Raw genomic sequence first — 55,053 nt, 5'->3', positions numbered from 1 at the left:
GGCCACCAGGCAGGAGGTAAAGGCCCCCACCGGGGTCAGGTCGCCGGTGATCCAGCTCAGTACCATGGGCACCACCAGGTAGAACCAGGAGATGACCAGCAGCAGCGGTATCGAACGGAAGTAATTGACGTACCACTTGGCCAGCCGCGACAGCAGCAGGTTGTCCGATAGTCGCGCCAGCGCCAGCAGGGTGCCCAGTACCACGCCGCCGCCCACTGCCATCACCAGCAGTTTGAGCGTCAGCACCATGCCATCGGCCAGGCCGGGCAGGGCGGGGATGATCTGACTGAAATCAAGGGCCATTATTTGCTACCTCCCATCATGCCGGGAATGCGCACCCGCTTTTCCACCCAGGCCATGAAGCCCATCAGGCTCATGTTGAGGACAAAGTAGATCAGCGTTGCCAGGGTGAAGGCTTCGAAAATATTGGCGGAAAACTCGGCGGTTTGCTTGGTTTGCGCCAACAGCTCCATCAGGCCAATCAGCGAGGCCACCGAGGAGTTCTTGAAAATGTTCAGAAACTCGCTGGTCAGCGGCGGAATGATGATGCGGAAAGCCTGCGGCAGCAGCACGAAACGGTAGGCCTGCGCCGTGGAAAAGCCCATGGCCAGCGCCGCATTGTTCTGACCGCGCGGCAGCGCCTGAATACCGGTACGTACCTGCTCGCAAACGCGGGCGGCAGTAAACAGGCCCAGGCACACCACCACCGACAGATAGGCGGATGCCGCCGGGCTGATGCCCTGCTTGAACCACATTTCCAGCGGCGTGGGCAGCAGGTCCGGTACCAGGAAGTACCAGATGAACAACTGCACCAACAGCGGCACGTTACGGAACAACTCGACATAGGTGGTGGCGATGGTGGGCAGCAGCTTGCCCGGCAGGGTGCGCATGACACCCAGTACCGAGCCCAGCAGCAGGGCAATCGCCCAGCCAGCCAGCGCCACGGCAATAGTCCAGCCCAGACCGGAAACAAACCAGTTCAGGTAGATTTCACTGCCGACACCGGTGGACTTGAAAAAAATACCCCAGTCCCAGTGGTAGTTCATGTTTTTCTCCTGATGCAAGCAGACGCAAGCGTCTGCTGCCGACAGCCGCATGCCTCCCGGTAGCGGGAAACCATGGGAGTCGGATGAAGTCCCTGCCTGCTCTTGGGCAGACAGCAAAGGCAGATGCGCCACCGCCCCGTGCTGCCGTTATAGCCGGTAGCACGGAGGGAAAACAGGCAGGCAGCAATTGAGCCGGCATCTGCCGGCTCATCATCTGCACTACAGCAAGGGATCGCTTATTCGGCGGCCTTGTCGGTCGGCTTGGCGATCAGTTCCTTCACCACTTCGGACATCGGGAAGCTCAGGTTCAGGCCCTTGGGCGGAACCGGGCTGGTGAACCACTTGGCGTAGATCTTGTTCACTTCGCCGGACTTGTAAGTGGCCTTGATGGCGTCGTCCACTACCTTCTTGAAGGCAGCGTCGTCCTTGCGCAGCATGCAGCCATAGATTTCAAACGACTGCGGCTTGCCGGTGACCACCCAGTTGGCCGGGCTCTTGGCCTTGGCCATTTCGCCGTACAAGAGGGCATCGTCCATCATGAAAGCCACGGCACGGCCGGATTCCAGCATCAGGAAGGATTCGCCATGATCCTTGGCAGAGATGATGCTCATGCCCAGTTGCTTGTCGGCATTCATGGCCTTGAGCAGACGCTCGGAAGTGGTACCGGCGGTGGTGACGACGTTCTTGCCTTTCAGGTCGGCAAAGTCTTTCACACCGGAGGTCTTGGCGGTCAGCAGGCGGGTGCCGATTTCGAAGATGCCCACCGAGAAGGCCACTTGCTTCTGGCGCTCGACGTTATTGGTGGTGGAGCCACATTCCAGATCGACCGTACCGTTCTGTACCAGCGGGATACGGGTCTGCGAGGTCACCAGATTGTACTTGACCTGCAGGTTCGGCATTTTCAGCTCTTTCTTCACTTCTTCGACAACCTTGTTGGCCAGATCGACCGAGTAGCCAATGGGCTTCTGGTTATTGTCGTAGTAGGAGAAAGGAATGGAGGCATCGCGGTTGCCCAGTACGATGACACCGGACTCCTTGATTTTCTTCAGGGTGCCGGTCAATTCGGCGGCAAATGCCGGGGTGCTGGCCAGAGCGGCCAGGGTTGCTGCAGAGATAAGACGGGTGCAAAGCTTCATATAAGTTTCTCCTGGGGTCCTTGATCGATCACTGCCCTTAGCCCGAAGACCGCGGACACTGCTGTTATAGGCTGGATTATCCAGCAGCAGGTAACAGGCACAGCCAGGCTGGTACGACCGGTAAACCCCCGTTTACCTGCCAGCCGGACGCTGCCGGATGTCCTGCTTACAGTCACCGCCTCTTTATGCGGGCGGCTCTCCCTGTATTACTGCACACCCCGACCAGGCCGGGGTGAAAGGTTTGCGATTCTGCGGCCAGTGGCGACAGTATGCAAGCGGCACTGCAACAAGTGCCGCCAGCGGGGCAGCACTTGTCAATTTGTTGCGACAGTTCAGGCGGACAGGTGGTTCGCCATGCGGACAAAATCCTCCACGGCCAGGTTTTCCGGCCGCAGGCCCGGGTCTATGCCCAGCGCTTCGAAATCGGCCAGTTCCAGCACACCCTTCAGGTTGTTGCGCAGGGTCTTGCGGCGCTGCGAGAAGGCCTTGGTCACCAGTTCTTCCAATGCTTTTTCATCACGGGCCACACCGCAGCGTCCCGGGGCCGGAATCATGCGCACCACGGCCGAATCCACTTTCGGTGGCGGCCAGAAGGCATCCGGCGGCACGTTCAGCACCAGCTCCATTTCAAAGCGGTACTGCAGCATCACCGTCAGGCGGCCGAAATCGGTGGTGGAAGGCTCCGCCAGCATGCGGTCCACCACTTCTTTTTGCAGCATGAAGTGCATGTCGGTCACACGCTGGCCAAAGCTGGCCAGGTGGAACAGCAGCGGGGTGGAGATGTTGTAGGGCAGGTTGCCGACAATCTTGAACGCGCCATCGCTAATGGAGCCAAAGTCGAACTTGAGCGCATCGCCTTCATGGATGGTCAGGCGTTCCGGCGGGAATTCCTTTTTCAGGCGGGCGATGATGTCGCGGTCGATTTCCGCCACATGCAGATGCGGCAGGCGATCCAGCAGCGGCTTGGTAATGGCGCCCAGACCGGGACCGATTTCGATGACCACATCGGCAGGCTGCGGATTGACCGCGTGCACGATGTTTTCAATCACGCTGGCATCTTGCAGAAAATTCTGGCCAAAGCGTTTGCGGGGAATATGTTGGCTCATGGAAGCTCGAGATAAGAATTGCCTGAATTGTAAACCCTCAGCGCCAGCACATGCCAACCCGCTTGCGCATGATCAGGCATGCAGCGCCGCCAGCACGCCCCAGGCCAGTACCAGATAGCGCACTGCCTTGCCCACGGTCAGCCACAACAGGCTGGGCAACCAGGGCAGGCGCAGCCAGCCGGCGGCCAGCGGTAGGGCATCGCCGATCAGCGGCACCCAGCTGAGCAACAGTACCGCCGGGCCATAGCGCTCAAACCAGCGGCGGATGCGCGGTGACACTTCCTTTTTGGGAGCCACCCGCCCCAGCCACAGGCTGGTGGCACTGCCGGCACTATTGGCCACGGTGGCCAGCAGCAGGGCCGGCCACAGCCAGTCCGGCCATTTGTAAAGAAAGGCTGCCAGCACCACTTCGGAGTTGCCCGGCAGGATGGTGGATGAGGTAAAGGCCGAGACCACCAGCCCGCCCAGCGCCAGCCACACAGCCTGCATCAGATATCCAGCTCCAGCCCCGGCTCGCCACAAGCCTGGGCGATGGCTGTTTTCAGCGTGCTGAAGAACTCGGCACCGTCACGTGCCGCCAGCCACTGGCCATCCTTGAAGGCAAAGTGGTAGCCGCCGCTCTTGGCTGCGATCCATAGTTCCTGATTGGCGGCATGGCGGTTGACCACGATCTTGCCGCCGTCGTCGAATTCGATTTCCAGCACATTGCCATTGCTGACAAAGTCGGCATCCACGCCGGCATCGTCGATGGCATCTTCGATCCGGCTGAAAATGCGGTCGGTCACATCCAGAAATTCGCTCTCGTTCATGTCGTCTCTTCCTTGAATCGCGTGTGCTAGACTCGGGATTTTGCCACACCGGACTGCTTTTTATGCTGCGAACCATGCTGACCTGCCTTGCCCTGAGCCTTGTCGTGACTGCCTGTGGCTATAAAGGCAACCTGTATCTTCCCAAGCCGGACCCAACCCGCAGCCATGCCTCGGCACCGGCGGCAGAGGCCAGACCAGCCCCTTGAGCGGCCCCCTTTACCGGTTTTTACCCCTGGCACAGCAGCGCCGGCCCACGCCAGCGCTACACTGCCGTGCCGCCGGTCTTGGCTGCCTTATCCTGCGGGATGCTATCGTTAGCTGATCTGCTGATTTGTCGCCGCCCCGTCGCCATCTAGAATGTTCTGCTGCAAGGACGAAAGCCGCCATGACCCGTTTTGCCCGCCATCTCGAACACCACACCATCGTCAATCCCTTTCCCGGCATCGTGAAGCTGGAAACGGCGCTGGGGCACCGCATCAAGACCCGCATCGGCTCCAACGAGAGCCTGCCGGATCCGGTATCGCCACTGGCCGGCGAACTGGGCAAGGCGCTGGCGGAAATGGCCAGGCTGTATCCCGACCCCTATGCCCATGCCTTGCGTGAGCGGGCAGCAAAACTCAATGGCGTAAGTGCGGCTGAAGTGCTGTTCGATACTGGCGCCGACAGCCTGATCCTGCTGGCACTGCGCCTCACCTGTAACCCGGGTGAGGCCGTGGTCACCACCGCGGGTACCTATCCTAGCTTCCGCTACTTTGCCGAAGGCGTAGGTGCGCGCGTGCTGGAAGTGCCCTATTGCCAGCGTGGCCAGCACATGCGGCCGGATCTGGCGCGGCTGGCCGAAGTGGCCCGTGCCGAGCATGCCTCGGTGCTGTATCTGGCCAATCCGGACAATCCCACCGGCCATTACTGGCAGGCCGAAGACATCCGCACCCTGCGCGCCGCGCTGCCGCCGCATACCCTGCTGCTGCTGGACGAGGCCTATGTCGATTTCTGCACCGATGCCGCCGATGCCCCGCCCACGGGCATCCTGCCGCACACCTTGCGCCTGCGCACCCTGTCCAAGGCCTATGCACTGGCCGGGCTGCGCGTGGGCTATGCCATCGCCAGTGCCGACATCATCGCCAAGGCCGACCAGATCCGTCCGCAATATGCGCTGTCCAGCATTGCCCAGGCCGCGGCGCAAATCGTGCTGGATGACCCGGACTACTCGCGCAAGCTGGTGGCGCAAACCATCACCCTGCGTCATCACCTGAGCCATGCCTTGTACGATCAGGGCCTGACGCCGCTGCCCTCGCACACCAATTTCGTCTGTGTGGCCTACCCGGATGCGCTGCAGGCCGAGGCCATCCAGCGCCATCTCCTGCAATGCGGCATTGCCATCCACCGTCCGCAACACCCGGCCGTGCGCCACATGCTGCGCATCACCGCCCACCCGCAGGCCACCAGCGCCCGCGTACTGGCCGCCCTGGCCGGCCAGCTGGACTAGGCACGGCTAACAAAAACCCTGTTGCAGCTCCTTGCCCTGGGGACGCTACGCTTTTGTTAGCCGCTCCAAGCAGCGGATCAGACAGGCTCCGGGCAGCACCACCGACCACCGCGTTTGCCGACCGGTGGTTTTTTTGCATCCACAGCCCACCATGCCACCAGCTACTGACAATATGCTGTCAGCAGGGGGCGCGCATGCTGTGAACACGGCAACCCCGCCGTAGCCCTTTTCGGAGCCATCCATGTCGCTGATTCACTGGTTTGAAATCCCCGCCGCCAACTTTGACCGCGCCGTTGCCTTTTATCAGCAGGTATTGCAGCTGCAACTGAAGCAGGAAGACTGCATGACTGATCACATCGCGGTGTTTCCCGACAGCTCCGGCTGCATCATGGCCAGCCCGCGCCTGCCGGCCGGTGGTCAGGGTTGTCAAATCTACTTGGATGGCGGGCCGGATCTGGCTGCCACGCTGCAGCGGGTAAAAACCGCTGGCGGCAAGGTGCTGCTGCCCATCTCCACGCTGGAAGACGGCAATGGCGATATCGCACTGATAGAAGATAGCGAAGGCAATAGCATCGGCCTGCATGTGGAACCCTGAGGCAGGCCAGTCCGCTAGCGGATATCATGCTCATTCCAGCTTGGCTGGCAGTCGCCACACGCCACTTGCCGGCCAGCACAACCGGAGCCGCTCCATGCCGTTTTCCGCACAGGAACGCCAGCAAATGCTGGCACTCAAAGGGGTTGGCCCCACGGTGATCACCCGGCTGGAACAGCTAGGCTTTAGCAGTCTGAGCCAGCTGGCTGGCCAGGAAGCCGCCGACATCACCTGGCAAGTGGCGCAAGCCCTTGGCTCCAGCTGCTGGCATAACAGCCCGCAGGCACGGCAGGCCATCGCCAACGTCATCGCACTGGCGCAGGAGCAGCAGCCCCGCGCCACAGCAGGAAAGGAAGCAGGATGAAATTTGCCTACACCATTGTTTATGTGGCCGATGTCGCCAGCTCGCTGGCCTTTTTTGAAGAGGCATTCGGCTTTTCCCGGCGCTTTCTCACGCCGGAAGGCGACTATGGCGAGCTGGACACCGGCGACACCACCCTGTCCTTTGCCAGCAAGTCACTGGCCCTGAGCAATCATCCCGAGGGCTTTCGCTTTGCCGATGCTGGCGCGCTGCCGCTTGGTGTGGAAATTGCCCTGGCTACCGATGATGTGACAGCGGCGCATCAGGCGGCACTGGCTGCCGGTGCCAGCGAGCTGGCTGCGCCGCAGGTCAAACCCTGGGGCCAGACCGTGTCTTTCCTGCGCTGCCCGGACGGCATGCTGCTGGAGTTGTGCAGCCCGCTGCCGCACTAAAGCAGGACCCGCACCATGCGCCGTGCCGACCGTCTACTGCAAATCCTCCACCTGCTGCGCGGCCGCCGCCGCACCACGGCAGCCCAACTGGCCGCCTGGCTGGAAGTGTCGGTACGCACGGTCTACCGCGACATGGCCGACTTGCTCGGCAGTGGTGCGCCAGTCAATGGCGAGCCGGGGGAGGGCTACTGGCTGGAACAGGGCTTTAGCCCGCCGCCATTGAGCTTTTCTGCTGCGGAACTGGCGGCACTGGAAGTGGGTGCGCGCATGCTGGCCGGCTGGACCGACCCCGCCACCGCCAGCGCAGCAGCCGGCGCACTGGCCAAGATTCACGCGGTGCTGGGCTCGGCCGGGCTGACGCCGGCACCACTGTTTGTGCCGCAGCATCACGACTATCCCTGCGAGCGGCTGGCACCATTGCGCGAGGCGATACTGTCCGGCCAGGCGCTGGCCATCGACTATCAGGATGAACTAGGCCACGCCAGCCAGCGTTGCGTATTGCCACTGGGCCTGTTTTTCTGGGGCAATCGCTGGACGCTGGCGGCCTGGTGTCTGCTGCGCCAGGACTATCGTCATTTCCGCATCGACCGTCTGCAACAATGGCAGCCGGTCACGGCCGCCTGGCCGCCACACATTTCCCTGGATGGCTTTTTGCAGGCCGCGCAGGCCGGCGAGGCCAATCGCCGGCAGCTGGCCCAGACCACCCATCAGTCCTGGCACCGCAGCTAGGGCCTGTTAACGCTATTTTTTTCACGGCGGCGGATGTTGAGGGGATGCAATGCACGAAAAACCGCGCGCCGCAGGGCATTCCCTGCCAGCGCGGTTTGACAAGGCAGTGCGCCGCTCAACATCCGCCCCGCAGGGCAGGCCCGACCAGCTTGCCACTGCCGCGTTGTCGGATTTGCGCTTGGGGCCACCAAGCGCGGCACCCTCCGCCTTGCATTGACAACCTTTCAGGGCCTGCGCCGCAGAAAACATAGTGTTAACAGGCCCTGGTGGCTTGCCGCATGACAATTCCCATCACGCCAGCAGTGGCTGGCTATAGTAAGAACTCGGGAGAAGTGTCGTCGGGGAAATAGGCATGAATCTAGAAGATGCCCTGCTGCTGCATTTCGAATTGAAGCTGGAACTACGCACGGCCATGCTGGAGGGCAGGCAGCTGGATGCCGCGCAGATTGGCGACTGTTGTGGCTGCGAGCTGGGCCGCTGGCTAGATGGCGAGGGCCGGGTCAATTGCGGCCACACCAGCGTGTTTGTACAGCTGGTGGAAAACCACCGCCAATTCCATCTGGAAGCCGCGCGCGTGGCCGAACTGATCAACCAGGGCCAGTTCGATGCCGCGCGCGAGGCCTTGGCGGTGGGGCCATCCCGCTACAGCCAGCTGTCCTCTGCCGTGGGCAGCGGCATTGCCGAACTGCGCAAGCGGCTGTTACAGCAGTTCAGCCACTAAGGCAGTAGGGCAGGCTCAGAAGCGGCGCGCTTGCGGGCCAGGCAGCTCGATGATTTTCCAGCCTTCATTGCGTTCATCGAAAAAGTGGATGATGGAATCCACCGAAACCGTCTGGATGCGGTCGTTATAACGCAATTCGTTAGGATGATCGTCAAATGCCACATTGGCCTTGAACATGCGGCCACCCAGTCGGGTCATCGGGCCGATATTCATTTCGCTTGGCTGATATCCGTTCAGCTTCAGCCACATCTGCGCCTGCTCACGGCTGTTGATGCGTGTTTCGGTCGTGGAAGCAGCGGCCAGCGTTTCCAGTACCCAGGTATTGGAATTTTCGTAGCGAGTGGAGAAGGGATAGGCCACCATGTTGTAGCGCGTCGTGTGCAGGGTGCGCAAAGGACGGCCGGCCCGCAAGTTTGGCAACAGGCGCTCAACGACTGCGGGCGGCGGAACCAGCAGCACCGCATCGAAGCGGAACATATCGTCGAGGAAGAAATTGCCCAGGCCCTCGTACCACAAGTCGGAACGATCCGTGCCGCACTCGTTCAGCAAGTGTGCCACCCGCCAGCGCCCACCGGTTTCCGGGCGGAACATGATGCCAAAATGTGTATAGCGCAGGCCGTATTTGGACAGGTCCTGCCCCATGCGCCCCACCACCACCACATTGCTGTCCACCTCATTGAGCTTGGTCTGCAACTGTTCGGCAGTCTGCATGGCCAGCCGGAAGGTTTCCGGCGTCAGCGGTTTTTCTTCACATGCCTGGCCGGCATGGGCCAGCAAAGGCAGGCAGCACGCCGCTACCAGCAGCCATTTCAAGCAAGTTTCACGACGGGACACGGCTATGCTCCAGCAGGGCTTCGCCCAGCTTGTTGGGGATAAAGGCCAGCACCTTGCCAGACACCACCAGCAGGGTACCGCTGGCCGTGGCGGTGACCTGTACCGCACTGCCGATGGCCGCGCCGGAAGCCTTGACCGTGCTGCGCGACAATTCCACCAATAATTTGGCCCCGCCCTGCACCGACTCCAGCGTCAGCTTGATGACATCGCCCGAGCCTTCAACCAGGCCAACAATCACATAGCCACTGCCGGTCACCGCCAGCACCGGCCCCAAGACCGATTCGCCACGTCCGGTGGCACTGCCGGCGATGCTGACCACCGGCGCGGCCACCACCGACACGGCACCTACCGAAATTTTCTCGGACGCGGTATTGGTCAGCGAATCGGCCAAGGCCGATCCGGCCAGCGCCGCCAATACGCTGGCAAACAATAATCTACTCAACATTTTATTATTCCAAATAGATACGAATTTGGATATTCACATAGGATGTTGAGCAAAACAAGCGTCAGTAGTCCTGCAACAAGGCCAGCAAAGCCTCGCCATCCAGCTGGGCCGCCATGTCGCCGCCTTCCAGCAGGCTGTCGGCCAGCGCACGTTTTTCCGCATGCAGGGCGACGATTTTTTCCTCGATGGTGTTTTCCGCCACCAGCCGGTACACGGTAACCGGCCGCTGCTGGCCCATGCGGTAGGCGCGGTCGCTGGCCTGGTCTTCCACCGCAGGATTCCACCACGGGTCCAGGTGGATCACATAGTCGGCCGCCGTCAGGTTGAGGCCGGTGCCACCGGCTTTCAGGCTGATCAGGAAGACATCACCCTCGCCAGCCTGAAAGGCATCCATGCGCGCCTTGCGCTGCTTGCCCGGCGTGGCGCCATCCAGATACTGGTAGGCAATGCCCTGCGCATCCAGCCATTGCCGCGCCAGTGCCAGATGATCGACAAACTGGCTGAACACCAGCGCCTTGTGGCCGTTGTCCAGCAGCTCGCCCAGCAGTTGGCAGAACACGGCAAACTTGCTGGCGGGCAGGGCGGTGTCCGGCTGCAGCAGGGCGGGGTGGCAGCAGAAGCGGCGCAAGCGGGTCAGCTCGGCCAGCACCTGCATGGTCTTCTTGTCCTGGCTGTCGACCTCGGCCAGTTTTTGCAGCGCCTGCTGGCGCATGGCCTCGTACACGTGCAGCTCCTGCTCGGACAGGGGAATGCGGCGGGTGATGTCGGTGCGCGGCGGCAGCTCGGTCAGCACCTGCGCCTTGGTACGGCGCAAGAGATAGGGCTGGATCATGGCCTTGAGCGTGGCGCGGGCCTCTTCATCCCCCTCGGTAATCGGCTGGACAAAGCGCTGCTGGAAGCGCTCCTCATTACCCAGCAGGCCGGGAGTGACGAAGCGGAACAGGCTCCACAGCTCGCCCAGATGGTTTTCCACCGGCGTGCCACTGGCGGCCAGGCGGAAATCCGCCCGCAGGCTTTGCGCGGCCTGGGCGCGCTTGGTGCTGGCATTCTTGATGGCCTGCGCCTCGTCCAGCACCACGCTGGCCCAGTGCACGGCGGCAAACTGTTCGCCCTGCAATTGCAGCAGGCCGTAGCTGGCAATCACCAGATCCTGCGGCCCGACTGTGGATAAGTCGCGTTGCTGTTGATAAGGGCGCAAGCGCAGGCTGGGAGCGAAGCGGGCGGCCTCGGCCAGCCAGTTGAGCGCCACCGAGGTGGGGGCCACCACCAGTTGCGGCCCGAGATGGGCGCGGTCCAGCAGCAGCGCCAGCGTCTGCACCGTCTTGCCCAGCCCCATGTCGTCGGCCAGACAGGCCCCGGCCCCGATATGCGCCAGCCGCGCCAGCCAGGCAAAGCCTTGCAACTGATAGGGCCGCAAGTTGGCCTGCAAGCTGGCCGGCACTTGCGGGGCATAGTCGCGCAGGCTGTCCCAAGCCGCCAGCCGCTGCTGCCAGTCGGCATCGCCGGCAAAGCTGCCGATCTGCTCACCCAACGCAGCCAGCGCAGGCGCACTGAGCAGACTCAGCCGCAGGCCGCCGGGCACGGCGTGGTCGGCCAGCAGCGCCAGCTGTTGCAGCCGGGCAGCCAGGCTGTCGGACAAGGCCAGCCAGTCCTGCTCGGACAGGCGCAGATACTGGCCGGGCTGATTGGCCAGCGCCTCCAGCAGCTGGCGCAGCTGCAGCACACGGTCTTCGTCCACCTGTACTTCGCCGGTCACTTCCAGCCAGCCATGCTTGCGCTGCACCTTCAGCCGCAGCTGGGGCAGGCCGGCCTTGCTCTGGATGCGCAGGCGCTGGCCTTGCGGCCAGACGCACTCCAGCCGCAGCGGGGCGATGGCTTGCAGCTGTTCGACAATGCCCAGCGCCTGGCCATGATCGGCCAGCAGCCATTCCAGCACCCCGTCGGGGTCGGACCGGGCCGCCGCCAGCGCCGGGCAATCTGCCAGTAAGGCTGCCAGCGCCTGTTTTTCCTGCTGCAACTGGCGTTGAAACTGAATGGGCTGGCCCTGTTCCAGCGCCACCTGCTGCCATGGTCCGCGCCCCGGCGGATACCAGGCGGCATGCTCGGCCACCCGGCAGCGCAGTTGCAGGCGCAGGCCTTCCGGCAGCGGCACCAGCACGGCAAACAGCCGGCTATCGGCCGGGCAGGTGGGCAGGTCATCGCCATAGTCGGCATCCACCAGCTCGATCGGCAGCCACGGCACCATGTCGCCAATGGCCTCCAGCAGTTTTTTGCGCGCCGCCAGTGGCACGGTCAGGCTGTGACCAAGCAAGGCTGCCAGCTGGCGAATCTCCGGCCCCGGCCAGTACACCAGCAGGCTATTGGCGCCACTGTGCTGCCACAAACAGTGCTGACAGGCGGCGATACCCGGCGGACTTAACTGCAACAGCAATTGCTGCTGCTGGCGCTGCATCAGCAGGCTGACCTGCCCGGCTTCCAGCGTGAGGGGCTGATCTGGCGCGTCTTCCCGGAACAAGGCGGGATGGCCCAGCAGCAGGGGCAGGGCTGCTTCTCCCTCCAGCTCGGCCAGACTGCTGCCATCCGCCAGTTGATGGGTGCGCTCAAGCTGGCTGATCACCAGCCTGTCCTGTGCGCTCAGCCAGTCCCACTGGTCGGCCTGATCCAGCAAGCGCCCCAGCGGCAGCACCCGGCCCCGGCTCCAGCCGGACTCGCTCTGCTGCTGCAGGCAGGGGGTAAGGCGGATGCCGGCTTCATTGGCCAGAATGCGCCAGGCCAGGCGCTGGGAGGGGATGGGATTCATGGGGTGATAACAAGATGGCACAGCCCGCTATTGTGCCTCAGCTGTCGGCAGGCAGCAGTGGTGATGGCGGTATCAGACCACGGGTGAAGCATGGGGCCATGTGGCCGGGAAATGAAAACAGCCGCCCACAGGCGGCTGTCCAGGCTGCTGACAAAGTTATTTGGTGCGATTGCACTGGACCCGGCAAAGCCGGGCCTTCCAACTAACTGCTTGATTCCGCAGCCTTCCCATCTATTCCCTATCCCCCCGCCCTTGCCCTAACTATTGAAGAAGGGGGCCTCGCTTTCTTTTCAGAAAGCGAGAGAGGGTTTGTCAATAACCTGAACAGCCGCTCAGATGCGGGCCAGGGCGCGGCGGGCGGCGGCGATGGTCTGCTCGATGATTTCGTCGGTATGGGCAATGGAGACAAAACCGGCCTCGTAGGCCGACGGGGCCAGGTACACGCCTTCTTCCAGCATGGCGTGGAAGAAGCGGTTGAAGCGGGCGCGGTCGGAAGCGGTCACCTCGGCATAGCTGCTAGGCACGGCATCGCAAAAATAGATGCCGAACATGCCGCCCACGCTGTCGGTGGCCATCGGCACACCGGCTTCTTTGGCCGCTTCGGCCAGGCCTTGGGCCAAGCGGGCGGTGCGGCGGCTGAGGGTGGCGTGGAAGCCCGGTTCCTGAATCAGCTTGAGCGTGGTCAGGCCGGCAGCCACGGCCACCGGGTTGCCGGACAGGGTGCCGGCCTGGTAGACATTACCCAGCGGCGAGATGCAGCCCATGATGTCGGCGCGGCCACCAAAGGCCGCCAGCGGCATGCCGCCGCCAATCACCTTGCCCAGTGTGGTGAGGTCGGGCTTGATGCCGTGCAGCGCCTGGGCGCAGCCCAGATCAACACGGAAGCCGGTCATCACTTCGTCGTAGATCAGCACCGTGCCGTGTTTTTCGGTGAGGGCGCGCAGGGTTTGCACGAATTCGGCCGAGGGCTTGATCAGGTTCATATTGCCGGCAATCGGCTCCAGGATGACGCAGGCGATCTGGTCGCCGATTTCCTGGAAGGTGCGTTCCAGCTGCTCGACGTTGTTGTACTCCAGCACCAGGGTGTGCTTGGTGAAGTCGGCCGGCACGCCACCGGAAGAGGGGTTGCCAAAGGTCAGCAGGCCGGAACCGGCCTTGACCAGCAGGCTGTCGGAGTGGCCGTGGTAGCAGCCTTCGAACTTGACGATGGCGTCACGGCCGGTAAAGCCACGGGCCAGACGGATGGCGCTCATGGTGGCTTCGGTGCCGGACGATACCAGGCGCACTTGCTCGACCGAGGGCAGCAGCTTGCAGATTTCTTCGGCGATATCCAGTTCGGCTTCGGTAGGCGCGCCAAAGGACAGGCCGTCCACGGCGGCATCCTGTACCGCCTTGATCACGGTGGGGTGGGCATGGCCGACGATGGCCGGGCCCCAGGAGCCGATGTAGTCGATGTACTGTTTGTCGTCGGCATCCCAGAAGTGTGCGCCCAGGGCCTTTTTGACGAAACGCGGCGTGCCGCCTACCGAGCCGAAGGCGCGTACCGGCGAATTGACGCCGCCGGGGATGGTTTTCTTGCCACGTTCAAACAGTTCGAGATTGCGGGACATGCTGTTTCCTTATGACGGGTAGGGCGCAAACCGTGTGGTTTGCTGCCTGAATCGGGTTTGCCGGCGCGGCAGGTTATGGACCGCAGTTAATCCATGCAGGCAAAAGCGTTATTTTTCCACAGCCGGGCCGGCCGGTGTTGGCATTTCACTGCTGCGCCCAGCTGGTGTAAGGGTTCTTGGACAGATAGGCATTGGTATAGCGGCCGTCCTGTGTCACTTCCGCACCGACCCAGTGCGGTTTTTCAAACGGCGTGTCTTCGGCGGGCAGTTCGATTTCGGCCAACACCAGCCCGGCATTCTCGCCGAAAAACTCGTCGACTTCCCAGACATAGCCGCCAAACTCGATGCGGTGGCGCAGCTTGTCCACCACCATCGGGCACATGGCGTCCATGATAGTTTGGGCATCGGCCAGCGGGATGGCGTATTCGAATTCATGGCGGCTGATGTCGCTGATATTGCCCTTGAGAGTGAGCCAGGCCTGATCGCCGACAATGCGCACGCGCACGGTGCGTTCCTTTTCCACCGACAGATAACCCTGGCGGTATTGCACGCCCTCGGCCAAACCGCGCCAGTCATTGTTGGTAATGACAAAGCGGCGTTCGATTTCCAGTCCCATGCTGTTGTTTCCCGTTCAGGGCGGTTTGCCCTGCATTCATTCATAAGCTCAGTGCAGCGCCACGCGCCGCGCCAACATCAAAACGGCTTCACCACCACCAGAATCACCACCGCGCACAAGGCCAGCACTGGGATTTCATTGAAATAGCGATACCAGACATGGCTGTGGCGATTGGCCGCAGCGACAAAGTCGCGGTACAGCTTGCCGCAGTACAGGTGGTAGGCAATCAGCAGCGCCACCAGGGTGAGCTTGGCATGCAGCCAGCCGCCGCCAATGCCAAAGCCCTGCCACAGCCACATGCCCAGCACCAGGGCCAGCACCGCCAGCGGCGTCATGAAGCGGTAGAGCTTGCGTGCCATCAGCAGCAGGCGGTCGTATTCTGCCCCCGGCGCAGCCATGGCCAGGTTGACGAAGATGCGCGGCAGGTAAAACAAGCCGGCAAACCACGAGGTGACAAAGATGATGTGGAAGGCCTTGAGATAGAGATACGCCATTCAGACTCCGTTCAGACTTCGTTGCATGCAGGCTGTTTCACGTGAAACGGCATCAGCCACGCTTGGCCTGCTGATAAAGCGGCATGACTTGCGGGATATGTGCCTGCAAATCGCTGATGCGCGTGGGCCCGGACGGGTGGGTGGAGAGGAACTCCGGCCCGCTGCCACCGCCAGCGCTCATCATTTTTTTCCACACATTCACCGCGGCATTGGGGTTGTAGCCGGCACGCGCCATCAGCTCCAGACCGATGATGTCGGCTTCCGATTCCATGGTGCGGCTGTGCGGCTTGCTCAGGGCAACATCCGCCGCCATGCCGGCCAGATTGAGCTGGCTCTGGTTCAGCCCGGCCACCGCGCCCACCACCGACAGGCCCATCTGCTGGGCATAGGCCTGGCTCATGGTTTCCCGGCTGTGTTCGCGCAGCGCATGGGCAATTTCATGGCCGATGACTGCCGACATTTCGTCATCCGTCAGCTGCAAGCGCGTCACCAGGCCGGAATACACCATGATCTTGCCCCCCGCCATGGCATAGGCATTCAGCTCCTGCGTCTGCGCCACATTGACCTCCCACTTCCAGCGGGCGGCATCCGGGCGGAACACCGGGGTCTGGGCGATCAGCCGTTGCGCCACGCGCCGGACCCTTGCCGTGAGCGCCTTGTCGGTATTGAGCTTGCCGGCCCCACGTGCCTGGCTGAGCTGCCCGGCATAGGATTTGGCCGAGGACTGCTCCACCTCCTGCGCGCTCAGCCACATGTTCTGGCTGCGATTAATGCCCACCGCGCCACTATTGGTGGTGTTGACCTGGGCACAGCCGGCCAGCGCCAGCAATAGCACCGTATGGGAAAAGACTTTTCTGCAAACTTGTTTCATGCCACATTCCTTGCCACGGCCTGCAAGCCATGATGATGATGCACTGCTGCCGGCCAGGTTAGATTTCCACCATTTCGAAATCGTCCTTGCGGGCATCACAATCGGGACAGGTCCAGTTGGGCGGAACATCTTCCCACGGCGTTCCCGGCGCGATGCCGTCTTCCGGTCGCCCGGCTTCTTCGTCGTAGATGAAACCGCAGATCAGACACATCCATGTGCGCATACGTTTATCCCAAGCTCGGTTAAAATAGTCATTCTAATTGCTGCTGCACGATCTGACCAAAGAGGTTACCGCCTTGTCCACATTGCCCCCCCGCCCGCCGTACTGACCCTGGCCGGCTCCGATCCCTCCGGCGGTGCCGGCATCCAGGCCGACATCCTCACCCTGGCCAGCCTGGGCTGCCATCCCTTGTCGGTCATTACCGCCATCACCGTACAGGATACCGTGGGCGTGGATGACTTCATGGTGCTGGATTCCGACCTGGTCAACGACCAGGCGCGCTTCCTGCTGGAAGACATTCCGGTGCTGGTGTTCAAGATCGGCATGCTGGGCAGCGTGGAAAACGTCGCCGTGGTGGCGCAGCTGATTGCCGACTATCCGGATGTGCCCGTGGTGCTGGACCCGGTGCTGCGCAGCGGCGGCGGCCACGAACTGGCCGACGACGACCTGATTGCCGCCATGCGCGACCTGTTGATTCCGCAGGTGTCCATCATCACTCCCAACAGCATGGAAGCCCGCCGGCTGGCGATGAACGACCCGGACGAAGACGAAGAACTGAGCCTGGACGAATGCGCCAAGCGTCTGCTGGCGCTGGGCTGCCCGCATGTGCTGATTACCGGCACGCATGAAAATACCAAAGAAGTCATAAACAGTCTGTACAGTCCCAACGGCATCGTACGCGCCGACCGCTGGGAGCGGCTGCCCGCCAGCTACCACGGCTCCGGTTGCACCCTGGCATCGGCCATTGCCGGCATGCTGGCCACCGGGCTGATGCTGCCCGAGGCGGTACGCGAAGCACAGGAATATACCTATCAAAGCCTGGTGGCGGGTTTCCGCCCAGGCATGGGCCAATACATCCCGGACCGGATGTTCTGGGCCCGCGAAGACGAAGGAGCAGAGGGTGACAGTGATTAAGGGCTTGTATGCGGTATCGCCGGAGGCGGATGACAGCGAGCAACTGCTGGCCAAGGTCAGCCGCGTGCTGGACAACGGCGTGGCCATCCTGCAATACCGCAACAAGAGCGACAACACCGTGCGCCGCCTGCGCCAGGCCAGCTTGCTGGCCAGCCTGTGCAAGAGCCGCCAGGTGCTGTTCCTGATCAACGACGATGTCACCCTGGCCCGTGCGGTGGAAGCCGATGGCGTGCATCTGGGCAAGACTGATGGCTCGGTGGCCGATGCCCGCGCCGTATTGGGAAAAAACGCCATCATCGGTGTGTCCTGCTACAACGACATCGCCCTGGCCGAACAAGCCGCCCGCGACGGTGCCAGCTATATCGCCTTTGGTGCCGTCTACCCCTCGCGCACCAAGCCCCATGCCGTGGCCGCGCCGCTATCGCTGTTTGCCGAGGCGAAAAAGCTGGGCCTGCCCAGCGTGGCCATTGGTGGCATCACCCCGGACAACGCTGCCGAGGTGGTGGCAGCAGGTGCCAGCGCCATCGCCGTGATCGGTGGCCTGTTCGATGCTGCCGACCCCGCCGCCGCTGCGCGCCAGATGGCGGCGCTGTTCGACTAAGCGCAGCAGACCAGGAACAGGTTCTAACAAGCACCCCCGCATTCCCCCAACCTTGCAGACTACGCCGGCACGTCCGGCAGCCAGGAGTGAGCATGACAGCCTTTCACTTTGCGCCGGCCTGTGCCGCTGATTTTGACGAATTGCTGGCGCTGCGCCTGCGCGCCTTGCGGGTCAGTCTGGAGGCATTGGGCCGCTACGACCCGGTGCGGGCACGCCAGCGCTTTACCGAACAGTTCCAGCCGGCATACTGTCGCCACATCGTGGTGGAGGGACGCCGCGTGGGCTGTGTCTCGCTCAAACCGGCCGAGGATGGCCTGCTGATCGACCAGTTCTACCTGCAACCGGCCTGGCATGGCCGTGGCCTGGGCAGCCAGGTATTGCAGGCCTTGCTGGCCGAGGCCGACGAGCTGGGCCTGCCGGTACAGGTGGAGGTGCTCAAGGGCAGCCGGGCCAATGCCTTTTACCAGCGCCAGAACTTTGTGCTGCAGGCCGACGGCCCTTACGACAATTACTACCGCCGTGCCGCCTGTGTAGCCGCCTGATCGACTTGCCTTGCTGGTGTGGCTGCCTGGCCGCACCAGCCTTCTCCCGGTACTAAGAACCTGTTCATAGTCTGCTGGATTTAGTCGAAATGGGGTGATACCGCGTTAAAAACACCTGCAGAATGCTCATTTACTTTATGTAAACTCCGCTTCCCCACTTCATTTCCAGTCGTTTTCGCCTTGTCTCACTCTAGCTCGCGAGACTTTGAACAGGCTCTAAGAGCAGCTAACAAAATAGCGTAGCGTCCCTGGGGCAAGGCGCGCCGACGCCGACAGTACATAGGGTACGGCGGGTTTTTGTTAGCGGCGCTACGCCGGCAAATTCATTTCACGTCCCCGCCCAAGGCCTTGAACAAGGCCACCAGATTTTCCGCCTGCGCCTGCTGCGATGCCAGCCATTGCTCCCTGACCAGCGCCAGTTGCTGGCTTTGCCCCAGCACTTCAGTCTGGGCCGCTTCCCCCACCTGCAAGCGCTGCCGCGCGATGTCCAGCTGGCGGCCGGCCAGTTGCAGGCTGCTGTGCAAGGCTTGCTGACGCTGCCCCTCCTGCTGGTAACGCAATAGCGCGGTTTCGGTATCGGCCAGTGCGCCCAGCACTCGCTGGCGATAAGCCGCCACGGCGGCATCGCGGGCTGCTTCACGGCTACTGACCTGGTTTTTCAGCCGGCCACCATTCAACAGGGGCAGGCTCAGTTGCGGGCCGACATTCCAGAAGCGGCTGGCGGCGGCAGTCAGCTTGCCCTCGTGGATGGAATCCCAGCCACCGCTGCCCACCAGCACCAGCCTGGGATATTGCTCGGCCACCGCCACACCGATGTCCGCCGTGGCCGCCGCCAGTTCGCGCTCGGCCTGGCGAATGTCGGGCCGGCGGCGCAGCAAGTCTCCCGGCAAGCCGATAGGTGGCTGCGCCAGCACGGCGGGTATCGGCAGCTCGCCGGCCAGTCGGGCTTCCACCGTGGCCAGTGGCTGATCCAGCAACACGCTCAAGGCGCTCAGCGCCACACCCTGCGCCGTCTGCAAGGGCGGCAGCGTGGCTTGCAGGCTGGCCACGCTGGCAGCGGCCTGGTTCAGTTCGCTGTCGGACACCTCGCCGCTGTGCCGCAACAAGCGGGTCAGACGCAAGGTGTCCTGTGCAGCCGCCAGCTGGGTCTGGGCATTGCGCTGGCGTGCCGACCAACCGCGATAGTCGATCACATTGCGCGCCACCTCGGCCGCCACCCGCAGGGCGATATCCGCTTGCTGTTGCTGCAGGCTGTCCAGCCGGGCGCTGGCGGCTTCGCGACTGCGCGCAGTGTGGCCGAACAGGTCGATTTCCCAGCTGGCATCCAGCCCCAGGCGATAGTCGTTGAAACCGGTTTTGGGATTGGCCAACGGGATATTGGCAAAGTTTTCACTGTTGCGGCTGAACTGGTCACGGCCGCTGCGCGCGCCGGCACTCAGTTGCGGCCACAGCGCGCTCTCCACCTGACCCAGGCTGGCGCGGGCCTGGCGCACCCTTGCCTCGGCCTGGGCCAGATCCAGATTGGCCTGCAGCGCCTGCTCCACCAGCTGGCTGAGGGCGGCATCGTCAAACACCGTCCACCACTGCTGCTGCACCGGTTGGCTGGCCGCAGCGGCCGGCTGGAAATGAAACTGCGCAGGCAGGCTGCTGGCCGGTGGCTGGTAATCCGGCCCCACCGCGCAGGCGCTCAGCGCCGCGCTGGCCAAGAAAAGAAAAATCCGCTGGCGAGATGACATCAGTGACTCCTGCGCAAGAACATCAGATAGGCCAGTGCCAGCGTGCTGGCGGCAATCGCCAGTAGTGGCCACAGCTGCGGCCAGGCTTCGGCAAAGCCATAGCCTTTCAGGAATATCCCCTTGACGATGATGATGAAGTGGCTGAGCGGGTCCACCGCGCTGACCAGCCGCAGCGGCAAGGGCATGTTTTCCACCGGGGCCATGTAGCCGGACAGGATGACGGCGGGCGACATGAAGGCAAACGAACCCATGAAGGCCTGCTGCTGATTATTGCTGACCGCAGAAATCAGCAGGCCGAAGCCCACCAGCGACAGGCCGTAGCACAGCATGGACAGCATCAGCAGCCACACCGTACCGGCAAACGGAACCTGGTAAACCCACACCGCAGCGGCCGCGATGATGCAGCCTTGCACCAGCGCCACCAGCATGCCGGGCAGGGCCTTGCCGGCCATGATGTAGCCCGCTGTCAGCGGCGACACCAGCAATTGTTCGAAAGTGCCTTCCTCGCGTTCGCGCGCCAGCGACAGCGCCGTCACCATCAGGCAGCCGATGGTGGTGATGATGGCCACCAGGCTGGGCAGCACAAACCAGCGGTATTCCAGATTGGGGTTGTACAGGTTCTGCACCACCAGCCTGGCCGCCGGAGCCTGATGGCGGCGCTCGGCGGCAAACTGCTGGATCACCTGCAGCGCATAGCCATAGGCGATTTGCGCGCTATTGCTGCGCCGGCCGTCGATGATGGCCTGGGCAGCCACGCTCTGGCCGGCCGCCAGCTTGCGCGACAGATCCTGCGGCAGGCTGATGGCCAGCAAGGCCTGCTGGCGGTCTATCACCTGCTGCATTTCTTGCTGGCTGTGCAGCATCAGCACTTGTGGAAAGGCCTGGGTGGCCGCCAGCCGCTGTACCAGCTCGATGGAAGCGGCACCGCCATCCTGGTTGAACACCGCCAGCGTGCTGTTTTTCACTTCCAGCGTGGCGGCAAAGGGAAACAGCAGCAGCTGCAGCAATACCGGCGCAATCAGCAGGCGGCGGCTTTGCGGAGTGCGCAGCAGCGCCTGCATTTCCTTGCGGATCAGGGTGAACAGCCGTTGCCACATCATCAGTTGCCATCCAGTCGGCGCGGCGTCCGCCAGGCGGTCAGCCCCAGCCAGAAGGCGGCGGACAGCAGCAGAAACAGCAGGTTGATCAGCAAGACCGGCCAGATTTCACCAGCCTGGAATAGTGTCTGCAAGGCGCTGACGAAATAGCGCGCCGGAATCAGATAAGTCACCGCCTGCACCGCCAGCGGCATGCTGCGGATTTCAAACACGAAACCGGACAGCATGATGGCCGGCAGAAAGGCCGCCGTCAGCGCAAACTGCGCGGCAATGAACTGATTGCGCGTGGTGGTGGACAACAGCAGGCCCAGCCCCAGCGCACTGCCCAGAAACAGGCTGGTGACCACAAACAACACCCACAGCGAACCGCGCAGCGGCACGCCCATCACCAGCGTGGCCACCAGCACGCACATGCTCATCGCCGCCATGCCCAGCAGGTAGTAGGGAATGATCTTGGACAGCAGCAGCTCGCTGCGAGTGACCGGGGTGGACAGCAGCGCTTCCATGGTGCCGCGCTCCCATTCGCGCGCCACCACCAGCGAGGTGAGCAGGGCACCGATGATGGTCATGATCACCGAAATCGAGCCGGGCACCAGATAGTTGCGGCTGACCGTGGTGGGGTTGAACCAGTAGCGTGCCTGCAGCGTCAGCCCGGCAGGGGCAGCCTGGCCTGGCTGGCGCTGGGCCTGCCACAGCTGCCACACGCCCTGCACATAGCTGGCGACAAAATTGGCGGTATTGGGCTCGGCCCCGTCGGTCAAGAGCTGGATGGCAGCCGCCCCCTGACCTTGCCTGACCTTGGCGGAAAAATCGCTGCGCAGGATCACCACCCCGCGCACGCTGCCCAGCTGCAGCTGCTGGCGCATGGCTGCTTCGGAAGCCGACAGGCTGGCGGCTATATAGGGCGAGGCTTGTAGCGTCTGGACAAAACGGCTGGCTTCCACGCCGCCATCCTGCTGCACGATGCCGAGGCGCACCCGGTTGGCATCCAGATTGATGCCATAGCCGTAGATGAACAGCAGCAACACCGGCAGCACAAAGGCAATCAGGATGCTGCTGGGGTCGCGCACGATCTGGTAGCTTTCCTTGCGGCACAGCGCGGCAAGCCGGCGCAGGCTGAGGCTCATGGGGCCTCCCGCTGCCGGTCGTCGCGCTCCACCAGCGCAATGAAGGCGTCTTCCATGCTGGGGTCGGGCAGTTCAGCACTGGCCACCATGGCCTTGAGGGCGTCCGGCGTGCCAGCAGCGATCATCCGCCCACGGTATACCAGGCCAATGCGATCACAGTATTCGGCTTCGTCCATGAAATGGGTGGTCACCATCACCGTTACCCCCTTGTCGACCAGGCCGTTGATATGGCTCCAGAATTCGCGCCGGCTGACCGGGTCCACCCCGGAAGTGGGTTCATCCAGAAACAACAGTGGCGGCTGGTGCATCAGCGCGCAGGACAGCGCCAGCCGCTGCTTGAAACCCAGCGGCAATTCGCCGGCATTCATGGCAAGAAAAGGCTGCAGGCCGAACACCCGCACCATATCGGCCACCGCCGCGCGCTGACGCGCACCGGACAGGCCATAGATGCCGGCAAAAAACGCCAGGTTCTGTGCCACGCTCAGATTGCCGTACAGGGCGAATTTCTGCGCCATATAGCCGATTTGCTGCCGCGCCTGGCTGGCGGATTTTTTCAGGTCCAGCCCCATCACCCGCGCCTCGCCGCTGCTGACCGGCAACAGGCCGCACATCATCTTGAAGGTGGTGGATTTACCCGCGCCATTGGGGCCGAGCAGGCCGAATATTTCGCCACGGCGGATGCGGAAATCCACATGATCGGTGGCGACAAAATCACCAAAGCGGCGGGTGAGCTGCTGGGCCACGATGACGGCTTCGGCATCCACACCAGCCGGCAATCGCGCGGGCGGCATGTGCTCGGTCAGCGGTGAATCACCGCCCGGCCCGCCGCCCAGCAGGTCGATGAAGGCATCTTCCAGCCGCGGTTTGACCGCTTGCAGGCAGGCTTGCAGCCCGGCGTCCAGATGGGTGAGATCCGGCAGCTTGCCGGCCTCGCGTAATACCAGCCGCACCGCATGGCCTTGCAATGCGCCGTCGATTACCGCAGGGCTGCGCAGCGCACGCTGCAGCACCTGCCGCCGATTGCCGACAATGTTCTGCAACAGCATGCTGCGCCCCTGCATGCTGTCCATCAGGCTTTGCGGGCTGCCGCTGTATTGCAGCCGGCCTTCATGCATCAGCAATACCTGGTCGCACAGCTCGGCCTCGTCCAGATAGGAGGTGCTCCACAGCACCGCCATGCCGCCATCGGCCAGACTGCTGACCATGCGCCACAGCTCGCGCCGCGAAATGGGATCGACGCCCACGCAAGGTTCGTCCAGCAGCAAAATGCGCGGCGAGCCCAGTAGGGTGCAGGCCAGGCCCAGCTTCTGTTTCATGCCGCCGGACAGCTTGCCGGCCAGCCGGTCGGTAAAGCGGGCCAGATCGGTAAAGGCCAGCAGGCGCTGAAAACTTTCCTCCCGCACGGCGCCGATCACCCCGCGCAGATCGGCATACAGCGTGAGGTTTTCCAGTACGGTAAGGTCTTCGTACAAGCCGAATTTCTGCGGCATATAGCCCAGTTGCAGGCGCAAGGCATCGCCGGCGCTGACCGGGTCCAGCCCTTCTACCCGGATGCTGCCGGCGCTGGACTTGAGCAGGCCGGCCATCAGCCGCAGCAGGGTGGTTTTGCCGGCACCATCCGGCCCGACCAGCCCGGTAATCACGCCACGGCGGATGTCCGCACTCAGCTCGCACAGCGCCGGGCGGCCGGCAAAGGCATGGCTGACTGCCTGCAGACGGATGGCAATGGTGTCCTCGGTGGCAATCATGGCCGGATTCATGGCCGGGCCAGCTTGACCGTCACCGGCATGCCCTGACGCAGTGCGGCGTCCGGCTGGCTGACAATCAGCCGCAGCCGGTAGACCTGGGCCGTGCGCAGGTCGGCGGTTTCCACATTCTTGGGGGTGAATTCCGCCGTGGGTGAGACAAAGCCCACCACTGCGGCATAAGGCTGGCTGCGCCCATCGCGGTAAATCCATACCTTGCGTCCCGGCTGGGCCTGGCCAAGTTGTGGCTCGGCCACATAGGCACGCACCCATACCGGTTTGCTTAAGGACAAGGTCAGCACGCTGCTGCCGGCAGCCAGCATGCTGCCCGGCTCCACCGCACGGGTGAGGATGATGCCGTCAGCCGGGGCTGCGAGTACGGTATCGGCCAGTTGCAGGCGGGCAACCGCCAGCTGCGCCTGGGCGCGTTGGACATTGGCGTCCACCTCGGCCACTTCCTGCGGCCGGTAGCCCTTGCTCAGTGCCTGATACTGCTGCTGCGCCGCCTGGTATTGCGCCTGCGCCTGATCATGGGCAGAACGGGCAGCATCCAGTGCCTTGACCGCAGCGGCGCCACTGCCGGCCAGTTCCTGCTGGCGCTGCCAGGCGGCACGGGCGTCGGTCAGCACCGCCTGGCGGGCATCCAGCGCGGCGCGCGCCTGTGCCACGTCCTCGCTGCGGTAGCCCTGATGCATCAGCGATTGTCTGGCCTGGAGTGCGGCCAGTGCCGCTGCGGCATCGGCCACGGCATTGCGCTGCGGCGCATCATCCAGCCGGCCCAGCACTTGTCCGGCCTTGATCTGCGCGCCTTCGTCCACCTGCAATTGCTGCAGCCGGCCACCCACGCGGAAAGACAGGTTTACCTCGCGGATATCCACATTGCCGGACAACACCAACTCATCAGCCGCCTGCTGATGCTGCCACCACACATAGCCACCACCGGCCAGCAGCAAGACGGCAATGCCAAACAATAGGCGCTTGTTCATGTGGATCACTCCTGACAACTGAGGCCCTTGAGCGCCCAGTTCAATCGCTGTTGCAGATGAGCCGGTTCCAGCGCATAGCTGGCCAGCGCTTGTTGCAGCATGTCCGGCAACATGGCTTTGCCATTGCCCAGTTGCTGCAGCAATACCGGAAAACCCAGTGCCGACATCAAGAACATCAGCTGATGCAAGGGCGGGGCCACGCCTAGCTGGCCGGCCTGTTGTGCTTCGCTCAGACATTGCAGCAGCAGCTGCGGATGACGTGGTGCCAGATTACGGATGAATGCCAGCACGGCGGCTTCGCCGGAGCCGGCATCCAGCAGCAACTGGCTGATGAGGCCGCGCTGTTCGCGCAGGAAATCCATCAGTTGCAACAGCATGGCAGACAAGCGGCTGAGCGCTGCGCCTTCTTGCTGCTGCACTGCCTGCAATTGCTGGTAGAGCGGCCCATACCAGTGCTCGAGCAATTCGGCGGCAAATTGCTGGCGGCTGCCAAAGTGATAGACAAAGCTGCCGGTATTGACCCCGGCCTGCTGGCACAAACCGCGCACGGTCAGCTGACGCAGGCCGTGTTCGCGCATCAGTTGCAAGCCGTGTTGCAGCAGCAGGGAGCGGGTGGGATGCAGGGCGGATTCGCTGTTCATGCCATCAATTTATACATATGTATAAAAATGGCAAAGCACTATTCGCGGAATTGGTCGAATCTTGATGCAAAACAGGAAAAACATTGCATCACGTGGCGGGATGACAACAGCACAGCAGCTTGATGTCAGCGGCGTCAAGACGGCTGCAGATGGCGCTGCAACAAGGCCAGGATGCGCTGGCTAGCCCCACGGTGGGCGGCGGTAAAGGCCTGCGCCGCCATGCTCATCAGCTGACGACGCGCACCATCCTGCAACAGGCTGAGGGCCTGTGCCACCAGCTGTCCGGCATCGGCCACTTGCAAGGCAGCGCCTGCCTCCAGGGCCAATTCACTGGCCTCGGCAAAATTGAACATGGACGGGCCAAACAATACCGGCAGGCCCAGGCTGGCCGGCTCGATCAGGTTCTGCCCACCCAGCGGCAGCAGGCTGCCGCCGACAAAAGCCACTTCGGCACAGCCATAGTAGGCAAACAGCTCGCCCATGCTGTCGCCCAGCCACACGCTGGTGTCGGCAGCAATCGCCGCGTTGTCGCTGCGCCGCTGCACGGCAAAGCCCATATTCTCTGCCTGCATGGCCACGGCGGCGAAGCGCTCGGGGTGGCGCGGCACCAGCAGCAGCAGGGTATTGCTGACATTCGCCTGTTGCCAGGCCTGCAGGATCAGCGTTTCTTCACCGTCGCGGGTACTGGCGCAAATGAACACCGGGCGCTGGCCGATGCGCTGCCGAAACTGCGCTGCCAGTTCGGCCATGGCGGCTGGCGGGGTGAAATCGTATTTGGTATTGCCACAGACTTGCGGGTCAACTGCACCCAACTGCTGCAAACGTTCGGCATCTTGCGGACTTTGTGCGGCAATGGCAGTCAAACTGCGCAGGGCCGGCACAATCAAGCCCTGAATGCGCTGATAGCCGCGCAGCGATTTTTCCGACAACCGGGCATTGGCCAGAAACAGCGGCACCCCTTGCCGCTGTGCCGCATGCAGCAGATTCGGCCAGATTTCGGTTTCCATCAGTACGCCAAAGCGCGGCTGCCAGCAGGCCAGAAAATCGCGCACCGCACCGGGGTAGTCGTAAGGCAGATAACGTACTTCGGCATCCGGGTAGAGCTGGCGCGCGGTATCGCGGCCGGTAGGTGTCATCTGCGTCAGCAGCAGCGGTGCATCCGGCCATTGCTGGCGCAGTGCCTGAATCAAGGGCAGGGCGGCGCGGGTTTCACCAACAGAAACGGCATGAATCCAGATGGCACCGGTGGCTCGTGGCGTGCGGGCAGCACCAAAACGCTCGTCCCAGTGCTGCAGATAGGCAGGCGCCTTGCGCGCCCGTTTTTTAAGATAGCGGCGGATCAGCGGCGTGGCCGCCCACCACAACAGCGAGTACAGCCCGCGCCGCCAATTCATGCCATGTCCTTGCGCGCCAGCAGGGCCTGCATCACCTCATCCACCGTCGGGCATTGGCCGATGCCGCCCAGATTGGTGGCCCAGGGGGTTTCCACCACGCCGGTCTTGCTCGGGTCGGTATCGGTATAAATGGCCACCAGCGGCACATTCAGCGCATTGGCCAGATGGCACAGCCCGGTATCCACGCCGATGACAGCACGGGCATGGCCCAGCACGCCACAGGCTTCCACCAGATTCATGCGCGGTGCCACCACCGCTTGCGGCATGGCAGCCGCCAGCCGTTCTGCCCGCTGCTGTTCTGCGGCATTGCCCCAGGGAATGATCAGCTGCAGGCCGTGCTGGGACACCAGCTGCTTACCCAGCGCAATCCAGTCTGGCTCCGGCCATTCCTTGGAAGCGCGGCTGGTGGCATGCAGCAGCACGGCGTATTGACCTGCCGGCAGCCAGTCCGGCCGCAGCGCCGCTGGAACGCCAAATTGCGGGCTGCCTTGCGTCTGGTAGCCAAATACCTTGGACAACAGCAAGCGACAGCGCTCGACCGCTGACAGCGACCAGTCGACACGATGGGCCTTGTCATACAGCAGGCAGGCCAGCGGTTCGCGAATGCTCTGGCGGTCGTAACCGGTCAGCGGGGCGCAGCTTAGCTTGGCCGGCAGCGCACTTTTCAGCAGTCCCTGGCAATCCACCACCAGCTCCCAGCGGGTGGCACGCAGCTTGCCCCGCATGGCCTTGATTTCTGCCCAGGTGGCCGCGGACAGCAGGTTTTTGCGCCAGCGCCGCCAGGCCAGGGTAATGACTTCATCCACCGCCGGGTGCAAACGGGCGATGTCAGCGAAGTTTTCCTCGGCCAGCCAGCTGATACGAAGGTTGGGGTAGTGCGTTTTCAGCTCGGTAATGGCAGGCCAGGTGTGGATAAGGTCGCCCATCGACGAGGTACGCACGATCAGTACGTTCATCATGGCGCGCATTGTAACCGAGCGTCGCTGTGGTTAACCACGTAAAATCCACAGGCAGCATTTGTGGATAAGCAGCTGTGAATAATTTCGGCCATATTTATCCACAATCTGCCAGCCCTCCCACCACCCGATTAATCCCAGTGCCATCAACAGGGCAAGCTACTGAACAGATAACGGTTTTTCAGGGTTATCAACAGAAAAGCGCTGCTCTCATTAGTCTCTTCATAATAAAATTGGGCTTAAGATAACTAATCAGGACACGACAGAAATGCGTATTCACAGACCGGCTTGGTCAAGTCACTGACAGCATGTGGATAAACCCGGTCTGCAGCACACTGCCAAAGTTATCCACAAAGGATCATGTCTTCAGTCATGCGCTGACCAACAACTTTCAATCTGCAATAAATCATTGAATAAACTGGTAAATAAGGACTTATCCACAACAAGTGGGCCTCTTCTACTAGTTTCTTCCATATACATATGGGAATAACAAGAAAAGATGCGAGAACCGCTCAGCGTTGTGCTCATCACCAAAAATGCCGCTCTGCAGCTGGAAAAAACACTGGCGAGCATTCAGTGGGCTGATGAAATCGTGGTGGTGGATTCGGGAAGTACGGATGAAACCGTGGCGATAGCTTCTGCCTATAAGGCAAAAGTTATCCACCAGGACTGGCTGGGATTCGGTCCGCAGAAGCAATTTGCTGTCGCTGCCGCCAGTCATGACTGGGTGTTGTGTCTGGATGCAGACGAATGGCCATCGCCAGAATTGGTATTGCAAATCAAACAGATACTGAACAATCCACAGGCAGCTGCTTACCGTTTTGCCCGCAGCAACCGTTTCATGGGTCGTTTTCTCAAGCATGGCGAAGGCTATCCGGACTGGAGCCTGCGCTTGTTTGATCGGCGCCAGGCACGCTGGTCGGACGACCTGGTACACGAGTACGTGCAGACCGACAGCCCTGTGGAAAAACTCTCCGGCGACCTGATGCACGAGTCGGGTGAGGACATTGCGCTGTATCTGAGCAAGCAGAACCGCTACACCAGCCTGCAAGCCGAATTGCTGTATAAACGCGGGAAAAAGGCGGGATGGGCCAAGCTGGTGTTCAGTCCGCTGCTGCGCTTTGCCAAGTTTTACCTGGTGCGACGTGGTTTTCAGGACGGTTTGCCCGGTCTTGTCCACATCAGCATTGGCTGCTTCAACAGCTATATCAAATACGCCAAGCTCAACGAGCTGTATCGTTTGGGAAGGCAGGGAAACAGGAAATGAAGATTCTGCTGACCGGTGTGGCCGGTTTCATTGGAAGAGCCGTGGCCGAACGCCTGTTGCAACAAGCGGGAATCGAGGTCGTGGGGGTGGATAATCTGAATGATTACTACCCGGTGAGCCTGAAACAGGCCCGCCTTGCCACGCTGGAGGGCCGTGACGGCTTTCGCTTCGTGCAACTGGACCTGGCTGACTGGACGGCGCTGAACGCGCTGTGTGTGGCGGAAAGCTTCGATTACGTGATTCATCTGGCAGCGCAGGCCGGCGTGCGCTATTCCATCGACAATCCGCATGTCTACGCCCAGAGCAATCTCTTGGGCATGACCAATGTGCTGGAAGCCTGCCGTCGTCACGCGGTGAAGCACCTGGTGTATGCCAGCTCCAGCAGCGTGTACGGCCAGAATGCCAAGGTGCCGTTTGCCGAGGACGACCGGGTGGATGCGCCGGTGAGCTTTTATGCCGCCACCAAGAAAGCCAACGAGGTGATGGCGCACAGCTATGCCCACCTGTATGACCTGCCTTGTACCGGCCTGCGCTTTTTCACCGTGTATGGCCCGTGGGGCCGACCGGACATGGCTCCGTGGCTGTTTACCGAGGCCATCTTGCAAGGCCGGCCGATCAAGGTGTTCAACCACGGCCAGATGCAACGCGATTTCACCTACATCGACGATATTGTCGAAGGCGTGGTGCGGGTGATGCAGCATGTGCCAAGGGCAGGCAAGGGCCAGCCGCCCTATGCCCTGTTCAATATCGGCAATCACAATCCGGTGGCGCTTATGGATTTCATCCACAGCATCGAAGCTGCCTGCGGTCGTGAAGCGGTGAAGGAGTACTACCCGATGCAGGATGGCGATGTGCCGGTGACCTATGCCGATACCAGCCGGCTGCGCGCTGCCGTGGGCTTTTCCCCGGACACACCATTGCAGACCGGCATGCAGGCCTTTGTTGACTGGTATCGCGGCTATCACCAGTGCTAAAGGCCATGATCTGGCCACTTGCTGCCGCATAGAGGCGGCGTGGCGCGCTGCTGGCGCGTTTTTGCCATACCGGTTGGTCAGGATGGCTGGCGCAGCGTGGCGGGCGGTTTACGGGCCTGTTCTGGCCAGCTCGGTTTTTTCAATCGCGGATGACAGGTACTGATATGCAGATACGCCCGGCACTTGGCGCGGATGTGGCCGCGCTCCAGCAACTGATACTGAACGACGGGCCGAATGACTGGAATTATTTGCCGGCTGATGGCGTGGCTGCGACGCTGCAGCAATTGGCGGCAGGCCATGTGCAGGGCTTGCTGGCAGAACAGCAGGGCAAGCTGGTGGGTGCCATGCTGTTTGTCTGCGACGACCCTTATCCGCAGTACCGCCCGGCCGATATCGCGCCAGCGCAGGCGGCTTTTTTGATCGAGGCGGTGATCAGCCGCGACTGTGCCGGGCAGGGCCTGGGCAGCCGGCTATTGCTGGCGGTGTGTGCGGCCTTGCGTGAACAGGGCTGTGGCTGGCTGTGTGCCGACCGCCATCAGGAAAATGCCGGCTCGGCCGGGATGATGCGCAAGGCGGGTTTGGCCGAGCTGGGCAGTTATCCGGATAGCGAACGGCGCTGGAGTGGTTCGCGCCGTACTAGCGTGTGCGGCCGGCGTCTGTAGTGGCCGAGGGCTCTCAGTACAGTTTGGCATTGAGACTGAACACCGCCTGCCAGCCGGCCGTGTGCTGGGATTGCTGATCGGCCATCCAGCGTGAACCAGCACCGACATCCACTGACCAGCGCGGGTTGAAGGGGTGGTTGAGCATCAGCAGCAGATTGCTTTGCTCAAGATGCCGTCCGCTGTCATTGGCCTGATGTCCCAGACTGCTGGCGCGCTGTTTATCGGCCAGGCTGCCCCAGCCCAGCAGGCTGATGCGCTGGTTCTGCCAATGGCCCAGGGTGATGTCCAGATTGAGCAGCAACAGGCTGCCGGGGCTGGCATGGCCCAGCCGGTCGGCATAGCCGATGGAGAGTGAACCATCCTGCGGCAGATCCAGCCCGTAGCGCGCCACACCCATCCAGTGGCTGGAATTGGCCCCCAGTTCCCACTGGCTTTCATTGGCGGCCGCCAGCGATACCCAGCCACCCGGAGCCGGCAGGCCGACACCGGCCTCGCCCTGCTGCAAGAACAGGCTGCCATAGGGCGTATCGTGGCGCAGATCGATATTCGGCTGCAGGCGGGACCCGCTGCCGGCGCTGGTCTGGTAGACCGTGCCAGCCAGGCTGAGTGTCATGCTGCGCACCGCTTCCTCGGCCAGACAGGGCTGAGCGAGCAGCAGGATGGGCAACAGGGAAAAAGCACGGGCCATGGCGACTCCAGGGGCAGGGTGATGAGGCTTGATTCCGGCTGCATGGAAACCATTTTCCGCGGGCAGCTGCCGCTGTCGGCAGAGAATACGCCGTGCTTGCGCTCCTGCAAACCGCGTAGCCATACATTCCGCAGGCAGTGCCGTGCGCATGCCATTCAGCATGAGCTGCGGTCATGTTGCTTGGCATATTTTTTTGCAGCCTGCCGCGCCTGGTGCAGTGGATTGCCCGCCGTTGTGTTCAAGCTGATGAATTCATGTCTGAATTTGCGGTGGCAGGCTTGCCGGCAGCTGTGCATTTTTATGCATTATTAATTATTTGTGTTTTTTAATGAAAAACTCAATATTAAGCGGAACTACATCGACTTTTTTACTATCAGTCATTGCATCAAGACTTTGCCGGAGGGCTGCGCCATGCTTCATCATTCGCCCCTGATTGCCACCATTGTCGGCAGTCTGGTGTTTGCTTTCATCCTGGGAACGCTGGCTTTTCGCCTGCGCCTGCCGCCGCTGATCGGCTATCTGTGTGCCGGCATCGTGGCCGGTCCGTTTACGCCCGGTTTTACCGCCGACGGCCAGATTGCACCGCAACTGGCGGAGATGGGTGTCATCCTGCTGATGTTCGGCGTTGGCCTGCATTTTTCGGTACGCGATTTGCTGTCGGTCAAGGCCATTGCCTTGCCGGGGGCCATCGGCCAGATTCTGCTGGCCACGGTGCTGGGGATGGGCATGTCGCAGCTCTTGGGCTGGCCGCTGGGCGAGGGCGTGGTGTTCGGGCTGGCCTTGTCCACCGCCAGTACCGTGGTCTTGCTCAAGGCCTTGCAGGAAAAGAATCTGGAACAGACTGATGATGGCAAGATCGCCATCGGCTGGCTGGTGGTGGAAGACCTGGTGATGGTGCTGACCCTGGTGTTGCTGCCCATCTTTGCCGGGGTGCTGGGTGGCAAGGGCGCAGCCACCGCCATCAGCGGTAGCGCGGTGCTATGGACCATCGTGCTGACGCTGGGCAAGGTGGCGGCTTTTGTGGCGCTGATGCTGGTGTTTGGCCGCAGGTTCATTCCGTGGATGCTGGAGCGCATCGTGTATACCGGCAGCCGCGAGCTGTTCCGGCTGGCGGTGCTGTCCACGGCGCTGGGGGTGGCTTACGGGGCGTCCTTGCTGTTTGATGTGTCGTTTGCGCTGGGGGCCTTCTTTGCCGGCATGGTGCTGGCCGAGTCACCGCTCAGCCACCGCGCGGCGGAAGAATCGCTGCCGCTGCGTGATGCCTTTTCCGTGCTGTTTTTCGTGTCGGTCGGCATGCTGCTCAATCCCTCGGTCTTGTTGCATAACTTCTGGGAAGTGCTGGGCACGTTGTTGATCATCGTGGTGGGCAAGTCGCTGGGGGCTTATGGCATTGTGCGCCTGTTTGGCCGCAGCCCGGCCACTGCGCTGACCATTGCCGCCAGTTTGGCGCAGATCGGCGAATTTTCCTTCATTCTGGCCGGCTTGGGCATTACCTTGGGCCTGATGGGCGAGCACAGCCATTCGCTGATTCTGGCCGGTGCCATTCTGTCCATCCTGATCAATCCGCTGCTGTTTGTCTGGACCGAACGCTATCGCCAGCGCCAGCAGCAGGCGCTGGACAGCTGACGCAAGGGCTGGCTTAGCGCGGCTAAAACATTGCGTAAGGTACCTGGGGCAAGGTGCGCTGCCGCAGACAGTACAAGGGTAGGGCCAGGAGGCGGTTAACCGCTCTTAGTTGTCGTTATGCTCGAGCCGGCTGGAGGGCAGCCGGCACAGCATGATCTTGTCCACCCGGGTCTTGTCCATGTCCACCACTTCGAAGCTGAAGCCCTGCCAGTCGAAACGGTCGGTTACCGCCGGTACCCGGCCCAGCTGATACATCATCACGCCGCCCAGGGTGTGGATATTGCCGGTGTCTTCACCCGGCAATGCGGAATCGACATCGAAATACTGGCGGAAGGCATCCAGCGTCACCATGCCATCCAGCAGATAGCTGCCATCCTCGCGCCGTACGATGTCGTCTTCTTCACCGATGGCGTGAGTGGACGGCAGGTCGCCCACCACGGTTTCCAGCACGTCGTTCATGGTCACCAGGCCTTCCAGTTCTCCATACTCGTCCACCACCAGCGCCAGATGGGTGCGCGCCAGCTTGAACTGTTCCATCAGCTGCATCAGGCTGACCGTGGCCGGGATGTATAGCGGGATCTCCAGGTCGGCGATGAAATCCACGCTCTGGCCGGCCAGCACCCGGTCCAGCATGCGCTTGGTGTCCAGAATGCCCAGCACATGCTCCATGCCACCCTTGCACACCGGAAAACGGCTGTAGCCGTGCGAGATCAGCAACTGCCGGTTGTCGTGCTGCTGGTCTTCGATATCAATCGAAATGATGTCCTTGCGCGGGGTCATCACTGCCGCCACCTTGCGGTCATCCAGCCGGAAAATGTTTTCCACCAGTTCCTGTTCGGCACGGTCGAACACGCCTTCATCCGCACCCTGTTCCATCAGCACGCGGATTTCTTCTTCGGTAATCGATGGCTCGCTGCTCTTGCGCGCACCAATCAGCCGCAACAGGGTATCGGTCAGGCGCGACAGCATGCGTACCAGCGGTGCCGCAGCACGTGACAGCAGCAACATGGGCGGTGCCAGGGTACTGGCGATGCCTTCCGGATTGAGCATGGCCAGCCGTTTGGGCACCAGTTCGCCGAAGATCAGCGACAACATGGTGATGGCTGCCACCATCAGCGCAACGGACAAGGGTTTGTTATAGGCATGCAGTTGCGGCAGGTTCAGCTCCAGCCAGTCGCGCAGATGATCGGACAAGGCGGCTTCGCCATACACCCCGGAAAAAATGCTGATGCTGGTGATGCCGATCTGTACGGTGGACAGGAAGCGGGTGGGTTCTTCCGCCAGCCGCAGGGCAGAGCGTGCGCCACGACGGCCTTCTTCAGCCCATTGTTGCAGCCGTATCTTGCGTGAAGACACGATGGCAATTTCCGACATGGCAAAGACGCCATTCAGAATAATTAGAACTAGCAGAAAGAAAATATCCACGATGCGGGAGAGGCGGGAAGATAACCCCTGTTAGCTTAGGGCAATGCGGCTGTGCTGAAAAGCAGGGTTTTGCCGGCCGGGGCTGCCGCAGCAACCCCGGTTTTGCTACAGCTCAGAACAGGCTGTTCTGGCTGGCGGCCGGCATCCAGTGGATGGTGCCGCGGCCATGTGCGGCCAACCAGGCATTCACCTGGGAAAAATGGCGGCAGCCGTGAAAGCCGCGGCTGGCTGACAGGGGGGAGGGATGGGCGGCAGTCAGCACCAGGTGACGGCTGGTGTCGATGCGCTCGGCCTTGGTCTGTGCCCAGTTGCCCCACAGCAGGAAGACGCAGCCGGGATTTTTCTGGTTGACGGCATCAATCAGCGCGTCGCTGACCTGTTGCCAGCCCAGCTTGCCATGACTGCCGGCCTTGTCCATTTCCACCGTCAGCACGCTGTTCAGCAGCAGCACGCCCTGTTCGGCCCAGTGCGAAAGATCGCCGCTGGCTGGCATGCCACCGCCCAGGTCAGCTACCAGTTCCTTGTAGATATTGCGCAGGCTGGGCGGGATACGCACGCCCGGAGGTACAGAGAAAGACAAGCCCATGGCTTCGCCCTGACCGTGATACGGGTCCTGGCCCAGGATCACCACCTTGATGTCGGCGGGTGCCATGGTGCGCAGGGCACTGAAGATGTCGGCGCGTGGCGGAAACAGGGTTTTGCCTTGGGCGGCTTGCTGGCCCAGCTGCTGATCGATCTGTACCAGACGGGCAAAGACGGCAGGTAATTTCAGTACATCCTCCCAGGCCGGATGCACCGGGGCCAGGGCAGGAGCAAGGTATTGGAGTTGACTAAGGCTCAAGACAGATACCGTATCGGGTTGGTTTTGCTGCATTTTTGGACGAAAGCAGCAGGGACAAGTTGCAAAACAAAAGCCATTCCGCGAGGGAATGGCCTTGTCAGGGTACGGCTTGGCGGCAGGGAGGGGCTGCTGATCTCAATAATGGGCCATGGCCGGATCTACATCACAGGCCCAGGCTTCCACACCACCACGCAGGCTCAGCACCTGTTCGAAACCGGCATTGGCCAGGTACAGGCCAACCTGATAGCTGCGTACACCATGATGGCAGACGGTGACGATGGTCCGGTCATCCGGCAGCTCGCTCATGCGCAGCGGAATCAGGTTCATCGGAATGTGCAGCGAACCGGCAATGCTGGCCAGCTGAACTTCCCAATCTTCCCTTACGTCCAGCAGCAGCGGCTGTTCCTTGCCGGTATCGGCCAGCCATGCCGCCAGATCGCTGGCAGTGATTTCCCTGAGCATCAGAAAACGAAGCGTTCCGGCTCGATGGCTTCTGCCTTGGCCAGACGGGAAATACAGGTTTCAAACAGATTGGTTTCGCTGAAGGATGATTCGCCCACGCGCTTGATCAGCTTGCAGCTCATCACCGGCAGGTCACCCACCACCACGATCATGCGGCCACCTACGGCCAGCTGGGATTTCAGGCTTTCCGGCACCACCGGCAGCGAACCACCCACCACGATGACATCGAACGGAGCTTGCTGCTGCAGGCCGTCCAGACCATTGCCTTCCACCAGGGTGACATTGCCGATACCGGCTTTTTTCAGGTTGGCAGCTGCGGTTTCGCGCGTGGCGGCATTAATCTCAACGCTATATACATGGCGGCCCAGCTTGGCCAGCAAGGCGGTCAGATAGCCAGCACCAGTACCGATTTCCAGTACCTTGTCTTGTGCCTCGACAGCGACGTCCTGCGCCAGACGGGCTTCCAGCTTGGGCTGCAGCATCTTGCCACCGTGCGGCAGCGGCAGTTCGGTGTCGACAAAGGCCAGCTGGCGCTTGTCGTCAGCAACGAAGTCTTCGCGTTTCACGTGAAACAGCAGGTCCAGAATTTTCGGGTCAAGTACGTCCCACGGACGAATCTGCTGCTCGACCATGTTGAAACGGGCATTTTCAAAATCCATCAGCTTACTCCGAAGGCTGGCTGCCAAAGCGGGTGTGCCGCATTGCGGAAAACCTGACTTCAATAGGCAGCGTGTCATGACGATAACTTGCGATTATCCCACATTTACCTTACCTTCACAGCATCGCTAGGGGTCCTGTGCGGCAAGCTGTGGTGTCCTTATCCAGACTGGATGGGGATGTTATCCGCTTCATGTTGCACGGGTGAGAAATACCCTTGGAACCTGACCCGGTTAATCCCGGCGTAGGGAAGCGCAATCTGCATGGTCCCACCCCCTTCCCTTGCAGCCCGGTTCGCCGGAATTCCGCTCCTTGCGCCGTTTCATCGCATGGAGGAAACCCGATGAACGCGCCCGCAAAACTGAATGAACAGATGGTGGTCGATACTGCCGCCATCCAGCCCCTGCCCAATTCCCGCAAGATCTATGTTGAAGGCAGCCGCCCGGATATTCGCGTGCCGATGCGTGAAATCAGCCAGAGCGCGACCCCCACCCAGTTTGGTGGTGAAGCCAACCCGCCCATCTATGTTTACGACACCAGCGGCATCTATTCCGACCCGGCAGCCAGCATCGATATCCAGAGCGGCCTGCCGGCTTTGCGCGCTGCCTGGATTGCCGAACGTGGCGATACCGAACAGCTTGCCGGCCTGTCCAGCGAATACGGCCGCGCCCGTGAAGCGGACAGCAAACTGGACGAGCTGCGTTTCAACCTGAAGCGCAAACCGCGCCGTGCGCGGCCGGGCCAGAATGTCAGCCAGATGCACTATGCGCGCCAGGGCATCATCACGCCGGAAATGGAATATGTCGCCATCCGCGAAAGCCTGAACCGCAAGGCCTATATCGGGAGCCTGCAGGCTGCCGGTGGCAAGAACACCAAGCTGCTGGAGCTGATGACCCGCCAGCATGCCGGTCACAGTTATGGTGCGGCGCTGCCGGAGGAAATCACCCCGGAATTCGTGCGCCAGGAAGTGGCCTGCGGCCGCGCCATCATTCCCAACAACATCAACCATCCGGAATCCGAGCCGATGATCATCGGCCGCAACTTCCTGGTGAAGATCAACGGCAATATCGGCAATAGTGCGGTAACGTCGTCGATTTCCGAAGAAGTGGACAAGATGACCTGGGGCATCCGCTGGGGTGCCGACACCATCATGGACCTGTCCACCGGCAAGAACATCCATGAAACCCGCGAGTGGATTTTGCGCAATTCGCCGGTACCCATCGGCACCGTGCCCATCTATCAGGCGCTGGAAAAGGTCAACGGCAAGGCCGAAGACCTGAGCTGGGAAATCTTCAAGGACACGCTGATCGAGCAGGCCGAGCAGGGCGTGGACTACTTCACCATCCACGCTGGTGTGCTGCTGCGCTATGTGCCGCTGACCGCCAACCGCATGACCGGCATCGTGTCGCGTGGTGGTTCCATCATGGCCAAGTGGTGTCTGGCCCACCATCAGGAAAACTTCCTCTACACCCATTTCGAGGACATCTGCGAAATCATGAAGGCTTACGACGTGGCCTTCAGCCTGGGTGATGGTCTGCGTCCGGGCAGCGTGTGGGATGCCAACGATGCCGCCCAGCTGGGCGAACTGAAAACCCTGGGCGAGCTGACGCAGATTGCCTGGCAGCACGATGTGCAGGTGATGATCGAAGGCCCCGGCCATGTGCCGATGCAGCTGATCAAGGAGAATATGGACAAGGAACTGGAGTGGTGCCACGAAGCGCCGTTCTACACCCTGGGCCCGCTCACCACCGACATCGCACCGGGCTACGACCACATCACCTCGGCCATCGGCGCTGCCCAGATCGGCTGGTATGGCACGGCCATGCTGTGCTACGTCACCCAGAAGGAACACCTGGGCCTGCCCAACAAGGACGACGTCAAGGAAGGCATCATCACCTACAAGCTGGCCGCCCATGCGGCCGATCTGGCCAAGGGTCACCCTGGTGCGCAGATCCGCGATAACGCGCTGTCCAAGGCGCGTTTCGAATTCCGCTGGGAAGACCAGTTCAATCTGGGTCTGGATCCGGACAAGGCGCGCAGCTTCCATGACGAAACCCTGCCCAAGGACAGCGCCAAGGTGGCGCACTTCTGTTCCATGTGCGGCCCGCATTTCTGCTCGATGAAGATCACCCAGGACGTACGCGAATTCGCCGCCAAGCAGGGCATCAGCGAGGAAGCGGCGCTGCAGAAGGGCATGGAAGTGAAGTCGGTGGAGTTTGTGAAGGGCGGAGCCAAGCTGTACGACAAGATCTGATCTAACTGAAGCTGAAGTCAAAACCGTCTGTCACTTTTGTGCAGGCGGTTTTTTTGCGTCTGCAACATTGTTTTGGATTATGCATGCAGATATTGATGATTGTGGAATTCAGTTATTTATTCCGGCAATAAGTTCAGGACATATTATTGCCATTTAATGCCATCATCCGCCTGCACCAGAACAGTTGTTGCGGAGAGATCAATGCTGTCTTGCAGTATAAAGCTGATTATCCTGATAGGAAGCGAGTGGGCAGTCATTGCAGGTCATGCGTAATTTATTTTCCGGTATCTCTTGTTGCAACGGTTTATTTACATCCGGACAGGGAGAAAATAGCATGCGGCAAACCGATTATATTGAAGATTCTGGCAATTTGCCGGCAGCAACACCTGCTGATCAGCCAGTTACCAATTATTTAGATGGCCAATCTGGGCTGAGTTCACGGCTTTATAATGCTGATTTAGCACCAACAAATAAAAATGGCAGGCAATGGAGTGCTTACAGTATTTTTGCACTATGGGCCAATGATGTGCATAACCTGGGGAATTATGCATTCGCAATTGGCCTGTCTTCATTGGGTTGGGCTACTTTCCTGCTACTGTGGGCCATACAGCTGGTAATTGTCAGCTATGGCATGGAAATGATTCGCAAGTATGAAGCCATTGCCGGGCCTGTGATCTTGATGACTTTTAGCGCGCTCGCAGGCTGGATTCTGGTGCGTGCCAAGTTTTCCATTGCCTGGGAAATGAGTCATGCACTGAGTGGCACTGACATGTGGATAAAAATTCTTGGTGCTGCGGCCCTGTGGGTAAGTGTTTACGGTACTTTCATTCTTAATTTCTGCGACTTCACTCGAGCTGCGCAATCCAGGAATTCCATTTTCTGGGGAAATTTCTGGGGTATTCCAATCAATATGTTGCTTTTTGGTGGAATTGTCGTGGTGCTTACTGGTGGGCAATACCATATTGATGGCCATATCATTGCGTCGCCGGCAGATATTGTCGCGATGATTCCGAATACCTTTTTGTTGGTGCTTGCCACGCTTTCGCTACTGATACTGACAGTCGGTGTGAATTTGATGGCCAATTTTGTGGCACCAACCTATGCATTGACAAACCTGATGCCGAAGTACATGAATTTTCGCAAAGCTGCCATTTTATCTGCTTTGATTGGGCTGCTTATCCTGCCATGGAATCTTTATAACTCACCCCTGGTCATTCCGATTTTTCTGGGGGGATTAGGAGCATTGCTGGGGCCACTATTCGGCATCATCATGATTGATTACTGGATAATCAGAAAGCAGAAAATCAATATACCTGCCTTGTATTCAGATGATGCACAGAGCGAATACCACTATATGGCAGGCAGTAATCCCAGGGCGATCATTGCGCTGATGATCTCTGGCGGGCTGGCTCTTGGGCTCACCTTCTTGCCCTTGTTTGCTGTGTTCAGAGACTTTTCCTGGTTCATGGCGGCCGGGCTTGGCGGCATGATCTATTTCTTGATTGCTGATCGTCGTGGTCCATTTATCGATGTGGACGGTGAGAAGATTTCTGTCCCGGCATGCCACTGAGGCTGGGGATGGTTGCGGCTTCTCTTGTGGATAAGTTTGCTGTTGCAATACTCCTGTGGGTAAAGCCTGGGACTTTGCTGATAGTGGTTCCATTGTGTTGACTGGCATTGGCTCTGCCCATGGGGCCATAAGCCGGGCAGCATGAGGGCTTATCCACAGGAGAACGCCATGAGCCACGCCGTATCCATCCGCCCGCTTGCCGCCACTGATTTTGCCGCCTGGCTGCCCTTGTGGCAGGGCTATCTGGATTTCTATCACAGCAGCCAGAGCGAGGCGGATACCGCCATCACCTGGCAGCGTTTTCTCGACCCGGCCGAGCCGATGCAGGCCTGGCTGGCCTGGCAGGGTGAGCAGGCGGTGGGGCTGGTACATACGGTGTTGCATCGCAGCAGCTGGACGCCGGGCAATTACTGTTATCTGCAGGATCTGTTCGTGCAACCGGAAATACGCGGTACCGGTGCCGGGCGGGCCTTGATCGAGCAGGTGTATGCCTATGCCAAGACAGCCGGCTGTAGCCGGGTGTACTGGCTCACCCATGAAAGCAACGCCCCGGCGCGCCAGCTGTACGACCGGCTGGCAGACAATCTGGGCTTTATCCAGTACCGCAAGCAGGTCGCTTGAAGCTGGAGTGCGGGCGGCGATGCGATTATGCTGATGCCCTCACCACCAAGGACATGGTCATGATCAACGTCAGCATTCTCTATCCGTATAGCGCTACTGCCCGTTTCGATTTCGACTACTACCTGCAACAGCACATGCCGCTGGCCAGCAAACTGCTGGCTCCGGCCTTGCTCGACATGCGGGTGGAGAAGGGCATCAGCGGCAGCCAGCCGGGCACCATGCCGCAGTTCACCGCGCAGTGCCAGCTGCAGTTTGAGTCGGTCGAGACATTTTTGGCGGCGTTCATGCCGATAGCGGAAGAGCTGCAGGGTGATATCGCCAATTACACCGATATCACGCCGCAGATCCAGTACAGCGAAGTGTTGCTGGGTTAAGCGCCGTCAACAAAACCCCTGCAGCTGCCTTGCGCCTCCTTGTTCAAAGTGGCCAAGCTATCTTGTCAGCTGGTTCTCAGCTGCCTGAAGGGCGGCCGCCAGTGCGGCGGGACCCTGCTGCAGCTGAATACGCGGCGTGCCATGCCAGGCGGCCAGTTTGCCCAACATGGCGGCCAGATCGCGGCACAGCTGCTGAGTGGGCTGAATGCCTGCTTCCAGATACAGCGCCTTGATTTCAAAAACACCCTGCTGGCGATGGGCTTTGGCGTCCATGCGCCCTACCAGCCGGCCACGGCTGAGCAGCGGCAGCACGAAATAGCCGAACTGGCGCTTGGCGGCCGGGGTGTAGCATTCGATGCGGTAATCAAAGCCGAACAGTTCGCTGGCACGCTTGCGGTCCCATACCACCGGGTCGAAGGGCGACAGGGCGGTGCTGTGGCCGGATTTGAGCTTGTCTTCGGCAGCCAGCACCAATTCTGCCTGCAGGCTGTGATGGACAAACACATCATGCTGCCAGCCCTCGATCCGGGCCGGAATCAGCTCGCCGGCATCGGCCAGCTGGTGTAGCAAAGCATCGTACTTGCCCCGGCGCAGCCGGTAGTAATCGGCCACCCAGCCGGCCTTGACCACGCCCAGCGCACGGCAGCTGTGGCGCACCATATCGCGCTGCGCTGCTTCCAGGCTGGGCAGATCGCGTGCGTCGTCCCAATCCGGCCTGACTCTTTCGGCCACATCGTAGACGCGTTGAAAGCTGCGCCGCTCCTTCACCATCAGCTGGCCCAGGGTGAACAGCACTTCCAGATGGCGCTTTTCCGGCTTCCAGTCCCACCAGCCGTCACCCTTGCCGGCGCTGCGCTTGAAATCCGCCGAGCGTACCGGGCCGTGTTGCCTGACATGTTCCAGTATTGTGTTGACCGCATCCTGGTGTTGTTCCAGCCAGCGTTGCGGGTATTTCCAGCCCATCTGGGCCGGGTCCAGCATGCGATGGCGCAGCAGGCGGTAGTCTTCCTGCGGCACGAAGCAGGCTTCGTGTGCCCAGTATTCGAACAGCTGGCCACTGGCGAGCGCAGCATCCAGCCAGGCCGGGTCGTAATGGCCCAGCCGGCTGTACAACACCAGATAGGGGCTGCGCGCCACCACGCTGATGGTGTCGATCTGCAACAGCGCCATGCGGCGAATGGCGGTCATCACGTCGGCCGGGCCCGCCTTGCGCCGTGGCGGAGCCAGTAGTCCCTGAGCGGCCAGATGCAGCAGGCGGGCTTGTTGCAGGCTGAGATGCTGGGTCATGGTGTGGGCAGACATGAGACAGGACAGATGACTATAGCAAAGCCACTGCGCTTGTCGATTGCGCTGTGTTCCGTTCCGCGCCATCCTGCAGTACTGCATCAGGAGCAAGAGGAAAAATAACGATGGATACTGGCAAGCATCAGCTGGAGCAGCTGTTTGCCCAGCTTGGTCTGGACAATGATGTCACGGCAATAAAAGTGTTTCTGGCACGTCACTGGCTGGAGCCGGAACAGGCGCTGGCCGATGCGCCGTTCTGGAGTGTCTCTCAGGCAGACTTTCTGCGTCAGGCGCTGGCCTGTGACGCGGAATGGGCCGAGGCGGTGGATGAACTGGCGGTGTTGCTGAGCCAGAAATAGTCTCAGGCAGGCATGCGTAAACACGGGCAGTGCTTTGGGCAACTGCCCGTGTTTTTTGTCATGCGCGGCGTGCGCAGGGGCGGTCCACTGAGGTCAGGGAAAACGGATGGCTGACAGCGTAGCCCGATGGCGCGGGGTTTTATGTGGCGGCTATCTATAAGCCACTGATTACGTTATAATTCCGCCCCTTCCCGTCGTACTGCCCACCAGCGGGAAAGCCCTTTTTTCAAGTCAGGAATCGTCATGAGTCTGTTGTCGCACCAGATCGAGCTGTTATCGCCCGCCAAAACCGCCGAGATCGGCCGTGAAGCCATCCTGCATGGTGCGGATGCGGTGTATATCGGCGGCCCCAGCTTTGGTGCGCGGCACAATGCCAGCAACAGCCTCGAAGACATCGCCAGCCTGACCCAGTTTGCCCACCGCTACCATGCGCGCATCTTTGCCACGCTCAATACCATCCTGCATGACGCCGAGCTGGAAGCCGCACGCAAGCTGATCTGGCAGCTGTACGACGCCGGCGTGGATGCGCTGATCGTGCAGGACATGGGTATTTTGCAGATGGATTTGCCGCCCATCGAACTCCATGCCTCCACCCAGTGTGATATCCGCGATGCCGACAAGGCGCGCTTTCTGGCCGATGCCGGCCTGTCGCAACTGGTGCTGGCACGCGAGCTGACCATTCCCGAGATCAAGCGCATTGCCGCCCGCGTGGGCGATGCGGCCACCATCGAATATTTCATTCATGGTGCCTTGTGCGTGGCCTTCTCTGGCCAGTGCTTCATCAGCCATGCCGATACCGGCCGCAGCGCCAACCGTGGCGATTGCTCACAGGCCTGTCGTCTGCCCTATACCCTGACCGACAAGGACGGTGGCGTGGTGGCCTTCGACAAGCATTTGCTGTCGATGAAGGACAATAACCAGAGCAATAACCTGGAAGCGCTGCTGGACGCCGGCGTGCGTTCGCTCAAGATCGAGGGGCGCTACAAGGATGTGAGCTATGTGAAAAACATCACCGCTCACTATCGCCTGCTGCTGGACGAAATCATCGAGCGTCGTCCGGAACTGGCAGCGGCCTCCAGCGGCAGCTGCGAAATATTCTTTGCACCGGACCCGGACAAGACCTTCCACCGTGGCAGCACCGATTACTTTGCCACCGGTCGCAAGATCGACATTGGCGCTTTCGATTCGCCCAAGTTTGTTGGTGTGGGGCTGGGCGTGGTGCACAAGGTAGGGCCGGACTGGCTGGAGATTGCCACCCCGGAAACCATGAGCAATGGCGACGGCATCAACTTCATGAAAAAGCGTGAAGTCGTCGGCATGCAGCTCAACACCGTCAAGCAGATCGGCCATGTGCCCGGCGGCCATCTGCTGTGGCGCTGCCAGCCTAACGATCCGGTTTTGCTGCAAGGCCTGAAACCTGGCACCGACCTGTGTCGTAACCGCGACCACGCTTGGGAGCTGGCGCTGCTGAAAAAGTCGGCCGAACGCAAGATTGGTGTATGGCTGACGCTGAGCGAACAGGCTGATGGCCTGCAACTGACGGTGAGCGATGAGGATGGTTGTAGCGCCACCACGGTCGCTCAACTGGCGCTGGAGCCGGCCAAGGATGCCGCCAAGGCCGAGGCGGGCCTGCGTGACAGCCTGGCCAAGCTGGGCAATACCATGTTTGTCGCCCACGACGTGAGCTTGCAGCTGAGCCAGCCGTGGTTTGTGCCGGCATCCGCCATCAACGCTCTGCGCCGCGAGGCCATCGAACAGCTGGAACAGGCCCGGCTGGCCGGTTGGCTAAGGCCGCAGCGCAAGGCTACCGTGGAGCCGCCAGTGGCATATCCGGAAAAGACGCTGAGCTATCTGGCCAATGTCTACAACCAGCTGGCCTGGCAGTTCTATCGCAAGCACGGGGTGGAGGTGATCGAGGCCGCTTATGAAGCGCATCAGGAAGAGGGTGAAGTCAGCCTGATGATTACCAAGCACTGCCTGCGCTTTTCCTACAACCTGTGTCCCAAGCAGGCCAAGGGCGTGAAGGGGGTGATGGGCCAGGTGCGCGCCGAACCGATGACGCTCAAGTCCGGCAACGAAACCTACACCCTCAAGTTTGAATGCCGCCCCTGTGAAATGCATGTGATGGGCAAGATGAAAAAGCACATCCTGAAAGCACCGGCGCCCAGCGAGATTCCCTACACCGCGCCGATGACTTTCTTCAAGCAACGTCCGCAATAAGGCAGCAATGATGGCGGATATCGAACGACTGGAAACCTGGATCAAATACAAGAACGGCCTGTGCAGCGACTGCATGGGCAGCTGCTGTTCCATGCCGGTGGAAGTACGCCTGCCCGATCTGGTGCGCATGGGGGTGGTGGACGAGTTCGAGCTGGAAGAGCCGATCAAGAACATCGCCAAGCGGCTGGAAAAGCAGCGGGTGATCCAGCATTTCAATTTCAAGCACGGCATCTTTACCCTGATGCGCCGCGCCAATGGTGATTGCCACTACCTCGATCAGCAAACCCGGCTGTGTACCATCTATGAGCAGCGCCCTAACACCTGCCGCAACCACCCCAAGATCGGCCCCAAGCCTGGTTTTTGCGCCTACACCCGCAACCCCAAGGCCGCCCGCCCGGTGGTGGCGGTCAAGCTGACTGGCTGAAGCCGGCAGCGGTTGCAAGTGCCACCGCTGACAATGCCTAGCGAAAGACAAAGATGAATTCAGTTCTTGCCCTGATGGCCTTTGCCATCGGCGTGGTGGTGCCGCTGCAGGCAGCGATCAATAATCAGCTCAAGCTGCTGCTGGATGGCAGTACCGTGTTGGCGGCAATGATTTCCTTTGCCGTGGGAACCCTCAGCCTGATCCTGCTGGCGGTGTGCAGCGGGCAGAAGTTCAGCGGCCTTAGCCAACTGGCGCGTGGCGAGTGGTGGATGTTTCTGGGTGGTTTGTTGGGTGCGTTTTTTGTGTTCGGTACCACCTTGCTGGCACCGCGACTGGGAGTGGCAACCATGCTGTCGCTGATCATCGCCGGCCAGGTGTGCACGTCGCTGTTATTCGACCGTTTCGGCTGGCTGTCCATGCCGCTGCGCGAGGTCAATCTGCCACGACTGGCGGGGGCGGCATTGGTGGTGGTGGGTGTGCTGCTGGTGAATTTTGGCGACAAGTGGTTTGGCCGCTGATGCGCTGAGCCCGGTCGTCACATACATAAGAGGGGCTGGTCTTTCAGACCAGCCCCTTTGTCATTTGCCAGCGGATTACGGCAGGCGCGGTGGCGGATAGTAAGGCGCGCTGTAGCGCTGCTGGTCAGGTAACTGATTACCCTTGGCATACATGCATTGCTCATAGGCAATATTGTAGCGGTACTGGGCATCGCGCCCGCTGTAGCCCGCCTCGCCGCTGCCGGTAGCCGTACCGGCAATCAGTCCCACGCCAGCCCCGACGCCGGCTCCATGATGGCCGCCCATCAAGGCACCTGCTGCGGCGCCAACCACCGTACCCAGTGCCATATTGCCAGCCATGGCATTGCTGGAGGCATCAGCACTGCTGCCGCCACTGTTGGCTTCAGCATACTGGCGACATTGCTGTTCTTCCTGGGCAAATACCTCGAACGGTTTGCCCGCTGCCGGCATCACCGCCACGGTGGGGCCGAGTGGTACGGTGCTGCATGCGCTCAGGCCGATGGCAGCCAGTGGTAACCACAACAGTTTGTTCATGATGGTGCGTCCTGGCTTATCGGGGTGGCTGTGCCGGCACGGTTTTCCAGCCACCGGGACATTCACTGACATAGGGGTAGTACTGCTTGGCCGCCTTGCAGTAGTACCAGACCTGGGCCGGAGCCGGGCTGGCCACTTCGGCTGGCGGTGGCGGCGTTGCCGGCACCTCAGGTATGGCTGGCGTGTTGACCACCACGGGGGGAAGGTAGGGGTCGGGATAGGGGTAGACCGGAGCGCTATACCAGTACCAGGCACCACCGGAGATCCACCACCAGCCCAGCCGGCCACGGTAGTAGCCATGGTTCCAGTAACCATCGTGCCAGTGTGCAAAATGCGGTGGCCCATAGTAAACGCCACGGTGTGCCTGAGCGGCAGGGGCAGCCGCCAGCATCGTGCCGGCGAGCGCAGCAAGGCCGGCGAAGCGTGTCAGAGAGTTCATGGTGCTTTCCTACTCTCACCGCACGGCCACCGGCATGGCCGGTGGTGCTGCGGGGTGATGGCTGCAGATGTCAGGCTCAGTTTTTCGGCAGCGGGGCGGAAGCCTGGCGCGGGTGGAGCATGCGGTGTTGCATGCCGGCGTGCATGCGCTGGCCTTCCTGATCAAACTGCTTTTGCTGCTCCGGTGTCAGTTGCTGGTACAGCGCCTTGGTCGCGGCAACGTGTTTCTGCATCATGTCCAGATGCTGCTGCATCATTTTCAGATGGCCATCCAGCTGTTCCGGCAGCTTGGCGTCCGGTTTTACCGGAGCCTGGGCCTGGGGTGGCAGCGGCTTGATGGCGGCAATATAGGTTTTCCAGGCCGACTCTTGCGCCGGCTGGATCTTCAGCTTGTCATGCAGCATTTGCAGGTGCTTTTCCATCATGGCTTCGCGCTTGGCCGGGTCCATCTGCCACATGTGTTGCTTCATGTCATCGCCGCCCATGGCACAATCACCCTTGCCCATGGCGTGAACGGTGGTGGCAGCCGCGCTACCCAGCAGGCCGACAATCAACAGCGATTTGATCAGTTTCATGGTGCTTTTCCTTGTGCAGGTGAAAGTGGATGAATGCAGTATCTGCTGCAGATGTCAGCCAAGTATTGCGGGAGGGCAGGCAAATGTTAGCAATGATGAATGCCTTGCCCGGTGTTGCGCGTAATCAGACGGCTGGTTGTTTGTCCGGGCTGGGGCTACACTGCCTCGTTTTTCCCTGCGGCGGTGTTCCCGGCGCTTATCAACAGGATGATTCGCATGAGCGACACACCGCCCAATGACCCGCTGCACGGCATGACGCTGGAAAAGATCCTGCTGGCGCTGGTAGAGCGTTTTGGCTGGCCCGAGCTGGGCCGGCGCATTGCCATCCGCTGTTTCAACCAGGACCCCAGCATCAAGTCCAGCCTGGTATTCCTGCGCCGCACGCCCTGGGCACGCGCCCAGGTCGAGGCCCTGTTCATTGAAATGACAACCCGCCCATCCAGCCCATCCACGGTGGCGGGCAAGGACGGCCGCCCCCGGTTGTTTTCGCCGAAACAGGGCTGAAGCGGCCTTGCCGGCTTGAAATTGTCAGGGTGTCGCCCCAGCTAATCAGGATGAATCCGGCGCTGCTCTGGTGCCGGGGTACTGCAGTCGCTGTTTTTCCGCACAGGAGATGTGATGAAACTCTACTACTCGCCGGGAGCCTGCTCCCTGTCGCCGCATATCGTGCTGCATGCAGCAGGGCTGCCGTTCAGCGTGGAAAAGGTCAATCTGCGTGTGCAACCGCATGTGACTGCCAGCGGCGTGGAGTTCCGCAGTATCAACCCCAAAAACTATGTACCGGCCCTGCAATTGGAAGATGGCACGGTGCTGAGCGAAGGCGTGGCCATCGTGCAGTACCTGGCCGACCTGGTGCCGGAGCGCAAGCTGGCCCCTGCCAATGGCACACTGGCACGCTACCGTTTGCAAGAGTGGCTCAACTACATTGCCACCGAGGTACACAAGAGCTTTTCCCCGCTGTTTTATCCTGGCAGTGACGAGGTGAAAAACGCCGCCTGGGACAAGCTCACCGCGCGCTTTGCCATCGTGGAAGCACAGCTGGCCAGCTCTCGCTATTTGCTGGGCGAGGATTTCAGCGTGGCCGATGCCTACCTGTTTACCTGCCTGAACTGGGCGAACATGGTGCACCGTTCGCTGGATGATTTCCCGGCCATTTCCGCCTTCATGGCGCGGGTGCAGGCGCTGCCGGCAGTGCAGGCGGCGCTACAGGACGAAGGTCTGTTGCGCTGAGACATCTGATCTTGTCCATAGCCTGACGCCCGCTTGCGGGCGTTTTGTTTTGCATGTGTCCTGCGGTTTCACGTGAAACCGCACACCGGAGGAAACGGCGATGAGCGATAGGCGCTTGATTGAAACCACCGCACTGGAAGCCGCTTTGCAGCAGTTTGCCGATGCACGCGACTGGCAGCGCTTTCATACGCCACGCAACCTGATGCTGGCCTTGACCGGCGAGGTGGGCGAGCTGGCGGAAATCTTCCAATGGTTGAGCGATGAAGAAGTCGCCCGGCTGGCAGACGACCCGGCACGCTTTACCCATCTGCAGGAAGAAGTGGCCGACGTGCTGCTGTATCTGGTGCGGCTGGCTAGCGTGCTGAAGCTGGATATCAATGCCGCTGTCTGCGACAAATTGCAGAAAAATGCCGTCAAATATCCGGCACCCGTCAACGGTGCGCCATCGGCTTGATGTTGGGCAAGCTTGCTGCACTGGATTTTTGCCAGTGGCAGCGGCACGCGACTAAGCTTGGCAACAATAAAAAGCAGGTGCAGGAGACAGCAGATGCAGCAGGATATTATGCGGCTGGCCGCCGCCATCAGGCAGGCTGGTCATATCGTGGTATTGAGTGGTGCGGGCATGAGCACCGAGTCGGGCATTCCGGATTTTCGCTCGGCCAAGGGGCTGTGGCAGCAGGGCATGCAGCTGGAAGAGCTGGTGTCCATCGATTATTTCCGTGCCGACCCTGAAGCGTTCTGGCATAGCTTCAAGCAGCTGTTCCACACCAAGTTGCTGGGTAATTACCAGCCCAATGCCGGCCATCGTTTTTTGGCCGGGCTGGAGGCTGCGGGCACGCAGGTCACGGTGCTGACGCAGAATATCGACGGCCTGCATGGCGTGGCCGGCAGCCGCCAGGTACTGGAACTGCATGGCACGCTGCGCAGCGCCAGTTGTCCTGCCTGCGGCCGGCAACAGGGGCTGGACTATATCAATCACCATGTGCTGCCGCTGTGTACCCACTGCATGGATGTGCTGAAGCCGGACGTGGTGTTGTACGGCGAGCCGGTTCCCTTGATCGAACAGGCCTTCCAGCAGGCGCTGGCGGCGGACTTGCTGCTGGTGCTGGGCTCTTCGCTGGAGGTCTCGCCGGTCAACCTGATTCCACTGGAAGCGGCGCGCGCTGGCGTGCCGACGGCGCTGATCAATTACACGCCCACCCGTATGGACGCGGTATTCGATATCCGCATCGAGGCCGGTATTGGCGATACCTGCCAGCAGCTGCAGGGCTTGCTGGGCTGAGCCTGCTGCTGGCAGGACCGTGCTGGCTGGATTTTTTGCCAAGGACATTCTATTTTTCAATGGTTTCTACCAACTGAATAAATAGGATTACCATGACTGACATCAATTGGACGCACTGGGCGGATCTGGCAATCCAGGCCGGTATCAATATCGTTTCCGCCATTGTGCTGTGGGTGGTGGGGCGCTGGTTCATCGCCCTGGCCGGGCGGCTGATGGAAGAGCAGCTGGTGGCCAGAAAGCTCGATCCCACGTTGCGCCGCTATGCACATTCCTTCCTGTCCGTCAGCCTGACCGTGGTGCTGGTCATTGCCATGCTGGGTTTCTTTGGTGTGCAAACCGCCAGCTTTGCCGCCATCATCGGTGCAGCCGGCGTGGCCATCGGTCTGGCTTGGAGCGGCTTGCTGGCCAACTTTGCCGCCGGCATCTTCCTGGTGGTGCTGCGCCCCTTCAAGGTGGGCGATGTGGTCAGCGTGGCCGGCATCAGCGGTACCGTGCGCGAAGTGGGGCTGTTCTCCACCATTATTGATACGCCGGACAATGTGATGACATTGATCGGCAATAACAAGATTTTCTCCGACAACATCCAGAACTACAGCGCCAACGGTCACCGCCGGGTCGATCTGAAAGCCCAGCTGGCAGCCAGTGCCGATCATGCCCTGGCCATCAGCCTGCTGCGCGAGAAGATTGCCGCCATTCCCAATGTGCTGGCCGAGCCGGCAGTCAGCGTGGAACTGCTGGAGTTCACTGCGCTGGGGCCGGTACTGGCGGTGCGTCCCAGCTGCCAGCCGGAACACTACTGGCAGGTGTATTTCGATAGCAACCGGCTGATTCGCGAAACCCTTGCTGCCGCCGGCTTTCCCGGACCGGAACAGGCTATGGTGGTGCGCCAGAGCTGAGCTGGTTTGCCGCAGACAAGACAAAGCCCGCCATTGGCGGGCTTTGTCGTTTACAGAAAGCGCAGCGGATCCATCCGCCATTTGCTGGGGGATTCGTGGCTGACGATCTTGTCGCCGCCACCAGCCCCCATGCTGCGCGATAGGTCGACGATTTCCGGCGGGATATAGGTATTGCTCTTGCTGCTGAAAAATACCTTCACCTTGGGCGAAACCAGATTATTGTCGTTTTGCTCGATCACCACCCCCAGCCGGCCGCTTTCCAGCCGTACCAGTGTGCCGATGGGATAGATGCCGATACAGCGCATGAAGGCCTGCACCAGCACCGGATTGAAGTGGAATTTCGACCATTCGAAAATCTTGCGCAGGGCATCGGTGGGCGCCATGCCCTTGTGATAGCAGCGGTCGGAGGTCAGTGCATCGTAGACATCGACGATGGCTGCCATCTGTCCCAGCTGGGAGATTTCCTCACCCTTCAGCCCTTCCGGATAACCACTGCCATCGTGGCGCTCGTGGTGCTGGGCGGCCACTTTGACTGCGGTATCGGAAATGCCCTTGGTGGCCAGCAGAATCTGCTTGCTCTCCACCACATGGCATTTCATCACGGCGAATTCCTGCTCGGTCAGCTTGCCCGGTTTGTTGAGGATGCTGTCCGGCACCTTCATCTTGCCGATATCGTGCAGCATGCCGCCAATGCCGGCATGGTGGATCACCTCGCGGCTCATGTTCATGGCGTTACAGAAGCTGACCATCAGCGCGCCGACGCTGACCGAGTGCTGGAAGGTGTAGTTGTCCTTGTCCTTGTCCTTGATGCGGCACAGCGACAGCAGGGCACCGCCGTTGCGCAGAATGGACGTGGTCATCTTTTCGATGGATGGCTCCACCATTTCCAGTTCCACCTGCTTGCCCAGCCGCACATCCTGCAGAATGCCGCGCACGATGAGGTTGGCCTCATTGTGGATCAGCTGGGCGCGGCCGAATTCCGCCGCCGCTTCCACCCGGCGTTCCACCGGGACTTCCCGGCTGGCCAGCTCGATGATTTCCTGTTCCAGCTTGTGCTTTACTTCGGTGACCGTGGGCGCATGGGCGACATCCTTGCCCTTGTCGGTGTCGATATACACCTCGTGGATACCGGCATCGGCAATCTTGTGAATGGCGCTTTCATCGTTGACCAGAAAGCGCTTCAGCAAGAAGGGATGCGACATCCAGTCGCAGTTCAGGTCGTGAATGTACATGCCAACCTTGAGATCGGACACATCGATGCACTTGATCATTGCTTGTGCTCTAACTTGATGGCTGCAAAAGGTGCGGCGCTGGTCTCTGGGATAAAAAGTAAAACAGTTAGTGATATTGTAAATTATCTGCAGGAAAAGGGGAGTCAGCTGCGCCGGTAGCCGGCATACTTTGTGATATGGTGGCCGGCCCTTGTTGCCGGTCGCGCTAGAAAGCCCACCATGGATTGCCGTTTGCATTGCGCGGCGTGTTGCATCGCGCCCTCCATTTCCTCTCCCATCCCGGGCATGCCACAGGGCAAGCCGGCCGGGGTGCGCTGCGTTCAGCTCAGCGCTGACAATCTTTGCCTGCTGTTTGGCCGGCCAGAGCGGCCAGCGGTGTGTTCTGGCCTGCAGCCTTCTGCCGAAATGTGCGGTGAAAGCAACAGTCACGCCCTGGCCTGGCTGACCCTGCTGGAAGAGAAAACCGCGCCCTGAAGCCCGACTAGCCAAGTATTCATGTGAATGACATTAGCGAATTTCATTGCTGGTGTATTTGCGCTTGCTCATGCATTGCGCTTGCTCTGCTCGCCAGTGTTGAGGGTATACCCCAATATATTAAAGAGTTTGTATTGAAACGCCGTATATTAGGCATACAGTTAAAAGAGCAGCTTATCGGGGGATAAATGCATGGCGACAGCAAAATGGGGTCATCTGAGTACGCGCATCATCGTGGTAGCGGCAGCGGCGATTGCCGTTGGTTTTGCCGTGATGATCAGCCTGATTGCCTGGCAGAGCTACACTGCCGCAGTCGATGTGGGTTACAAGCTGGCGTCTGAACAGGCCAGCAGTTATGCCAAAGACGCAGAAAGCGATTTCGACAAGGGATTCACCCTGCCACGTCATCTGGCGGATGCCATTCTCGGCATCAAGCGCGTTGCACCGCTGGATCGCAAGCAGGCGGACAACATGATCCAGCAGATGCTGGACGATGCCCCGCAATCGGTTGGCCTGTGGATGTTGTGGGAACCCAATGCCTTCGATGGCAATGACAACGGCTTCCGCCTGGACTGGCCACGGCATGACCCTACCGGCCGCTACCAGCCCTACATCACCAAAAATGCCCAGGGCAAGGCGCAGATGGACGTGATGATGTCGGCCGACCGGGTGAAGGAATTCCCCAAGTTCAAGGAGCACCCGGAAAGTTATCAGCCCGATTATGAAAAATCCGGCTGGGGCGATTTCTACTACGTGCCCAAGCAGCGTGCTCGCGACACCATTACCGAGCCCTATCCCTACGAAGTGCAGGGCAAGATGATTCTGGAAAGCTCGCTGGCGGTGGTCGTCAAGGATGCTGCCGGCAAGATGCTGGGGGTGTCGGCCACCGATGTGGCGCTGGACCAGCTGCAAAAACGCTTTGGTGCCATCCATCTGTATGAAACTGGCTTTATCCGCATGGTGTCCGAAGGTGGCCTGTATGTGGTAACGGCCAAATCGGAACTGCTGGGCAAGCCGGTGCCCAAGGACGACGCGCTGGCCGGACACCTGGAGCAGATCAAGAAAGGCGAAAACTTCGTCTATGAAGATGGTGGTTTCACCCATTTCTTCCATCCGGTGAAAGTGGGCAATACCGGCCAGTTCTGGGCGCTGGGCGTGTCCATCCCGACTGCGGCGATTACCGCCGATGCCAAGAAGCAGTGCCTGACTGCCATCCTGATTGGCGTGGTGGCGCTGGTGGTGATTCTGCTGGTGCTGACGGCCGTGGTACGCGCGCTGACCCGGCCGCTCAACCAGCTGGCCGACACCATGGACCAGCTTGCCTCTGGCCGTGGCGATCTCACCGTCCGCATGCAGATTGCCAATCGCGATGAAATCGGCCGCACCGCCGATGCCTTCAACCGCTTTATCGGCAGCCTGCGCGACATGTTTGTCGAGGTGCGCCAGCAAAGCCACGAGGTGAGCATTGCCGCCGCCAGCCTGGCCGACTCCGCCAGCCAGGTGCAGCAGGCTTCGGCCAGCCAGTCTGATGCCGCCAGCGCCACGGCGGCCGGTGTGGAGCAGGTGACGGTGAGCGTGCATCACATCGCCGATACCGCACAGGAAGCCGAAATCACCGCCCGTGAAACCGGCGAGCTGACCGAGCAGAGCGTGGCCACGGTCAACCGCATCACTGCTGAAATCCAGCGCATGACCAGCAGCATGCAGGCGCTGGCCGAGCGGATGAACGGCCTGGGCGAGCGCTCGGAAGAAGTCAGTACCATTGTGCGGGTGATCAAGGACATTGCCGATCAGACCAATCTGCTGGCGCTGAATGCGGCCATCGAGGCGGCCCGTGCCGGTGAAATGGGCCGTGGCTTTGCCGTGGTAGCCGACGAAGTGCGCAATCTGGCCGGGCGTACCGCCGAGGCCACGGTGCAGATTACCCGCATCGTCAATGCCATCGGCAGTGAAACCCGCGAGGCGGTGGACGACGTGAGAAACAGCCGCGAGCAGGTGACACTGAGCGTGGCGGTGGCAGATGAAGCCAACGAGGCGATGAATACGGTGCTGGGCCGCAGCCAGGGCCTGGTGGCCAGCATTGTCGACATTGCCGCCTCTACCCGGGAACAGTCCACGGCCAGCCAGGAAATCGCCCAGAACGTGGAGCGCATCAGCG

The 55,053-nt window shown here is 60.9% G+C and carries 62 protein-coding genes and 1 riboswitch (2 of these 63 only partly in view); of the genes, 30 read left to right on the top strand and 32 right to left on the bottom strand.

Annotated features, from left to right (window positions below; genetic code table 11):
- The 6 genes from DBR44_RS02845 to cyaY all read right to left on the bottom strand — a co-directional run.
- Positions 1-303 carry the 5' portion of an ABC transporter permease subunit gene (locus DBR44_RS02845; RefSeq protein ID WP_124641851.1) on the bottom strand. It extends 369 nt beyond the left edge of the window, so only the first 303 of its 672 coding nucleotides appear in the window; it begins with the start codon at positions 301-303; its stop codon lies beyond the left edge, outside the window.
- Positions 303-1,046 (bottom strand): amino acid ABC transporter permease, encoded by a 744-nt coding sequence (locus tag DBR44_RS02840; protein ID WP_124641849.1) that lies wholly within the window; start codon positions 1,044-1,046, stop codon positions 303-305. The genes DBR44_RS02845 and DBR44_RS02840 overlap by 1 nt, the downstream gene beginning before the upstream one ends.
- 236 nt (positions 1,047-1,282) lie before the next feature.
- Positions 1,283-2,182, bottom strand: a complete 900-nt coding sequence (locus DBR44_RS02835; protein WP_124641847.1) for a glutamate/aspartate ABC transporter substrate-binding protein — start codon at positions 2,180-2,182, stop codon at positions 1,283-1,285.
- Positions 2,183-2,514: 332 nt separating this feature from the next.
- Positions 2,515-3,288, bottom strand: a complete 774-nt coding sequence (rsmA, locus tag DBR44_RS02830; protein ID WP_124641845.1) for a 16S rRNA (adenine(1518)-N(6)/adenine(1519)-N(6))-dimethyltransferase RsmA — start codon at positions 3,286-3,288, stop codon at positions 2,515-2,517.
- A 72-nt stretch (positions 3,289-3,360) separates the two neighbouring features.
- Entirely contained in the window at positions 3,361-3,777 is a 417-nt protein-coding gene (locus tag DBR44_RS02825) for a YqaA family protein (RefSeq protein WP_124641843.1), read from the bottom strand.
- Positions 3,777-4,097 (bottom strand): iron donor protein CyaY, encoded by a 321-nt coding sequence (cyaY, locus tag DBR44_RS02820; RefSeq protein WP_124641841.1) that lies wholly within the window; start codon positions 4,095-4,097, stop codon positions 3,777-3,779. The genes DBR44_RS02825 and cyaY overlap by 1 nt, the downstream gene beginning before the upstream one ends.
- Before the next feature lie 62 nt (positions 4,098-4,159).
- Between cyaY and DBR44_RS19705 the strand changes: the two genes are divergently transcribed.
- The 7 genes from DBR44_RS19705 (at position 4,160) to DBR44_RS02790 (ending at position 8,378) form a co-directional block, all read left to right on the top strand.
- Positions 4,160-4,303: a lipoprotein gene (locus DBR44_RS19705; protein ID WP_342773774.1), complete on the top strand. Its 144-nt coding sequence runs from the start codon at positions 4,160-4,162 to the stop codon at positions 4,301-4,303.
- 179 nt (positions 4,304-4,482) lie between these two features.
- Positions 4,483-5,583 carry a histidinol-phosphate transaminase gene (locus tag DBR44_RS02815; RefSeq protein ID WP_124641839.1) on the top strand — a complete coding sequence of 367 codons (1,101 nt, stop codon included), beginning with the start codon at positions 4,483-4,485 and terminating at the stop codon, positions 5,581-5,583.
- 241 nt (positions 5,584-5,824) lie between these two features.
- On the top strand, positions 5,825-6,178 hold the full coding sequence (locus DBR44_RS02810; protein WP_124641837.1) for a VOC family protein: 354 nt from the start codon (positions 5,825-5,827) through the stop codon (positions 6,176-6,178).
- 94 nt (positions 6,179-6,272) lie between these two features.
- Entirely contained in the window at positions 6,273-6,539 is a 267-nt protein-coding gene (locus DBR44_RS02805; RefSeq protein WP_124641835.1) for a helix-hairpin-helix domain-containing protein, read from the top strand.
- Positions 6,536-6,928 (top strand): VOC family protein, encoded by a 393-nt coding sequence (locus DBR44_RS02800; protein WP_124641833.1) that lies wholly within the window; start codon positions 6,536-6,538, stop codon positions 6,926-6,928. Before DBR44_RS02805 ends, DBR44_RS02800 begins: the two co-directional genes overlap by 4 nt.
- 15 nt (positions 6,929-6,943) lie before the next feature.
- Positions 6,944-7,657, top strand: coding sequence for a YafY family protein (locus DBR44_RS02795; protein WP_124641831.1), 714 nt, complete (start codon positions 6,944-6,946; stop codon positions 7,655-7,657).
- Between the two features lie 352 nt (positions 7,658-8,009).
- Complete coding sequence (locus tag DBR44_RS02790) at positions 8,010-8,378, top strand: CZB domain-containing protein (RefSeq protein ID WP_124641829.1); 369 nt, start codon at positions 8,010-8,012, stop codon at positions 8,376-8,378.
- 15 nt (positions 8,379-8,393) lie between these two features.
- On the opposite strand, the gene DBR44_RS02785 is transcribed toward DBR44_RS02790, so the two are convergent.
- From DBR44_RS02785 to DBR44_RS02750, 8 genes are all read right to left on the bottom strand, one after another.
- Entirely contained in the window at positions 8,394-9,212 is an 819-nt protein-coding gene (locus DBR44_RS02785) for a DUF2145 domain-containing protein (RefSeq protein ID WP_233578326.1), read from the bottom strand.
- A complete protein-coding gene (locus DBR44_RS02780) occupies positions 9,199-9,657 on the bottom strand; it encodes a hypothetical protein (RefSeq protein ID WP_124641827.1) in 459 nt (152 codons plus the stop codon). Before DBR44_RS02780 ends, DBR44_RS02785 begins: the two co-directional genes overlap by 14 nt.
- Positions 9,658-9,718: 61 nt before the next feature.
- Positions 9,719-12,457, bottom strand: a complete 2,739-nt coding sequence (locus tag DBR44_RS02775) for a DEAD/DEAH box helicase (protein ID WP_124641825.1) — start codon at positions 12,455-12,457, stop codon at positions 9,719-9,721.
- A gap of 332 nt (positions 12,458-12,789) precedes the next feature.
- Positions 12,790-14,067: a glutamate-1-semialdehyde 2,1-aminomutase gene (gene hemL, locus DBR44_RS02770; RefSeq protein ID WP_124641823.1), complete on the bottom strand. Its 1,278-nt coding sequence runs from the start codon at positions 14,065-14,067 to the stop codon at positions 12,790-12,792.
- A 145-nt stretch (positions 14,068-14,212) separates the two neighbouring features.
- Positions 14,213-14,683, bottom strand: a complete 471-nt coding sequence (locus DBR44_RS02765) for a CYTH domain-containing protein (RefSeq protein WP_124641821.1) — start codon at positions 14,681-14,683, stop codon at positions 14,213-14,215.
- Between the two features lie 77 nt (positions 14,684-14,760).
- Complete coding sequence (locus DBR44_RS02760) at positions 14,761-15,177, bottom strand: CopD family protein (protein WP_124641820.1); 417 nt, start codon at positions 15,175-15,177, stop codon at positions 14,761-14,763.
- Between the two features lie 52 nt (positions 15,178-15,229).
- Entirely contained in the window at positions 15,230-16,048 is an 819-nt protein-coding gene (locus DBR44_RS02755; protein WP_124641818.1) for a M48 family metallopeptidase, read from the bottom strand.
- Between the two features lie 58 nt (positions 16,049-16,106).
- Positions 16,107-16,271, bottom strand: a complete 165-nt coding sequence (locus tag DBR44_RS02750; RefSeq protein WP_045845915.1) for a rubredoxin — start codon at positions 16,269-16,271, stop codon at positions 16,107-16,109.
- A gap of 81 nt (positions 16,272-16,352) precedes the next feature.
- Between DBR44_RS02750 and DBR44_RS02745 the strand changes: the two genes are divergently transcribed.
- From DBR44_RS02745 to DBR44_RS02735, 3 genes are all read left to right on the top strand, one after another.
- Entirely contained in the window at positions 16,353-17,183 is an 831-nt protein-coding gene (locus tag DBR44_RS02745) for a hydroxymethylpyrimidine/phosphomethylpyrimidine kinase (protein ID WP_124641925.1), read from the top strand.
- Complete coding sequence (gene thiE, locus DBR44_RS02740) at positions 17,170-17,784, top strand: thiamine phosphate synthase (RefSeq protein WP_124641816.1); 615 nt, start codon at positions 17,170-17,172, stop codon at positions 17,782-17,784. Before DBR44_RS02745 ends, thiE begins: the two co-directional genes overlap by 14 nt.
- 92 nt (positions 17,785-17,876) lie before the next feature.
- A complete protein-coding gene (locus DBR44_RS02735; RefSeq protein ID WP_124641814.1) occupies positions 17,877-18,326 on the top strand; it encodes a GNAT family N-acetyltransferase in 450 nt (149 codons plus the stop codon).
- A gap of 323 nt (positions 18,327-18,649) precedes the next feature.
- On the opposite strand, the gene DBR44_RS02730 is transcribed toward DBR44_RS02735, so the two are convergent.
- From DBR44_RS02730 to waaC, 8 genes are all read right to left on the bottom strand, one after another.
- Positions 18,650-20,062: an efflux transporter outer membrane subunit gene (locus DBR44_RS02730; protein ID WP_124641812.1), complete on the bottom strand. Its 1,413-nt coding sequence runs from the start codon at positions 20,060-20,062 to the stop codon at positions 18,650-18,652.
- Positions 20,062-21,162 carry an ABC transporter permease gene (locus DBR44_RS02725; RefSeq protein WP_233578324.1) on the bottom strand — a complete coding sequence of 367 codons (1,101 nt, stop codon included), beginning with the start codon at positions 21,160-21,162 and terminating at the stop codon, positions 20,062-20,064. Before DBR44_RS02725 ends, DBR44_RS02730 begins: the two co-directional genes overlap by 1 nt.
- A complete protein-coding gene (locus DBR44_RS02720; protein WP_124641810.1) occupies positions 21,162-22,286 on the bottom strand; it encodes an ABC transporter permease in 1,125 nt (374 codons plus the stop codon). The genes DBR44_RS02725 and DBR44_RS02720 overlap by 1 nt, the downstream gene beginning before the upstream one ends.
- On the bottom strand, positions 22,283-24,034 hold the full coding sequence (locus tag DBR44_RS02715) for an ATP-binding cassette domain-containing protein (RefSeq protein ID WP_124641808.1): 1,752 nt from the start codon (positions 24,032-24,034) through the stop codon (positions 22,283-22,285). The genes DBR44_RS02720 and DBR44_RS02715 overlap by 4 nt, the downstream gene beginning before the upstream one ends.
- An 8-nt stretch (positions 24,035-24,042) precedes the next feature.
- Positions 24,043-25,017, bottom strand: coding sequence for a secretion protein HlyD (gene hlyD, locus DBR44_RS02710; protein WP_124641806.1), 975 nt, complete (start codon positions 25,015-25,017; stop codon positions 24,043-24,045).
- Positions 25,018-25,022: 5 nt separating this feature from the next.
- Positions 25,023-25,658, bottom strand: coding sequence for a TetR/AcrR family transcriptional regulator (locus DBR44_RS02705; RefSeq protein WP_124641804.1), 636 nt, complete (start codon positions 25,656-25,658; stop codon positions 25,023-25,025).
- 134 nt (positions 25,659-25,792) lie between these two features.
- Complete coding sequence (gene waaA / locus DBR44_RS02700) at positions 25,793-27,052, bottom strand: lipid IV(A) 3-deoxy-D-manno-octulosonic acid transferase (protein WP_124641802.1); 1,260 nt, start codon at positions 27,050-27,052, stop codon at positions 25,793-25,795.
- Positions 27,049-28,011: a lipopolysaccharide heptosyltransferase I gene (gene waaC, locus DBR44_RS02695; RefSeq protein ID WP_124641800.1), complete on the bottom strand. Its 963-nt coding sequence runs from the start codon at positions 28,009-28,011 to the stop codon at positions 27,049-27,051. The genes waaA and waaC overlap by 4 nt, the downstream gene beginning before the upstream one ends.
- Positions 28,012-28,507: 496 nt before the next feature.
- Here waaC and DBR44_RS02690 point away from each other — a divergent pair, with 496 nt between their 5' ends.
- From DBR44_RS02690 to DBR44_RS02680, 3 genes are all read left to right on the top strand, one after another.
- Complete coding sequence (locus DBR44_RS02690; RefSeq protein ID WP_124641798.1) at positions 28,508-29,275, top strand: glycosyltransferase family 2 protein; 768 nt, start codon at positions 28,508-28,510, stop codon at positions 29,273-29,275.
- On the top strand, positions 29,272-30,249 hold the full coding sequence (locus DBR44_RS02685) for an NAD-dependent epimerase (protein WP_124641796.1): 978 nt from the start codon (positions 29,272-29,274) through the stop codon (positions 30,247-30,249). The genes DBR44_RS02690 and DBR44_RS02685 overlap by 4 nt, the downstream gene beginning before the upstream one ends.
- Before the next feature lie 164 nt (positions 30,250-30,413).
- Positions 30,414-30,911 carry a GNAT family N-acetyltransferase gene (locus tag DBR44_RS02680; RefSeq protein WP_124641794.1) on the top strand — a complete coding sequence of 166 codons (498 nt, stop codon included), beginning with the start codon at positions 30,414-30,416 and terminating at the stop codon, positions 30,909-30,911.
- A gap of 13 nt (positions 30,912-30,924) precedes the next feature.
- Here DBR44_RS02680 and DBR44_RS02675 read toward each other — a convergent pair whose 3' ends face one another.
- Positions 30,925-31,599, bottom strand: a complete 675-nt coding sequence (locus DBR44_RS02675) for a hypothetical protein (protein WP_124641792.1) — start codon at positions 31,597-31,599, stop codon at positions 30,925-30,927.
- A gap of 173 nt (positions 31,600-31,772) precedes the next feature.
- On the opposite strand from DBR44_RS02675, the gene DBR44_RS19455 reads away from it, so the two are divergent.
- Both DBR44_RS19455 and DBR44_RS02670 read left to right on the top strand, forming a co-directional pair.
- Positions 31,773-31,928 carry a hypothetical protein gene (locus DBR44_RS19455; protein ID WP_158613544.1) on the top strand — a complete coding sequence of 52 codons (156 nt, stop codon included), beginning with the start codon at positions 31,773-31,775 and terminating at the stop codon, positions 31,926-31,928.
- An 82-nt stretch (positions 31,929-32,010) separates the two neighbouring features.
- Positions 32,011-33,225, top strand: coding sequence for a cation:proton antiporter (locus tag DBR44_RS02670; protein WP_124641790.1), 1,215 nt, complete (start codon positions 32,011-32,013; stop codon positions 33,223-33,225).
- Between the two features lie 105 nt (positions 33,226-33,330).
- Here the strand turns inward: DBR44_RS02670 and DBR44_RS02665 are convergent, their stop codons facing one another.
- The 4 genes from DBR44_RS02665 to DBR44_RS02650 form a co-directional block, all read right to left on the bottom strand.
- A complete protein-coding gene (locus tag DBR44_RS02665; protein ID WP_199730953.1) occupies positions 33,331-34,650 on the bottom strand; it encodes a hemolysin family protein in 1,320 nt (439 codons plus the stop codon).
- A 112-nt stretch (positions 34,651-34,762) separates the two neighbouring features.
- Positions 34,763-35,491, bottom strand: a complete 729-nt coding sequence (ung, locus tag DBR44_RS02660; protein ID WP_233578318.1) for a uracil-DNA glycosylase — start codon at positions 35,489-35,491, stop codon at positions 34,763-34,765.
- Positions 35,492-35,626: 135 nt separating this feature from the next.
- The gene (locus DBR44_RS02655) at positions 35,627-35,956 is read right to left on the bottom strand and encodes a rhodanese-like domain-containing protein (protein WP_199730959.1); all 330 of its coding nucleotides are present in this window, start codon (positions 35,954-35,956) and stop codon (positions 35,627-35,629) included.
- Positions 35,953-36,612, bottom strand: a complete 660-nt coding sequence (locus DBR44_RS02650) for a protein-L-isoaspartate O-methyltransferase (RefSeq protein ID WP_124641782.1) — start codon at positions 36,610-36,612, stop codon at positions 35,953-35,955. The genes DBR44_RS02655 and DBR44_RS02650 overlap by 4 nt, the downstream gene beginning before the upstream one ends.
- A gap of 118 nt (positions 36,613-36,730) precedes the next feature.
- Positions 36,731-36,878, top strand: a riboswitch (TPP riboswitch).
- Between the two features lie 75 nt (positions 36,879-36,953).
- Between DBR44_RS02650 and thiC the strand changes: the two genes are divergently transcribed.
- From thiC to DBR44_RS02630, 4 genes are all read left to right on the top strand, one after another.
- Positions 36,954-38,864: a phosphomethylpyrimidine synthase ThiC gene (gene thiC, locus DBR44_RS02645; RefSeq protein WP_124641780.1), complete on the top strand. Its 1,911-nt coding sequence runs from the start codon at positions 36,954-36,956 to the stop codon at positions 38,862-38,864.
- A 334-nt stretch (positions 38,865-39,198) separates the two neighbouring features.
- Positions 39,199-40,434, top strand: a complete 1,236-nt coding sequence (locus tag DBR44_RS02640; RefSeq protein ID WP_124641778.1) for a cytosine permease — start codon at positions 39,199-39,201, stop codon at positions 40,432-40,434.
- Positions 40,435-40,602: 168 nt separating this feature from the next.
- Entirely contained in the window at positions 40,603-41,055 is a 453-nt protein-coding gene (locus DBR44_RS02635) for a GNAT family N-acetyltransferase (RefSeq protein ID WP_124641776.1), read from the top strand.
- Between the two features lie 59 nt (positions 41,056-41,114).
- Entirely contained in the window at positions 41,115-41,429 is a 315-nt protein-coding gene (locus DBR44_RS02630) for an EthD family reductase (protein WP_124641774.1), read from the top strand.
- Positions 41,430-41,486: 57 nt separating this feature from the next.
- On the opposite strand, the gene DBR44_RS02625 is transcribed toward DBR44_RS02630, so the two are convergent.
- Complete coding sequence (locus DBR44_RS02625) at positions 41,487-42,731, bottom strand: winged helix-turn-helix domain-containing protein (RefSeq protein WP_233578315.1); 1,245 nt, start codon at positions 42,729-42,731, stop codon at positions 41,487-41,489.
- Positions 42,732-42,838: 107 nt separating this feature from the next.
- On the opposite strand from DBR44_RS02625, the gene DBR44_RS02620 reads away from it, so the two are divergent.
- From DBR44_RS02620 to DBR44_RS02605, 4 genes are all read left to right on the top strand, one after another.
- Positions 42,839-43,072: a DUF2789 domain-containing protein gene (locus DBR44_RS02620; RefSeq protein WP_124641772.1), complete on the top strand. Its 234-nt coding sequence runs from the start codon at positions 42,839-42,841 to the stop codon at positions 43,070-43,072.
- A gap of 243 nt (positions 43,073-43,315) precedes the next feature.
- Positions 43,316-45,292: a U32 family peptidase gene (locus DBR44_RS02615; RefSeq protein ID WP_124641770.1), complete on the top strand. Its 1,977-nt coding sequence runs from the start codon at positions 43,316-43,318 to the stop codon at positions 45,290-45,292.
- A 7-nt stretch (positions 45,293-45,299) separates the two neighbouring features.
- Positions 45,300-45,716, top strand: a complete 417-nt coding sequence (locus DBR44_RS02610) for a YkgJ family cysteine cluster protein (RefSeq protein WP_199730952.1) — start codon at positions 45,300-45,302, stop codon at positions 45,714-45,716.
- 53 nt (positions 45,717-45,769) lie between these two features.
- The gene (locus tag DBR44_RS02605) at positions 45,770-46,234 is read left to right on the top strand and encodes a DMT family transporter (protein WP_124641768.1); all 465 of its coding nucleotides are present in this window, start codon (positions 45,770-45,772) and stop codon (positions 46,232-46,234) included.
- A gap of 75 nt (positions 46,235-46,309) precedes the next feature.
- Here the strand turns inward: DBR44_RS02605 and DBR44_RS02600 are convergent, their stop codons facing one another.
- The 3 genes from DBR44_RS02600 to DBR44_RS02590 form a co-directional block, all read right to left on the bottom strand.
- A complete protein-coding gene (locus DBR44_RS02600) occupies positions 46,310-46,768 on the bottom strand; it encodes a glycine zipper family protein (RefSeq protein ID WP_124641766.1) in 459 nt (152 codons plus the stop codon).
- A gap of 16 nt (positions 46,769-46,784) precedes the next feature.
- Entirely contained in the window at positions 46,785-47,207 is a 423-nt protein-coding gene (locus DBR44_RS02595) for a hypothetical protein (RefSeq protein WP_124641764.1), read from the bottom strand.
- A 76-nt stretch (positions 47,208-47,283) separates the two neighbouring features.
- Positions 47,284-47,781 carry a Spy/CpxP family protein refolding chaperone gene (locus DBR44_RS02590; protein WP_124641762.1) on the bottom strand — a complete coding sequence of 166 codons (498 nt, stop codon included), beginning with the start codon at positions 47,779-47,781 and terminating at the stop codon, positions 47,284-47,286.
- 216 nt (positions 47,782-47,997) lie between these two features.
- On the opposite strand from DBR44_RS02590, the gene DBR44_RS02585 reads away from it, so the two are divergent.
- The 5 genes from DBR44_RS02585 to DBR44_RS02565 all read left to right on the top strand — a co-directional run bounded on the left by DBR44_RS02585 (position 47,998) and on the right by DBR44_RS02565 (position 51,189).
- Positions 47,998-48,285, top strand: coding sequence for a VF530 family DNA-binding protein (locus DBR44_RS02585; protein WP_124641760.1), 288 nt, complete (start codon positions 47,998-48,000; stop codon positions 48,283-48,285).
- Between the two features lie 114 nt (positions 48,286-48,399).
- Entirely contained in the window at positions 48,400-49,011 is a 612-nt protein-coding gene (gstA, locus tag DBR44_RS02580; protein WP_124641758.1) for a glutathione transferase GstA, read from the top strand.
- A gap of 100 nt (positions 49,012-49,111) precedes the next feature.
- Positions 49,112-49,465, top strand: a complete 354-nt coding sequence (locus tag DBR44_RS02575) for a nucleotide pyrophosphohydrolase (RefSeq protein ID WP_124641756.1) — start codon at positions 49,112-49,114, stop codon at positions 49,463-49,465.
- 93 nt (positions 49,466-49,558) lie between these two features.
- Positions 49,559-50,293 carry an NAD-dependent protein deacylase gene (locus tag DBR44_RS02570; protein WP_124641754.1) on the top strand — a complete coding sequence of 245 codons (735 nt, stop codon included), beginning with the start codon at positions 49,559-49,561 and terminating at the stop codon, positions 50,291-50,293.
- 92 nt (positions 50,294-50,385) lie between these two features.
- Entirely contained in the window at positions 50,386-51,189 is an 804-nt protein-coding gene (locus DBR44_RS02565; RefSeq protein WP_124641752.1) for a mechanosensitive ion channel family protein, read from the top strand.
- 50 nt (positions 51,190-51,239) lie between these two features.
- Here the strand turns inward: DBR44_RS02565 and DBR44_RS02560 are convergent, their stop codons facing one another.
- Complete coding sequence (locus DBR44_RS02560; protein ID WP_124641750.1) at positions 51,240-52,460, bottom strand: HD-GYP domain-containing protein; 1,221 nt, start codon at positions 52,458-52,460, stop codon at positions 51,240-51,242.
- Between the two features lie 180 nt (positions 52,461-52,640).
- Here DBR44_RS02560 and DBR44_RS02555 point away from each other — a divergent pair, with 180 nt between their 5' ends.
- Complete coding sequence (locus tag DBR44_RS02555; RefSeq protein ID WP_059284398.1) at positions 52,641-52,895, top strand: YkgJ family cysteine cluster protein; 255 nt, start codon at positions 52,641-52,643, stop codon at positions 52,893-52,895.
- 192 nt (positions 52,896-53,087) lie between these two features.
- Positions 53,088-55,053 carry the 5' portion of a methyl-accepting chemotaxis protein gene (locus tag DBR44_RS02550; RefSeq protein ID WP_124641748.1) on the top strand. It continues 110 nt past the right edge of the window, so 1,966 of the gene's 2,076 nt are visible here — the first part of the coding sequence; the start codon lies at positions 53,088-53,090; its stop codon lies beyond the right edge, outside the window.

Source organism: Aquitalea sp. FJL05, from assembly GCF_003852595.1.
GTDB classification, from domain to species: Bacteria; Pseudomonadota; Gammaproteobacteria; order Burkholderiales; family Chromobacteriaceae; genus Aquitalea; species Aquitalea aquatilis.
Note: the sequence above shows the minus strand (reverse complement) of the source record. Positions and strands in the feature narration are given on the sequence as shown.

Coding starts and splice junctions, on each gene's coding strand:
- DBR44_RS02840 (WP_124641849.1), bottom strand. CDS start 1,046: ATGAACTACCACTGGGACTGGGGTATTTTTTTCAAGTCCACCGGTGTC.
- DBR44_RS02835 (WP_124641847.1), bottom strand. CDS start 2,182: ATGAAGCTTTGCACCCGTCTTATCTCTGCAGCAACCCTGGCCGCTCTG.
- rsmA (WP_124641845.1), bottom strand. CDS start 3,288: ATGAGCCAACATATTCCCCGCAAACGCTTTGGCCAGAATTTTCTGCAA.
- DBR44_RS02825 (WP_124641843.1), bottom strand. CDS start 3,777: ATGCAGGCTGTGTGGCTGGCGCTGGGCGGGCTGGTGGTCTCGGCCTTT.
- cyaY (WP_124641841.1), bottom strand. CDS start 4,097: ATGAACGAGAGCGAATTTCTGGATGTGACCGACCGCATTTTCAGCCGG.
- DBR44_RS19705 (WP_342773774.1), top strand. CDS start 4,160: ATGCTGCGAACCATGCTGACCTGCCTTGCCCTGAGCCTTGTCGTGACT.
- DBR44_RS02815 (WP_124641839.1), top strand. CDS start 4,483: ATGACCCGTTTTGCCCGCCATCTCGAACACCACACCATCGTCAATCCC.
- DBR44_RS02810 (WP_124641837.1), top strand. CDS start 5,825: ATGTCGCTGATTCACTGGTTTGAAATCCCCGCCGCCAACTTTGACCGC.
- DBR44_RS02805 (WP_124641835.1), top strand. CDS start 6,273: ATGCCGTTTTCCGCACAGGAACGCCAGCAAATGCTGGCACTCAAAGGG.
- DBR44_RS02800 (WP_124641833.1), top strand. CDS start 6,536: ATGAAATTTGCCTACACCATTGTTTATGTGGCCGATGTCGCCAGCTCG.
- DBR44_RS02795 (WP_124641831.1), top strand. CDS start 6,944: ATGCGCCGTGCCGACCGTCTACTGCAAATCCTCCACCTGCTGCGCGGC.
- DBR44_RS02790 (WP_124641829.1), top strand. CDS start 8,010: ATGAATCTAGAAGATGCCCTGCTGCTGCATTTCGAATTGAAGCTGGAA.
- DBR44_RS02780 (WP_124641827.1), bottom strand. CDS start 9,657: ATGTTGAGTAGATTATTGTTTGCCAGCGTATTGGCGGCGCTGGCCGGA.
- DBR44_RS02775 (WP_124641825.1), bottom strand. CDS start 12,457: ATGAATCCCATCCCCTCCCAGCGCCTGGCCTGGCGCATTCTGGCCAAT.
- hemL (WP_124641823.1), bottom strand. CDS start 14,067: ATGTCCCGCAATCTCGAACTGTTTGAACGTGGCAAGAAAACCATCCCC.
- DBR44_RS02765 (WP_124641821.1), bottom strand. CDS start 14,683: ATGGGACTGGAAATCGAACGCCGCTTTGTCATTACCAACAATGACTGG.
- DBR44_RS02760 (WP_124641820.1), bottom strand. CDS start 15,177: ATGGCGTATCTCTATCTCAAGGCCTTCCACATCATCTTTGTCACCTCG.
- DBR44_RS02755 (WP_124641818.1), bottom strand. CDS start 16,048: ATGAAACAAGTTTGCAGAAAAGTCTTTTCCCATACGGTGCTATTGCTG.
- DBR44_RS02750 (WP_045845915.1), bottom strand. CDS start 16,271: ATGCGCACATGGATGTGTCTGATCTGCGGTTTCATCTACGACGAAGAA.
- DBR44_RS02735 (WP_124641814.1), top strand. CDS start 17,877: ATGACAGCCTTTCACTTTGCGCCGGCCTGTGCCGCTGATTTTGACGAA.
- DBR44_RS02730 (WP_124641812.1), bottom strand. CDS start 20,062: ATGTCATCTCGCCAGCGGATTTTTCTTTTCTTGGCCAGCGCGGCGCTG.
- DBR44_RS02725 (WP_233578324.1), bottom strand. CDS start 21,162: ATGATGTGGCAACGGCTGTTCACCCTGATCCGCAAGGAAATGCAGGCG.
- DBR44_RS02720 (WP_124641810.1), bottom strand. CDS start 22,286: ATGAGCCTCAGCCTGCGCCGGCTTGCCGCGCTGTGCCGCAAGGAAAGC.
- DBR44_RS02715 (WP_124641808.1), bottom strand. CDS start 24,034: ATGATTGCCACCGAGGACACCATTGCCATCCGTCTGCAGGCAGTCAGC.
- hlyD (WP_124641806.1), bottom strand. CDS start 25,017: ATGAACAAGCGCCTATTGTTTGGCATTGCCGTCTTGCTGCTGGCCGGT.
- DBR44_RS02705 (WP_124641804.1), bottom strand. CDS start 25,658: ATGAACAGCGAATCCGCCCTGCATCCCACCCGCTCCCTGCTGCTGCAA.
- waaA (WP_124641802.1), bottom strand. CDS start 27,052: ATGAATTGGCGGCGCGGGCTGTACTCGCTGTTGTGGTGGGCGGCCACG.
- waaC (WP_124641800.1), bottom strand. CDS start 28,011: ATGATGAACGTACTGATCGTGCGTACCTCGTCGATGGGCGACCTTATC.
- DBR44_RS02690 (WP_124641798.1), top strand. CDS start 28,508: ATGCGAGAACCGCTCAGCGTTGTGCTCATCACCAAAAATGCCGCTCTG.
- DBR44_RS02685 (WP_124641796.1), top strand. CDS start 29,272: ATGAAGATTCTGCTGACCGGTGTGGCCGGTTTCATTGGAAGAGCCGTG.
- DBR44_RS02680 (WP_124641794.1), top strand. CDS start 30,414: ATGCAGATACGCCCGGCACTTGGCGCGGATGTGGCCGCGCTCCAGCAA.
- DBR44_RS02675 (WP_124641792.1), bottom strand. CDS start 31,599: ATGGCCCGTGCTTTTTCCCTGTTGCCCATCCTGCTGCTCGCTCAGCCC.
- DBR44_RS19455 (WP_158613544.1), top strand. CDS start 31,773: ATGTTGCTTGGCATATTTTTTTGCAGCCTGCCGCGCCTGGTGCAGTGG.
- DBR44_RS02670 (WP_124641790.1), top strand. CDS start 32,011: ATGCTTCATCATTCGCCCCTGATTGCCACCATTGTCGGCAGTCTGGTG.
- DBR44_RS02650 (WP_124641782.1), bottom strand. CDS start 36,612: ATGGATTTTGAAAATGCCCGTTTCAACATGGTCGAGCAGCAGATTCGT.
- thiC (WP_124641780.1), top strand. CDS start 36,954: ATGAACGCGCCCGCAAAACTGAATGAACAGATGGTGGTCGATACTGCC.
- DBR44_RS02640 (WP_124641778.1), top strand. CDS start 39,199: ATGCGGCAAACCGATTATATTGAAGATTCTGGCAATTTGCCGGCAGCA.
- DBR44_RS02635 (WP_124641776.1), top strand. CDS start 40,603: ATGAGCCACGCCGTATCCATCCGCCCGCTTGCCGCCACTGATTTTGCC.
- DBR44_RS02630 (WP_124641774.1), top strand. CDS start 41,115: ATGATCAACGTCAGCATTCTCTATCCGTATAGCGCTACTGCCCGTTTC.
- DBR44_RS02625 (WP_233578315.1), bottom strand. CDS start 42,731: ATGTCTGCCCACACCATGACCCAGCATCTCAGCCTGCAACAAGCCCGC.
- DBR44_RS02620 (WP_124641772.1), top strand. CDS start 42,839: ATGGATACTGGCAAGCATCAGCTGGAGCAGCTGTTTGCCCAGCTTGGT.
- DBR44_RS02615 (WP_124641770.1), top strand. CDS start 43,316: ATGAGTCTGTTGTCGCACCAGATCGAGCTGTTATCGCCCGCCAAAACC.
- DBR44_RS02610 (WP_199730952.1), top strand. CDS start 45,300: ATGATGGCGGATATCGAACGACTGGAAACCTGGATCAAATACAAGAAC.
- DBR44_RS02605 (WP_124641768.1), top strand. CDS start 45,770: ATGAATTCAGTTCTTGCCCTGATGGCCTTTGCCATCGGCGTGGTGGTG.
- DBR44_RS02600 (WP_124641766.1), bottom strand. CDS start 46,768: ATGAACAAACTGTTGTGGTTACCACTGGCTGCCATCGGCCTGAGCGCA.
- DBR44_RS02595 (WP_124641764.1), bottom strand. CDS start 47,207: ATGAACTCTCTGACACGCTTCGCCGGCCTTGCTGCGCTCGCCGGCACG.
- DBR44_RS02590 (WP_124641762.1), bottom strand. CDS start 47,781: ATGAAACTGATCAAATCGCTGTTGATTGTCGGCCTGCTGGGTAGCGCG.
- DBR44_RS02585 (WP_124641760.1), top strand. CDS start 47,998: ATGAGCGACACACCGCCCAATGACCCGCTGCACGGCATGACGCTGGAA.
- gstA (WP_124641758.1), top strand. CDS start 48,400: ATGAAACTCTACTACTCGCCGGGAGCCTGCTCCCTGTCGCCGCATATC.
- DBR44_RS02575 (WP_124641756.1), top strand. CDS start 49,112: ATGAGCGATAGGCGCTTGATTGAAACCACCGCACTGGAAGCCGCTTTG.
- DBR44_RS02570 (WP_124641754.1), top strand. CDS start 49,559: ATGCAGCAGGATATTATGCGGCTGGCCGCCGCCATCAGGCAGGCTGGT.
- DBR44_RS02565 (WP_124641752.1), top strand. CDS start 50,386: ATGACTGACATCAATTGGACGCACTGGGCGGATCTGGCAATCCAGGCC.
- DBR44_RS02560 (WP_124641750.1), bottom strand. CDS start 52,460: ATGATCAAGTGCATCGATGTGTCCGATCTCAAGGTTGGCATGTACATT.
- DBR44_RS02555 (WP_059284398.1), top strand. CDS start 52,641: ATGGATTGCCGTTTGCATTGCGCGGCGTGTTGCATCGCGCCCTCCATT.